This window comes from Bradyrhizobium genosp. SA-4 str. CB756, assembly GCF_000473125.1.
In the GTDB taxonomy this organism is placed as follows: domain Bacteria; phylum Pseudomonadota; class Alphaproteobacteria; order Rhizobiales; family Xanthobacteraceae; genus Bradyrhizobium; species Bradyrhizobium arachidis.
This window is the reverse complement of record NZ_KI421499.1, coordinates 7,868,658-7,923,402: the sequence shown is the minus strand read 5'-3', so window position 1 is coordinate 7,923,402 and position 54,745 is coordinate 7,868,658. Positions and strand designations below refer to the sequence as shown.

The 54,745-nt window shown below is 65.1% G+C and carries 54 protein-coding genes and 1 pseudogene (2 of these 55 only partly in view); 26 read left to right on the top strand and 29 right to left on the bottom strand.

Going from position 1 to position 54,745, the window contains the following annotated elements:
* Positions 1 to 328, top strand: the 3' portion of a protein-coding gene (locus BRAGE_RS0138315) for a DUF167 domain-containing protein (RefSeq protein WP_027561770.1). 32 nt of this gene lie to the left of the window's left edge; the window shows 328 of its 360 coding nt (coding positions 33-360); its start codon lies beyond the left edge, outside the window; it ends in the stop codon at positions 326 to 328.
* Between the two features lie 10 nt (positions 329 to 338).
* Positions 339 to 1,223, top strand: coding sequence for a bifunctional methylenetetrahydrofolate dehydrogenase/methenyltetrahydrofolate cyclohydrolase (locus BRAGE_RS0138310; RefSeq protein WP_027561771.1), 885 nt, complete (start codon positions 339 to 341; stop codon positions 1,221 to 1,223).
* A 69-nt stretch (positions 1,224 to 1,292) separates the two neighbouring features.
* Here the strand turns inward: BRAGE_RS0138310 and ppa are convergent, their stop codons facing one another.
* Both ppa and BRAGE_RS0138300 read right to left on the bottom strand, forming a co-directional pair.
* A complete protein-coding gene (gene ppa / locus BRAGE_RS0138305; RefSeq protein WP_027561772.1) occupies positions 1,293 to 1,829 on the bottom strand; it encodes an inorganic diphosphatase in 537 nt (178 codons plus the stop codon).
* Positions 1,830 to 2,023: 194 nt separating this feature from the next.
* Positions 2,024 to 2,533 carry a GNAT family N-acetyltransferase gene (locus BRAGE_RS0138300; protein WP_008136728.1) on the bottom strand — a complete coding sequence of 170 codons (510 nt, stop codon included), beginning with the start codon at positions 2,531 to 2,533 and terminating at the stop codon, positions 2,024 to 2,026.
* Between the two features lie 267 nt (positions 2,534 to 2,800).
* Between BRAGE_RS0138300 and BRAGE_RS0138295 the strand changes: the two genes are divergently transcribed.
* The 4 genes from BRAGE_RS0138295 to BRAGE_RS0138280 are packed head-to-tail and all read left to right on the top strand — an operon-like array spanning position 2,801 to position 5,899.
* Positions 2,801 to 3,700, top strand: a complete 900-nt coding sequence (locus tag BRAGE_RS0138295) for an alpha/beta hydrolase family protein (RefSeq protein ID WP_027561773.1) — start codon at positions 2,801 to 2,803, stop codon at positions 3,698 to 3,700.
* Positions 3,697 to 4,164, top strand: coding sequence for a DUF2269 family protein (locus tag BRAGE_RS0138290; protein WP_027561774.1), 468 nt, complete (start codon positions 3,697 to 3,699; stop codon positions 4,162 to 4,164). Before BRAGE_RS0138295 ends, BRAGE_RS0138290 begins: the two co-directional genes overlap by 4 nt.
* 8 nt (positions 4,165 to 4,172) lie before the next feature.
* Complete coding sequence (locus tag BRAGE_RS0138285; RefSeq protein WP_027561775.1) at positions 4,173 to 5,492, top strand: SDR family oxidoreductase; 1,320 nt, start codon at positions 4,173 to 4,175, stop codon at positions 5,490 to 5,492.
* On the top strand, positions 5,492 to 5,899 hold the full coding sequence (locus BRAGE_RS0138280; protein ID WP_027561776.1) for a thiol-disulfide oxidoreductase DCC family protein: 408 nt from the start codon (positions 5,492 to 5,494) through the stop codon (positions 5,897 to 5,899). Before BRAGE_RS0138285 ends, BRAGE_RS0138280 begins: the two co-directional genes overlap by 1 nt.
* 4 nt (positions 5,900 to 5,903) lie before the next feature.
* Here BRAGE_RS0138280 and BRAGE_RS0138275 read toward each other — a convergent pair whose 3' ends face one another.
* The 6 genes from BRAGE_RS0138275 to BRAGE_RS0138245 all read right to left on the bottom strand — a co-directional run bounded on the left by BRAGE_RS0138275 (position 5,904) and on the right by BRAGE_RS0138245 (position 12,950).
* Positions 5,904 to 7,148, bottom strand: coding sequence for a flavin monoamine oxidase family protein (locus BRAGE_RS0138275; protein ID WP_027561777.1), 1,245 nt, complete (start codon positions 7,146 to 7,148; stop codon positions 5,904 to 5,906).
* 100 nt (positions 7,149 to 7,248) lie between these two features.
* Positions 7,249 to 9,075, bottom strand: coding sequence for a translational GTPase TypA (gene typA, locus BRAGE_RS0138270; protein ID WP_027561778.1), 1,827 nt, complete (start codon positions 9,073 to 9,075; stop codon positions 7,249 to 7,251).
* Between the two features lie 239 nt (positions 9,076 to 9,314).
* On the bottom strand, positions 9,315 to 9,596 hold the full coding sequence (locus tag BRAGE_RS0138265) for a hypothetical protein (RefSeq protein ID WP_027561779.1): 282 nt from the start codon (positions 9,594 to 9,596) through the stop codon (positions 9,315 to 9,317).
* Positions 9,597 to 9,819: 223 nt separating this feature from the next.
* Positions 9,820 to 11,265, bottom strand: coding sequence for a radical SAM protein (locus BRAGE_RS0138255; RefSeq protein WP_027561780.1), 1,446 nt, complete (start codon positions 11,263 to 11,265; stop codon positions 9,820 to 9,822).
* On the bottom strand, positions 11,246 to 11,962 hold the full coding sequence (locus BRAGE_RS0138250) for a prolipoprotein diacylglyceryl transferase family protein (RefSeq protein ID WP_027561781.1): 717 nt from the start codon (positions 11,960 to 11,962) through the stop codon (positions 11,246 to 11,248). The genes BRAGE_RS0138255 and BRAGE_RS0138250 overlap by 20 nt, the downstream gene beginning before the upstream one ends.
* A 223-nt stretch (positions 11,963 to 12,185) precedes the next feature.
* A complete protein-coding gene (locus BRAGE_RS0138245) occupies positions 12,186 to 12,950 on the bottom strand; it encodes a Crp/Fnr family transcriptional regulator (RefSeq protein WP_027561782.1) in 765 nt (254 codons plus the stop codon).
* 164 nt (positions 12,951 to 13,114) lie between these two features.
* On the opposite strand from BRAGE_RS0138245, the gene BRAGE_RS0138240 reads away from it, so the two are divergent.
* Positions 13,115 to 13,522: a response regulator gene (locus tag BRAGE_RS0138240; RefSeq protein ID WP_051378273.1), complete on the top strand. Its 408-nt coding sequence runs from the start codon at positions 13,115 to 13,117 to the stop codon at positions 13,520 to 13,522.
* A gap of 24 nt (positions 13,523 to 13,546) precedes the next feature.
* Here BRAGE_RS0138240 and BRAGE_RS0138235 read toward each other — a convergent pair whose 3' ends face one another.
* Positions 13,547 to 15,094: an alkaline phosphatase D family protein gene (locus tag BRAGE_RS0138235; protein ID WP_027561784.1), complete on the bottom strand. Its 1,548-nt coding sequence runs from the start codon at positions 15,092 to 15,094 to the stop codon at positions 13,547 to 13,549.
* Between the two features lie 172 nt (positions 15,095 to 15,266).
* Entirely contained in the window at positions 15,267 to 16,712 is a 1,446-nt protein-coding gene (locus BRAGE_RS0138230; protein ID WP_027561785.1) for a TAXI family TRAP transporter solute-binding subunit, read from the bottom strand.
* Positions 16,713 to 16,863: 151 nt separating this feature from the next.
* Between BRAGE_RS0138230 and BRAGE_RS0138225 the strand changes: the two genes are divergently transcribed.
* Positions 16,864 to 17,154 (top strand): 4a-hydroxytetrahydrobiopterin dehydratase, encoded by a 291-nt coding sequence (locus tag BRAGE_RS0138225; protein ID WP_027561786.1) that lies wholly within the window; start codon positions 16,864 to 16,866, stop codon positions 17,152 to 17,154.
* 101 nt (positions 17,155 to 17,255) lie between these two features.
* Complete coding sequence (locus BRAGE_RS0138220) at positions 17,256 to 17,648, top strand: YkvA family protein (RefSeq protein ID WP_027561787.1); 393 nt, start codon at positions 17,256 to 17,258, stop codon at positions 17,646 to 17,648.
* Positions 17,649 to 17,790: 142 nt separating this feature from the next.
* On the opposite strand, the gene BRAGE_RS0138215 is transcribed toward BRAGE_RS0138220, so the two are convergent.
* The 3 genes from BRAGE_RS0138215 to BRAGE_RS0138205 form a co-directional block, all read right to left on the bottom strand.
* The gene (locus tag BRAGE_RS0138215) at positions 17,791 to 18,951 is read right to left on the bottom strand and encodes a TAXI family TRAP transporter solute-binding subunit (RefSeq protein WP_027561788.1); all 1,161 of its coding nucleotides are present in this window, start codon (positions 18,949 to 18,951) and stop codon (positions 17,791 to 17,793) included.
* An 18-nt stretch (positions 18,952 to 18,969) separates the two neighbouring features.
* Positions 18,970 to 19,815, bottom strand: coding sequence for a hypothetical protein (locus BRAGE_RS0138210; RefSeq protein WP_027561789.1), 846 nt, complete (start codon positions 19,813 to 19,815; stop codon positions 18,970 to 18,972).
* A 442-nt stretch (positions 19,816 to 20,257) separates the two neighbouring features.
* Positions 20,258 to 21,232 (bottom strand): NADPH:quinone oxidoreductase family protein, encoded by a 975-nt coding sequence (locus BRAGE_RS0138205; protein WP_027561790.1) that lies wholly within the window; start codon positions 21,230 to 21,232, stop codon positions 20,258 to 20,260.
* A gap of 222 nt (positions 21,233 to 21,454) precedes the next feature.
* Between BRAGE_RS0138205 and BRAGE_RS50935 the strand changes: the two are divergent.
* The 7 genes and pseudogenes from BRAGE_RS50935 (at position 21,455) to argG (ending at position 27,907) form a co-directional block, all read left to right on the top strand.
* Positions 21,455 to 22,300, top strand: a pseudogene (locus tag BRAGE_RS50935) (SDR family oxidoreductase).
* A 106-nt stretch (positions 22,301 to 22,406) separates the two neighbouring features.
* The gene (locus tag BRAGE_RS0138195; protein WP_027561791.1) at positions 22,407 to 23,051 is read left to right on the top strand and encodes an invasion associated locus B family protein; all 645 of its coding nucleotides are present in this window, start codon (positions 22,407 to 22,409) and stop codon (positions 23,049 to 23,051) included.
* A 182-nt stretch (positions 23,052 to 23,233) separates the two neighbouring features.
* Positions 23,234 to 24,436 (top strand): 23S rRNA (adenine(2503)-C(2))-methyltransferase RlmN, encoded by a 1,203-nt coding sequence (gene rlmN / locus BRAGE_RS0138185; RefSeq protein ID WP_027561792.1) that lies wholly within the window; start codon positions 23,234 to 23,236, stop codon positions 24,434 to 24,436.
* 2 nt (positions 24,437 to 24,438) lie between these two features.
* On the top strand, positions 24,439 to 24,918 hold the full coding sequence (locus BRAGE_RS50930) for a hypothetical protein (protein ID WP_027561793.1): 480 nt from the start codon (positions 24,439 to 24,441) through the stop codon (positions 24,916 to 24,918).
* Between the two features lie 21 nt (positions 24,919 to 24,939).
* Entirely contained in the window at positions 24,940 to 25,434 is a 495-nt protein-coding gene (locus BRAGE_RS0138175) for a hypothetical protein (RefSeq protein ID WP_027561794.1), read from the top strand.
* 264 nt (positions 25,435 to 25,698) lie between these two features.
* On the top strand, positions 25,699 to 26,475 hold the full coding sequence (locus BRAGE_RS0138170; RefSeq protein ID WP_027561795.1) for a phosphatase PAP2 family protein: 777 nt from the start codon (positions 25,699 to 25,701) through the stop codon (positions 26,473 to 26,475).
* A 94-nt stretch (positions 26,476 to 26,569) separates the two neighbouring features.
* Positions 26,570 to 27,907, top strand: coding sequence for an argininosuccinate synthase (gene argG, locus BRAGE_RS0138165; protein WP_027561796.1), 1,338 nt, complete (start codon positions 26,570 to 26,572; stop codon positions 27,905 to 27,907).
* 192 nt (positions 27,908 to 28,099) lie between these two features.
* Here the strand turns inward: argG and BRAGE_RS52270 are convergent, their stop codons facing one another.
* From BRAGE_RS52270 to BRAGE_RS0138100, 11 genes are all read right to left on the bottom strand, one after another.
* Complete coding sequence (locus BRAGE_RS52270) at positions 28,100 to 30,286, bottom strand: OmpA family protein (protein ID WP_063617200.1); 2,187 nt, start codon at positions 30,284 to 30,286, stop codon at positions 28,100 to 28,102.
* Positions 30,287 to 30,482: 196 nt separating this feature from the next.
* Entirely contained in the window at positions 30,483 to 30,713 is a 231-nt protein-coding gene (locus BRAGE_RS57370; protein WP_027561799.1) for a hypothetical protein, read from the bottom strand.
* An 83-nt stretch (positions 30,714 to 30,796) separates the two neighbouring features.
* A complete protein-coding gene (locus BRAGE_RS0138145; RefSeq protein WP_027561800.1) occupies positions 30,797 to 31,183 on the bottom strand; it encodes a VOC family protein in 387 nt (128 codons plus the stop codon).
* A 25-nt stretch (positions 31,184 to 31,208) separates the two neighbouring features.
* Entirely contained in the window at positions 31,209 to 32,033 is an 825-nt protein-coding gene (locus BRAGE_RS0138140) for an FkbM family methyltransferase (RefSeq protein ID WP_027561801.1), read from the bottom strand.
* Positions 32,034 to 32,261: 228 nt separating this feature from the next.
* Positions 32,262 to 34,217, bottom strand: a complete 1,956-nt coding sequence (locus BRAGE_RS0138135) for an ABC transporter ATP-binding protein/permease (RefSeq protein WP_027561802.1) — start codon at positions 34,215 to 34,217, stop codon at positions 32,262 to 32,264.
* A 53-nt stretch (positions 34,218 to 34,270) separates the two neighbouring features.
* Positions 34,271 to 36,409, bottom strand: coding sequence for a hybrid sensor histidine kinase/response regulator (locus BRAGE_RS0138130; RefSeq protein ID WP_027561803.1), 2,139 nt, complete (start codon positions 36,407 to 36,409; stop codon positions 34,271 to 34,273).
* A 190-nt stretch (positions 36,410 to 36,599) separates the two neighbouring features.
* Positions 36,600 to 37,382, bottom strand: coding sequence for a succinate dehydrogenase iron-sulfur subunit (locus BRAGE_RS0138125; protein WP_027561804.1), 783 nt, complete (start codon positions 37,380 to 37,382; stop codon positions 36,600 to 36,602).
* 102 nt (positions 37,383 to 37,484) lie between these two features.
* Positions 37,485 to 39,320, bottom strand: a complete 1,836-nt coding sequence (gene sdhA, locus BRAGE_RS0138120) for a succinate dehydrogenase flavoprotein subunit (RefSeq protein WP_027561805.1) — start codon at positions 39,318 to 39,320, stop codon at positions 37,485 to 37,487.
* 3 nt (positions 39,321 to 39,323) lie between these two features.
* Positions 39,324 to 39,728 (bottom strand): succinate dehydrogenase, hydrophobic membrane anchor protein, encoded by a 405-nt coding sequence (gene sdhD / locus BRAGE_RS0138115; protein ID WP_027561806.1) that lies wholly within the window; start codon positions 39,726 to 39,728, stop codon positions 39,324 to 39,326.
* A complete protein-coding gene (gene sdhC, locus BRAGE_RS0138110; protein WP_027561807.1) occupies positions 39,725 to 40,123 on the bottom strand; it encodes a succinate dehydrogenase, cytochrome b556 subunit in 399 nt (132 codons plus the stop codon). The genes sdhD and sdhC overlap by 4 nt, the downstream gene beginning before the upstream one ends.
* Positions 40,124 to 40,526: 403 nt before the next feature.
* The gene (locus BRAGE_RS0138100; protein ID WP_027561808.1) at positions 40,527 to 41,432 is read right to left on the bottom strand and encodes a LysR family transcriptional regulator; all 906 of its coding nucleotides are present in this window, start codon (positions 41,430 to 41,432) and stop codon (positions 40,527 to 40,529) included.
* Positions 41,433 to 41,538: 106 nt separating this feature from the next.
* On the opposite strand from BRAGE_RS0138100, the gene BRAGE_RS0138095 reads away from it, so the two are divergent.
* Together BRAGE_RS0138095 and BRAGE_RS0138090 are read left to right on the top strand one after the other, a co-directional pair.
* Positions 41,539 to 41,805, top strand: a complete 267-nt coding sequence (locus BRAGE_RS0138095; protein ID WP_027561809.1) for a hypothetical protein — start codon at positions 41,539 to 41,541, stop codon at positions 41,803 to 41,805.
* Complete coding sequence (locus tag BRAGE_RS0138090; RefSeq protein WP_027561810.1) at positions 41,802 to 42,659, top strand: sulfite exporter TauE/SafE family protein; 858 nt, start codon at positions 41,802 to 41,804, stop codon at positions 42,657 to 42,659. The genes BRAGE_RS0138095 and BRAGE_RS0138090 overlap by 4 nt, the downstream gene beginning before the upstream one ends.
* Before the next feature lie 174 nt (positions 42,660 to 42,833).
* On the opposite strand, the gene BRAGE_RS0138085 is transcribed toward BRAGE_RS0138090, so the two are convergent.
* Positions 42,834 to 44,363 (bottom strand): malonate--CoA ligase, encoded by a 1,530-nt coding sequence (locus BRAGE_RS0138085; protein ID WP_027561811.1) that lies wholly within the window; start codon positions 44,361 to 44,363, stop codon positions 42,834 to 42,836.
* 95 nt (positions 44,364 to 44,458) lie between these two features.
* Here BRAGE_RS0138085 and BRAGE_RS0138080 point away from each other — a divergent pair, with 95 nt between their 5' ends.
* The 4 genes from BRAGE_RS0138080 (at position 44,459) to BRAGE_RS0138065 (ending at position 47,718) form a co-directional block, all read left to right on the top strand.
* Positions 44,459 to 45,220 carry an SDR family oxidoreductase gene (locus BRAGE_RS0138080; RefSeq protein ID WP_027561812.1) on the top strand — a complete coding sequence of 254 codons (762 nt, stop codon included), beginning with the start codon at positions 44,459 to 44,461 and terminating at the stop codon, positions 45,218 to 45,220.
* Positions 45,221 to 45,552: 332 nt separating this feature from the next.
* Complete coding sequence (locus BRAGE_RS0138075) at positions 45,553 to 46,107, top strand: fasciclin domain-containing protein (RefSeq protein ID WP_027561813.1); 555 nt, start codon at positions 45,553 to 45,555, stop codon at positions 46,105 to 46,107.
* Between the two features lie 184 nt (positions 46,108 to 46,291).
* Positions 46,292 to 46,921, top strand: a complete 630-nt coding sequence (locus tag BRAGE_RS0138070) for a cytochrome b/b6 domain-containing protein (protein WP_027561814.1) — start codon at positions 46,292 to 46,294, stop codon at positions 46,919 to 46,921.
* 14 nt (positions 46,922 to 46,935) lie between these two features.
* A complete protein-coding gene (locus BRAGE_RS0138065) occupies positions 46,936 to 47,718 on the top strand; it encodes a molybdopterin-binding protein (protein ID WP_027561815.1) in 783 nt (260 codons plus the stop codon).
* A 66-nt stretch (positions 47,719 to 47,784) separates the two neighbouring features.
* Here BRAGE_RS0138065 and BRAGE_RS0138060 read toward each other — a convergent pair whose 3' ends face one another.
* A complete protein-coding gene (locus tag BRAGE_RS0138060) occupies positions 47,785 to 48,987 on the bottom strand; it encodes a YbfB/YjiJ family MFS transporter (RefSeq protein WP_027561816.1) in 1,203 nt (400 codons plus the stop codon).
* A gap of 239 nt (positions 48,988 to 49,226) precedes the next feature.
* Here BRAGE_RS0138060 and leuB point away from each other — a divergent pair, with 239 nt between their 5' ends.
* Together leuB and BRAGE_RS0138050 are read left to right on the top strand one after the other, a co-directional pair.
* Positions 49,227 to 50,339 carry a 3-isopropylmalate dehydrogenase gene (leuB, locus tag BRAGE_RS0138055; protein WP_027561817.1) on the top strand — a complete coding sequence of 371 codons (1,113 nt, stop codon included), beginning with the start codon at positions 49,227 to 49,229 and terminating at the stop codon, positions 50,337 to 50,339.
* A 130-nt stretch (positions 50,340 to 50,469) separates the two neighbouring features.
* The gene (locus BRAGE_RS0138050) at positions 50,470 to 51,105 is read left to right on the top strand and encodes a DapH/DapD/GlmU-related protein (RefSeq protein WP_027561818.1); all 636 of its coding nucleotides are present in this window, start codon (positions 50,470 to 50,472) and stop codon (positions 51,103 to 51,105) included.
* 187 nt (positions 51,106 to 51,292) lie between these two features.
* Here the strand turns inward: BRAGE_RS0138050 and BRAGE_RS0138045 are convergent, their stop codons facing one another.
* Together BRAGE_RS0138045 and BRAGE_RS0138040 are read right to left on the bottom strand one after the other, a co-directional pair.
* Complete coding sequence (locus BRAGE_RS0138045; protein WP_027561819.1) at positions 51,293 to 51,676, bottom strand: hypothetical protein; 384 nt, start codon at positions 51,674 to 51,676, stop codon at positions 51,293 to 51,295.
* A gap of 156 nt (positions 51,677 to 51,832) precedes the next feature.
* Positions 51,833 to 52,633 carry a hypothetical protein gene (locus BRAGE_RS0138040; RefSeq protein WP_027561820.1) on the bottom strand — a complete coding sequence of 267 codons (801 nt, stop codon included), beginning with the start codon at positions 52,631 to 52,633 and terminating at the stop codon, positions 51,833 to 51,835.
* 116 nt (positions 52,634 to 52,749) lie between these two features.
* Here BRAGE_RS0138040 and BRAGE_RS0138035 point away from each other — a divergent pair, with 116 nt between their 5' ends.
* Positions 52,750 to 53,784, top strand: coding sequence for an aspartate-semialdehyde dehydrogenase (locus tag BRAGE_RS0138035; protein WP_027561821.1), 1,035 nt, complete (start codon positions 52,750 to 52,752; stop codon positions 53,782 to 53,784).
* 47 nt (positions 53,785 to 53,831) lie between these two features.
* Here the strand turns inward: BRAGE_RS0138035 and BRAGE_RS0138030 are convergent, their stop codons facing one another.
* Entirely contained in the window at positions 53,832 to 54,473 is a 642-nt protein-coding gene (locus tag BRAGE_RS0138030) for a carbonic anhydrase (protein WP_027561822.1), read from the bottom strand.
* Positions 54,474 to 54,583: 110 nt separating this feature from the next.
* On the opposite strand from BRAGE_RS0138030, the gene BRAGE_RS0138025 reads away from it, so the two are divergent.
* Positions 54,584 to 54,745 carry the 5' end (the start) of an HpcH/HpaI aldolase/citrate lyase family protein gene (locus BRAGE_RS0138025; protein WP_027561823.1) on the top strand. Its footprint extends 720 nt past the window's final position, so the window shows 162 of its 882 coding nt (coding positions 1-162); it begins with the start codon at positions 54,584 to 54,586; its stop codon lies off the right edge, out of view.

Genomic DNA, 54,745 nt, shown 5'->3' with positions numbered 1-54,745 from the left:
GCGCTACTCCGCCGCAGGGATCAGCATCGCGCTGCGGGTGACGCCGCGCGGCGGCCGCGACGATATCGACGGGATCGAGCAATTGGCCGATGGCCGCAGCGTGCTCAAGGTGCGGGTGCGCGCGATCGCCGATGGCGGCGAGGCCAACAAGGCCGTTCTGGTGCTGCTGGCGAAATCGCTCGGCGTGCCCAAGGCCAACGTAAAACTGCTATCCGGTGCCACCGCGCGGCTGAAGCAGATCGCGGTTGATGGCGACCCGGGGCGGCTCGGCGAAGCTCTGCGCCGGCTGGCCCGAGCCAAATCAGCAGACGCCAAATCGACAGACTGAGGGAACTGACATGACGGCCAAGATCATCGACGGAAAAGTCATCGCCGCGGAGCTCCGCGCGCGCGTCGCCGATGAGGTCGCCCGGGTCAAGCGCGAGCACAATCTGGTGCCGGGCCTTGCGGTGGTGCTGGTCGGCAACGACCCCGCCAGCGAGGTCTATGTCCGTTCAAAACACACCCAGACTCAGGCCGCCGGCATGGCGTCATTTGAACACAAGCTGCCGGCTGACGTGTCGCAAGGAGATCTGCTGGCGCTCGTCGCAAAGCTCAACCGCGATCCCGCCGTGCACGGCATCCTGGTGCAGCTGCCGCTGCCGAAGGGGCTGAACACCGAGGCCGTCATCAATGCGATCGATCCCGCCAAGGACGTCGACGGCCTGCATCCGAACAATGCCGGCCGCCTAGCCGGCGGCTTCGAGGCGCTGTCGCCCTGCACGCCGCTCGGCTGCATCATCCTGACCAAGAGCGTGCACGCCTCGCTCGAAGGCCTGAACGCAATCGTCATCGGCCGCTCCAACCTGGTCGGCAGGCCGCTGGTGCAATTGCTGCTGAACGAGAATGCCTCGGTGACGATCGCGCATTCCCGCTCGCGCGATCTGCCAGGGCTCGTGAAGCGCGCCGACCTCGTCTATGCGGCGGTCGGAAAGCCGGAGATGGTGCGCGGCGACTGGCTGAAGCCGGGCGCAACCGTGATCGACATCGGCATCAACCGCATTCCGAAGGAGGACGGCAAGACCCGTCTTGTCGGCGATGTCGCCTATCAGGAAGCGCTCGCCGTGGCTGGTGCAGTGACGCCGGTGCCCGGCGGCGTCGGCCAGATGACGGTGGCGTGCCTGCTGGTGAATACGCTGCGCGCCGCCTGCGCGATCGCAGGGCTGCCGAAGCCGGCGGTGTAGCGTTTCTTCACCTCGCCCCGCTTGCGGGGAGAGGTCGGATTGCGAAGCAAGCCGGGTGAGGGGGAAAGCTCAGCCCTTCTTCTTCTTCTCGCGCTCGATGCCTTCGAGGATCAGCTTGTGGGCTTCGTCCGGGCCGCCCCAGCGCAGGATCTTCACCCACTTGCCCTTCTCGAGATCCTTGTAGTGCTCGAAGAAGTGCTGGATCTGCTGCAGCGTGATGTCGGGCAGGTCGGAATACGACTTCACCTTGTCGTAGCGCTGCGTCAGCTTCGACGACGGCACCGCAAGGATCTTCTCGTCGCCGCCGGCCTCGTCTTCCATGAACAGCACGCCGACCGGGCGCACGCTCATCACGGCGCCAGGGATGATGGCACGGGTGTTGATGATCAGCACGTCGCAGGGATCGCCATCGTCTGACAGCGTGTGCGGGATGAAGCCGTAGTTACCGGGGTAACGCATCGGCGTGTACAGGAAGCGGTCGACGACAAGCGTGCCGGCCTCCTTGTCCATCTCGTATTTGATCGGTTCGCCGCCCACGGGGACTTCGATAATGACGTTGACGTCGTGGGGGACGCTTTTCCCGATCGAGACCGCATCGATACGCATTCAAGACTCCGTTATTGCCGAGGTTAAATCGCGCCCGGCAGCGATTTTGGCGCTGTCATACGCGGGCTTGGCCCGTCGATCCATCGCGTTTTTGCGAAATAATGAATCCCGCGATCACCGGCGGAAAAGGCTGGCGGTATCGACGGAGGGAAAAGCTGCCGGCTAATCTTTCAGCAGCTTAATTGGTCCAAATCTTAGTTAGTCCAAGCGAAGGCAACCTTGTCGAGCGACTTCGGCCCGAAACGCTCGGACGAGCGCGCCACCATCCGGCCGCCCAGGGCACGGTAGAACTCGGTCGCGGGATCGTTGTCCGAGAGCGCCCACACAACCATGCTCTTCAGGCCGCTCTGCATCAGGTCGCGGCGGGCGGCGGCGAACAGGCGACGGCCGAAGCCGAGGCCCTGGAATTCGGGGCGCAGATAGAGCTCGTAGATCTCGCCGTCGAAGTGCAGGCTGCGGGCGCGGTTGCGACCATAGTTCGCATAGCCCGCGATCTTGTCGCCGAACACGAGCACGCTGACGCGGCTGCCCTTGCGGATCGCGCTGTCCCACCATTGCGGTCCGCGACGGTTGATCAGCTTTTCCAGTTCAGCGCCGGGAATGATGCCCTGATAGGCGGAACGCCAGGCTTCGTCATGGGTGGACGCCACCGCAGTTGCATCTGCAGCTTTGGCCGGCCGGACCTCGATCAGGGTTGTGCTCATGGGCGTGATCAAACCAAGTCGCCGCGCCGGCGGCAAGACCTATCGTTAATTATCGGTTAACGTGTGGACTTTGTGCATCAGTATTTGAACCATGTTGTACCGAAAAAAGACAGGACGCCAGTTCGAATGGCATCGCAGCGCCATGCGTCGGTGCAAAACTGCCTTGCGGCAACGAATGAATGGCAATGGCAGCGCAGAAAGTCCGCCCAGAATGATTCGTTCCTACTAGTCTCACTGTTGGTTGTCCGTGTTCGCCTTTGGCAATTCATGCGGCTCTTCAACGCTCTCGCTCTCCTGCCTGTGCTGGCCTTGCTGACTACGGCACCGCTGTGTGCAGAGGTCACATTCGGTGCGTCGGGTGAGGAGGGCGAACCGTTTCGCCGGCAACAATGGCGTGTGCCATCGCCCGACGACGACATTGCCGCGCATGCGCTGTTGTTTCGCCCTGCCGGCGCTGGTCCATTCCGGCTCGCGGTGATCGCGCATGCCTCGACGCAGAACGTCTTGCGTCGCGCGCAAATGCCGCAGCCGGAATACCGCGCGCTCACGGCCTTTCTCGTCGCACGTGGCTTTGCCGTGCTGGTGCCGGAGCGGCTCGGTCATGGTGCGAGTGGCGGCCGCTATGTCGAGGACCAGGGCGGCTGCGATGAAGCGGATTACACGCGCTCCGGTCGCGCAACGGCGGACGAAATCACGCGCGCGCTGGAATTCCTGCGAAAGCAGGATTTTATTCGTAAGGACGCAGTCATCGTGATCGGCCATTCCGCCGGCGGCTGGGGCGCGCTGGCGCTGGCCAATGCCGATCCGAACGCCGTCGCTGCGATCATCGCGTTCGCGCCGGGCCGCGGTGGCCACGCCAATGATGAGCCGAACCGGATCTGCGCGCCGCATACGCTTCTGGCGGCCGTGGCTGAGTTCGGCAAGGCGGCGCGGATTCCCGTCACATGGCTCGTTGCAGCCAACGACAGCTATTTTGCGCCGGCATTCTCGAAAGCATTGGCGGATGCGTTTCGCGCCAGCGGCGGCAAGGCCGATTTCCGCACACTGCCCGCTGTCGGCAGCGAGGGTCATTGGATGATCGAGACCGAAGCCGGGGTCAAAGCCGCAAGCAGCGAGCTCGCGCGCGCGCTGAACCCGTCCAGACCTGTGGCGACCAAGAAGCCATGACGCTGTATTTCCTGGTCAAATTTCTCCATGTGCTCGGCGCCGTCGTCATCCTCGGCACCGGAACCGGTATCGCCTTCTTCATGCTGATGGCCCATCGCACCAACGACGCAGCATTCATCGCGCGCACCGCGTCGGTGGTGGTGATCGCGGATGCGATCTTCACGCTCTCCGCCGTGCTGCTCCAGCCGCTCACGGGCGGCTTGCTGATGATGCTGTCGGCGACGCCGGTCACCGAGCGCTGGCTGCTGGCCTCGCTCGCGCTCTACGTCTTTGCCGGCCTGTTCTGGGTGCCCGTCGTCTTCATGCAGATCGAGATGCGCGATCTCGCGCGCAAGGCCGCCGAGCAACGCAGCGCGCTGCCGGAGCGCTACTTCGCCCTGTTCCGCCGCTGGTTTGCATTCGGCTTCCCCGGCTTCGGCGCGACGATGCTGATCCTGTGGTTGATGATCGCCAAACCATTTTGAGAGAAGTGATGAGTGAGCGGACCATCTTGGTGCTCGGCGCCTCCGGCCTGATCGGCCGCTTCGTCACCGACGACCTGCGCGCCCGCGGCTTTCGCGTCGTCGGCATGGCGCGCAGCCTGTCGCCGGCGCAGAAGACGAGCGCGCTGGATCTCGAGCTGCCGATCCTGTCGCTCGATGCGGCCGCGCTGACGCGCTTGTTTGGCGAGCACGCGGTGGATGTCGTCGTCAACTGTCTCGGCGTGCTCCAGGATGGACCCGGCAGTGATACCAATGCGGTGCACCGCGATTTCGTCGCGCGCCTGCTTCAGGCCGCTGCCGACAGCGGCCGCGCGATCCGGCTGGTTCACATCTCTATTCCCGGGACCGCAGAGGCCGATCGCACCGCCTTCGCAACGACCAAGCGCGAGGCCGAACGCCTGATCGCGGCCTCCGGCATCCCCCACGCCATCCTGCGGCCCGGCTTTGTCGTTGCGCCGTCGGCCTATGGCGGCAGCGCCATGCTGCGCGCGCTCGCCGCCTTTCCGCTCGACCTGCCTGCAAAGGAAATGGCGACGCCGTTCCAGCCTGTGGCGGTCGATGATATTTCGGCCACTATCGCCTGGCTCGCCGCGCGCGACATCGGCGATGCCGGCGTGAAAGCCGTGACCTGGGACCTGATGCAGGCCGCGCCGGTCACGATGGCCGGCGTCATCAAGCAATTCCGCCGCGCCTTCGGTACGGACGGCTGGCCTCGCCTCGCCATGCCCTCGCTCATGCTCGATCTCGGTGCGAGGATCGGCGATCTCGCCAATTATCTCGGCTGGACGCCGCCGATGCGCTCCACCGCCATCGCCGAACTGCGCCGCGGCGTCGTCGGCGATCCCTCGGCATGGATCGCCGCCACCGGCATCGCACCGAAGTCGCTCGCCGAGACGATCGGGCGCCATCCTGCCACCATCCAGGATAAATGGTTCGCGCGGCTGTTCCTGGTGAAAGCACTGATATTCGCCAGCCTGGTCGCGTTCTGGCTCGTCTCCGGCTTCATCGCGCTGTTCGTGTCCTATCGCGCCGCTGCCAGCATCCTGAGCGCGCACAACTTTCCGCCGGCGCTGGTCGATCCCATCACCATTGGCACCAGCCTGATGGACATGAGCATCGGCGTGCTGATCGCCTTCCGCCGCACCGCCGCGATCGGGCTGGTTGCGGGCATTGTTGCTTCGCTCGGCTATATGTTCGGCGCTGCGATCCTCACGCCCGACCTCTGGATCGAGCCGCTGGGCGCGCTGGTGAAGACGGGGCCGGCCATCGTGCTGATGCTGGTCGCGCTCTTGATGCTGGATAATCGCTAATGAGCAAATGGCCCGACGATGATGTCATTCTGTTCGATGGCGTTTGCATCTTCTGCTCGCGCTGGGTGCGGTTCGTCGCCAAGCGCGACACCGCGAAGCGGTTTCGCTTCACGCCGATCCAGTCGGATTATGGCGCGCGGCTGGCGCGCGCTTTCGGCATCAATCCTGATGATCCCGATACCAATGCCGTCGTCCATGGCGGAGAGGTGTTCATGAAGTCGGACGCCGCGCTGACCGTGCTCTCGCAGCTCCCCGGCTGGGCGTGGGTGCGGGCGCTGTTCGCCGTGCCGAAGCCGCTGCGCGATCCCGTCTACAGCCTCATCGCGCGCAACCGCTATCGCATTTTTGGGAAGTACGACGCGTGCTTCGTGCCGGATGCTGATCTGCGGGCCCGGGTGATCGAGTAATTCGTTACGGCTTGACCAGAGCCACCAGCACTTCCTTCGCCGCCCGCTCGCCGCTGTCCCGCGCGCCATGGGCCGTCGAGAAAAAGTGCGGCGACGTTGCTTCTCCGGCAAAGAACAGCCGGCCGTCGACCGGCGCGGCCAGCACGGCGCGATCGCCGGCGTGGCCGGGGAGCGCATGCGAATAGGCGCCGCGGGCAAGGGGGTCGTAGCCCCAGCGCGACTCTGCCAGCGGCTTCAGCTTGCGGCGGATGTCGTTGCCCAAATAGTCCGCGATCTCGTCGATGCTCTGTGCGGCGAAGGCGCCCTCGCCGGCGTCCTCCAATTCGCGCGCGAAGCGGCCGCCGAAAAATCCGTCGATGCAGGGCTGGCCGAACGGGCGGATGTGGTAGGTGCCCATTGCGGTGCGCATGGTGGCGCCGCGCAGATTGCCTTCCTTCGGAAAGGCTTCCGCATCCTCCAGCGCCAGCACCACCTTGTCGTCGGCGCCGAGCGGCAGGCCGCACGCGGCATCGACCTTGGCCGGCAGCGGCGGCGAGAACCGGATTGCTTCGTCGGCGATCAGATTGGTCGGCACCGTGACGATCACCTTGTCCGCGGTGAGCGTGCCTGACGACGTCTCGATCCGGATGCGCCGGCCGGAATGGTCGATCATGGAGACGTTGCAGTTCAGTGCCACCGGGCAGGCGGCACCATAGGCCGCGATCAGCGCACCATACCCGGCGCGGACGCGCCAATTGAAATAGGTGTCTTCGTAGGCGTCCATGTCGAGGATCGAGACCCGATCGAGCTCACAGCCGTTCACATAGGTCGAGACGGCGTTGATCATCGGGTTCCAGCGATTGCCCGGCTCGAGATAGCGCTCGGCCGGTGCATCCTCGCCCGCTTCCGCAGCTTCGCTGACGCGCTCGTAGAATTCGTCGATCGTGCGCGCGAACTCATCCCGCTCACGCTCCGGAAACACCTCGCCAAAGGCACGATCGCGCCAGGGCGGCAGATCGGTGTTGACCTCGAAATTCAGTCTCTTGGCAATTGCGACGAAGGAGTTCTTGTCGGCCGAGTGCAGCCACCCGCAGCCGACATCGAAGATGACATCGGGCGAGGCCTGTACGGTCCAGGCGCGGCCGCCGAGCCGGCCCCGCGCCTCCAGCACGATCACGGAGAGGCCCGAGCCCGCGAGCGCATGTGCGGCGCCGAGGCCGGCGGCACCGGCCCCGATGATCGCGACGTCGACGGAGGAGGGGAGGGGCATGGAGCAGCGAATGGTGAGTAGCGAGTGGCGAATAGAATATAGATAACGCCGGTTCTGGCAAACGCCCCTATTCCCTACTCGCCATTCCCCATTCGCCTGCTTACGCCACCGCTTCCTTGGCCTTTTCCGCGCGCTTGCGCTCGTTCGGGTCGAGGTGCTTTTTGCGCAGGCGGATCGACTTCGGGGTGACCTCGACGAGCTCGTCGTCCTCGATATAGGCGAGCGCCTTTTCCAAGGTCATGCGGATCGGCGGGGTCAGGCGCACGGCTTCGTCCTTCGACGTCGTGCGGATGTTGGTGAGCTGCTTGCCCTTGAGCACGTTGATCTCGAGATCGTTGTCGCGGGTGTGCTCGCCGACGATCATGCCCTTGTAGACCTTCCAGCCCGGCTCGATCATCATCGGGCCGCGGTCTTCCAGCTTGAACATGGCGTAGGCCACCGCCTCGCCCTGGTCGTTGGAGATCAGGACGCCGTTGCGGCGGCCCTGGATCTCGCCCTTGTACGGCGCATAGCCGTGGAACAGGCGGTTCATGATCGCGGTGCCGCGGGTGTCGGTAAGCAGCTCGCCCTGGTAGCCGATCAGGCCGCGGGTCGGCGCGTAGAACACCAGGCGCTGACGGTTGCCGCCGGACGGCTTCATCTCGATCAGCTCGGACTTGCGCTCGCTCATCTTCTGCACGACGACGCCGGAATGCTCCTCGTCGACGTCGATCACGACCTCCTCGATCGGCTCCATGGTGGCGCCGGTGGCTTCGTCCTTCTGGAACACGACGCGCGGACGCGACACCGAGAGCTCAAAGCCCTCGCGGCGCATGGTCTCGATCAGGATCGCGAGCTGCAATTCGCCGCGGCCCGACACTTCCATCGCATCCTTGTCGGCGGATTCGACGACGCGCAGCGCGACGTTGCCCTCGGCCTCGCGCAGCAGGCGGTCGCGGATCATGCGGCTCGTCACCTTGTCGCCTTCGGTGCCGGCGAGCGGGGAGTTGTTGACGATGAACGACATCGACACGGTCGGCGGATCGATCGGCTGCGCCGGCAGCGGCACCTCGACGGTGGGATCGCAGAAGGTGTCGGCGACGGTGCCCTTGGTGAGGCCCGCGATGGCGACGATGTCGCCGGCTTCGGCCTCATCGAGCGGGGTGCGCTCGAGACCGCGGAACGCCAGGATCTTGGTGATGCGCCCGGACTCGACCAGCTTGCCGTCGGCATGCAGCACCTTGACCTGCTGGTTCGGCTTGAGCACGCCGGACGAGATGCGGCCGGTGATGATGCGGCCGAGATAGGGGTTGGCCTCGAGGATGGTGCCGATCATGCGGAACGGGCCTTCCTCGACCTTCGGTGGCGCGACGTGGCGCAGCACCAGGTCGAACAGCGGCTCCATGCCCTTGTCCTGCGGACCCTCGGGGCTATCGGCCATCCAGCCCTGCTTGGCCGACCCGTAGAGGATCGGGAAGTCGAGCTGCTCCTCGCTGGCGTCGAGCGCCGCGAACAGGTCGAACACCTCGTTGATGACCTCGGTCGGGCGCGCGTCAGGGCGGTCGACCTTGTTGATGACGACAATCGGCTTGAGGCCGACCTTGAGCGCCTTGGAGACCACGAACTTGGTCTGCGGCAGCGGGCCTTCGGCGGCGTCGACCAGCACCAGGGCGCCGTCGACCATGTTCAGGATACGCTCGACCTCACCGCCGAAATCGGCGTGGCCGGGGGTATCGACGATGTTGATGCGGGTGTCCTTCCACTGCACCGAGGCCGCCTTGGCCAGAATGGTGATGCCGCGCTCGCGCTCCAGGTCGTTGGAGTCCATGGCGCGATCGGTCACCTTCTGGTTCTCGCGGAACGTGCCGGACTGCTGGAGGAGCTTGTCGACGAGGGTCGTCTTGCCGTGGTCGACGTGGGCGATGATGGCGACGTTGCGGAGGTTCATGAGTGAGCTTCTTTGCGGTCAAACAATGGGTTAAGCGCGATCTCGCCGGTCGGACCGGGACCTCTTCACGGACAACGCTGGAAACGTGGAAAACGGGGCCGGCTTCGCCCAAAAAGGAAGCCCGGTCAGCTCGACCGGGCACCCTACGCGTTTGCGGCGCAATATATGCAAAAACCGCCAAAAAACAATGCGTTCTTTGCTGGTTGGTTGACTGAATTTTGTCCGGGAATTCCCGGGGCTTAGGGCTGGGTTCCGGGATGGGTCGGGGCCTTCCGCCCCTTGATCGCCGCCCAGATCAGGGCGACGCCTCCGATGCCGACGACCAGGCCCAGGAAGACCAGCGGCGCGATGTCCGAATCGATCTTGCCCCCGTCGATCACCGAACCTCCGCCGAACACCAGGGCGCAGAGACCCGGCAGCAGCAGGACGACCCCTGAGATCACCATGAGCGCGGTCAGGCAGCCGTGCCGTCTTTCCGGCGAGGGTTGGCTCGGCGCGATTGGAGGAGGCGCGTCGTTCATTCCCGGACCCCCGTTAACGCGACGAGTGCGCCTGTTCCTACCCAGCGCCTGGTCAGGACATTGTCTCGGCTAAGGATCATGACGCAAATAAGAACGAGCAAGACGAGCAATCCGACGATCGCCACGATCCAGGACATGCAACCGCCTTCGCCCGGACCGCCTCGCGGCGGTTGAACGGGAGGCTCCGCTGGTGGCTGCGAGGCCGGCGCGCCCTCGATGTCGCTCATTCCTGCAAGGCCCCTTCCGCGCTGGTCTCTGCCGCGAGCGCAGCGCGGATGCCGTCGATCTTGCCGTTCCGATAGAACAGATTGTAGGTGTCGAACGGAATGATCGCGCCCTGCTCCGTCACGAAATGGATGCAAGAGCGCTTGACGTTGCCGACGCAGAAATTGAAGCGGTCGAGAAACTGCACGATGGTGACGCGGAAGACGTTTTCGTAAGTGAGTCCTTCCGGCACCTCGAAGCTCGGCAGGCAGCATAGCAATTCGCAGACGCGCTCGCTCGTGTTCAGAGGACCCGACGACAGCGAGAACAGGTCCAAGAACTTTTCCTGGAATTTCTCCCGCAGCATCGGATATTTTTCCGGGCTGATGGTGTTGGGCATCACCGCAACCAGCTGCTCCTGCGAGATCAGCGACGTCAGCGGCAGCACCTTCTCGCCGTTGCGCAGGCCGTAGCCGATCGAGATGCTCTCGGGGTTACAGGGCAGCGGGATCATGTCCTTGTCGCCGAACACACCGGTCTCGATGACGCGGTTGCGGATCTCCGACAGCATGATGCGGTCGGTGGTCTTGTCGAAATTCTCGTTGCGGCCCGCGTCCTGCACCGGCTGGAGCGTGACGCCGCGCACGCATGTCCAGGTGAGCGCATGGCGGACGATGTCGCCGATCTCGCCATCGTTGACGCCGCGCTTGATGGTCGCGACCAGCGTGGTCGACACGCCGTAATGCTCGAGATTCTCCAGCGCCTGCTGGCGGATTTTTCGCAAGTCCGCGCCGCGCAGATTGATCAGCGCATCGCGCTGGAGCGAATCGAACTGGAGATAGACCTCCAGCCCGCGCCTGTTCTCGGCGAGCCGCGCCACGAAATCCTTCTCGCGGGCGACGCGCAGGCCGTTGGTGTTGATCATGACGTGGCGGATCGGACGGGCGCGCACGGCGTCGAGAATCTCGAAGAAATCCGGATGCAGCGTCGGCTCGCCGCCGGAAATCTGCACCAGATCTGGCTCGCCCTCGCTGGCGACCAGCGCGTCGAGCATCTTCTCGACCGTCGCGAGCGGGGTGAATTTCGTTCGGGCCGGCGCGGAGTCTGCGAAGCAGACCGGGCAGGTGAGATTGCAGTGCTCGGTGATCTCGATCAGGGCGAGGCAGGAATGCTGCTCGTGGTCGGGACAGAGGCCGCAATCATAGGGGCAACCGAATTCGGTGCGTTGCTGGAATTGCAGCGGCCGGTCGCCCGGCTTGATGAAATCCTTGCACAGGCGCCAATAGGCCGCGTCGGTGGAGACGAGCGTCGATTGAACGCCATGCTCCCGGCAGCGCTTTTCGTACCAGACCTCGTTGTCGAGGATCTGGATCTTCGTCGGCACCAGCTTCAGGCAGATCTCGCAAAGGGACTGAGTCTGGCCCCAGAAGATGTAGGGGCGCGACTTACGCAGCGGCGCGTTCATGCACAGGCCTCGCTTGGGGCGCCGTCGCCAGCATGACGGCGGCGTAGAGCAGGATGGAGAGCGACAGCAGGTGAAACAGCGTGAAGGGCCCGATCAGCGTCCCATAAGGCTTGAGGAATTCCCACAGGAAGCGCTGCGCTCCATAAAAAGCGAGAACCAGGTAGAAACCATTGGTGATCACAAACGCATTCCGGTTCACGACCGCCAGCACATAGAGCTGCGCGAACAGGGCCATCGCCGCGCTCTCATAGAGCTGCACGGGGTGGCGAAGAATGCCGTCGCCGAAATCGTGGCCCCAGGGCAATGCCGTCGGCGTGCCGTAGGTGAAATCGTCAAGGCCCGCGAAATAGCAGCCGAGCCGCCCGATCGCGACGCCGAGGGCCAGCGGCAGGGCGAACCGCGCGCCGGTGCGCACGGCGATGCCTGCGGTCCATTTGTAGAGCTCGATCGCGACGATGCCGCCGGCGAGCGCGCCCTCGACCGAACGCGCAATGCCGCTCTGCCCCGACAGCCACAGATTGACCGAGCCGAACAGATAGGCGCCAAGGCCGGCGCCGAACACCAGCGCGGCGATGTAGGGCAGCTCGAACGATTGCGCCGGAAACCGCAAACCCTGTCGCGACAGCCAGTAAACGGCAGCCGCTGCCGCCAGCCACGCCGCGATATCGAAGACCGTGTGAAGAAAAGCCCCGCTCATGCGGGTACAACCATAGCACGATCACGTTCAAAAGCGCGGGGCGCATTTGTGTGCCCTCTCCCCTTGCGGGAGAGGGCAGCTCCGCATTAGCCACAACCTCATTTGGGTGAGGGGTTGTCTCCGCGAATTCAGCCGCTGCGGTGTGCGAGGATAGAGACCCCTCATCCGGCTTCGCTTCGCGAAGCCACCTTCTCCCACAAGGGGAGAAGGAAGAAGCGAGACCCTAGCCGGCCTCGCGCTCTTCGGTCGGATACACCCCTCGCAGCACCTCCTCGAAGTGCATCTTCACCGCGTCGTTGCACAGGCAGGCGCGCAGGCGCAGGCCGTCGCGGTTGCGGACCAGGATCGAACCGCGTCTCGTATCGAGCACACCTTCTGCCTTGAACGATTGGAGCACGCGGCTGGCGTAGCTGCGGCCCACACCGAGCAGCGTCGCGAGCTGCTCGTGAGTCAGCGGCACGCTGCTGTCGTCGCCGGTGCGCTCCATCGCCGCCAGAATCCATTTGGCCGTGCGCTGCTCGATCGAGTGGATGGCATTGCAGGCGGTGGACTGGAAGATCTGCGCCAGCATGCAGTCGGCGTAGCGGGCAAAGATGTTGCGCAGCGAGGCCGAGCGCTGCTTGGCCGCTTCGAGCTTGCCGACATGGATGCGCGCAAACGGTCCGCCGAACTTGACGCAGATGCGGGTATAGGCCGGCAGAAATCCCTCGCTGACGATGCCGCCCACCGCGCCCTCGCGGCCGACCAGAATGGTCTCGACATCACGGCCGTCTTCATTGGGGACGAGAAAAGTCGCAAGCGACGGGCCGCAGGGAAAGTGAACCACCTGGACATCGTCGCCGGGACTGTAGAGCAGTTCGCTCGCCGCAGCCTTGTCGACGGAGACGTGCGGCGCGAGCAGCGCGTAATCCGCCGCGCTCAACCGCCGCAACAGATTATTTGCGGGCCTAGTATCGACCTCGGTTGTCTTGCTGATGCGCGCGTCCATCGTCGATCCCCTGCTCTCCTTTCGACACTAGCGAGTTCCGCGTCCTGGCTGTGTGCACAAGTGGACAGACGTCAAAACTGTTCTGTGGTGAGTTTCGTTCCTGGAACCCTCCGATGCGCTGGGCGCAGGCATCGGGCTGAGGCTGTCCTTAAGGCAAAAAAAACATGCAGCCCTCGATAGCCAACACCATGATACCAGCCTCCCCGGACGCCTCGGCCGACGTGCCCAGCGATATTCTGATCGTCGAGGACGATCCGATCATCGCCATCGATTTCGAGGACCGCCTGCTTGGATTTGGCGCGAAGAGCGTGCGCACCGTCGGATCGGTCGCGCAGGCGCTGGACGCGATCGCGGTGCATGCGCCGGATTTCGCGCTGCTCGATGTTGAGCTCGGCCGCGAGAAAAGCTTCGCCGTCGCCGAGCGGCTGGCGGCGGCGCAAATCCCGTTCGTCTTCGTGACCGGCTATGGCGCCGAAACCCGGATCCCGGCCGAATTCAAGGCGCGGCCCCGGTTGCAAAAGCCCTGCTCGAGCGACGCGCTGGAGGCCGCGCTGCGCTCGCGCGGCGCCTGATCGCTCACTCGCGTCCGCGCGGCTTCAGCCAAGCTTCGGATCGAGCGTGGTCGACCACAGCGCGACGTCGGCACGGTCGCGCAAGGTCACCGTCATCTGGCCGGAAACGCCGTCGATCTTGACGTGACCGAAGAACTGCATGCCGGCCGAGGGCGGCAGGTTCTGCTTGTCGGGGCCGGGCGCTTTGACGAAGCGCACCTCGGGTCCAAAGGTGTTGTCCATCTCGCCAGGCCCGAACGTCCCGGCGTGCAGGGGGCCCGAGACGAATTCCCAGAACGGATCGAATTCCTGGAATTGTGCCTTGTCCGGGTTGTAGTAGTTCGCAGCCGCGTAGTGCACGTCGGCCGTCAGCCATACCGTGTTCTTGATCGGTGCCATCTTGATGAAGCGCAGCAGGTCGGCGATCTCGAACTCGCGGCCGCGCGCCGGGCCATCGCCTTGCGCAAACGCTTCCGAACCTTTTTTGTTTGCGGCATCGTCATAGACGAGGATGCTGAGCGGCATGTCGGACGCGATCACCTTCCAGGTCGCGCGCGAGTTGAGCAGGCCGCGCTTGAGCCAGGCGATCTGGTCGGGGCCGAGGAAGTAGGCGGCCGGGCCGTAAGCGGTTTCGAGATTCGCGCCGTTCGGACCGCGATAGCTGCGCTCGTCGAGCACGAACACGTCGAGATGCGGGCCGTAGGAGATCTGGCGATAGACGCGGCCGGGCTCGACGATGCTCTCGCGCATCGGATACATCTCGTGGAAGGCGCGGCTCGCCCGCGCCGCGAGCAGCGTAATGTCGCGCACCTTGTAAGACGCCGGCAGCTCCTTCGACAGCGACCAATTGTTGGTCACCTCGTGGTCGTCCCACTGCACGAAGATCGGCACCTCGGCATTGAAGGCGCGGACATTGTCGTCGGTGAAATTGTATTTGTGCGCGGCGCGATACTCGTCCAGCGTCTCCGCGACCTTGGCCTTCTCCGGAATCGTGACGTTCTTCCAGATCTTGCCGTCCGCGAGCTTCACCTCGGACTGGATCGGGCCGTCCGCATAGATGGTGTCGCCGGAATGCAGGAAGAAATCCGGACGATGCTTGCGCATCGCGGAGAAGGTGAACATGCCGCCGTCGTCGGGATTGATGCCCCAGCCCTGACCTGCGACGTCGCCGCCCCAGACGAAGCTGATGTCGCGGCGGTCGGCCGGCGCGGTGCGGAAACGGCCCACCACCGGCTCGCCCTCGATCGCAGTGTGCGAGAGATCGCGGAAGCGGACGCGGTAGAAGATGTCCTGGCCGCCCGGCAGATTCTCCAGCAGCATCTTGGCGGTGAAGTCGCTCTCGGGCAGGGCCGCGATCGGCGGCAGCGCGCGGGCGTCCTTGAACGATTCCGTCGTCGCCACCTCGACCAGCATCTGCGCGGGCCGATCGGTGCGCGCCCACACCACGCCGCCGTCGACGGTGACGTCGCCCGATTGCACGCCGTGTGTCACCGCCGGCCGGTCGGCCGCGCGCGACAGATGGGGCATCGCGATCGCACCAAGCGCGCCGGCGCTGGTGGTGAGGAAACGGCGGCGGGAGAATTTGATCTTCATGGCTGGCTCGCGGGCTGGCTGTCTCGTGCGCATCTCGCCGTCATTCCGGGATGGTGCGCGAGCACCAGACCCGGAATCTCGAGATTCCGGGTTCGATGCTGGCGCATCGCCCCGGAATGACGGCGCAAGCTATATTGAGACAATGTGACGCAGCAATTACGCGCGCAAGCGTTTACGCGTTGCCGGCGGCCCGGAATTGCGCGCCCGTACGTTGCAGGTTCTGCGACAGGCTGAACAGCACGGCCTTGCGGTCGGCGACCGCGGCGTGGAATTGGTCGAGCGCGATGTTGAAGGCGGTGAGCGCGGCTTCCTCGATCGCGCCGTGATCATAGCAGCGCAGCGTATCGCGCAGGATGTCGTCGGCCTCGGTCTGCATCTGGTCGAGCTCTTCGGTCGTCTCGCACTTGCGCGCGGCCGTGATCATGTCGAGCAGGCGCTCGCGCAGATGGCTGTTGTTGTCGCGCTCGTCCTTCTTCAGGTAGCCCGCAAACCAGGCGCCGAGCGAGCCCATGGCCGAAAGCGCCATCAGGCCCCACCAGATGAAATCGCTGTACTTGTCGAGGAAGGTCTTTTCCTCGCCGTCGACGAAGGCCGCGGCGCCCGGATGCACGGGGATCACGGCGTCCTTGTCGGTGTCGGGCGTCTCGATCTTCGCCGCGAGCGGGAATTCCGTCACCAATTGCTGGCGCACGGCGAACAGCTGGCGGGTGAATGCCGCGATGGTGGTTTCGGAGATGCCTTTGCGCGCCACGATATGGTGCGAGAAGCTGATGGTCTTGACCTCGTCCTCGGGCCTGTCAGGCGAGCCGCCATAGGTGCCGGCAGGAATCTCCGAGGCTTCATAGACCGGATGGTTCTGTGCGATCGCGTCGGCGGAATCGATCGCGATGAAGGTCGGTGTGCCACCGTCCTTGGCCGAGGCCGCGATCGCATCCGCCGTGATCTTGCTGTTGACGGGACCGGCCGCGAGATAGGCATCGGCCTTCTGGGCCTTGATCGCTTCGGCGGCTTCATTGGCCGGGAACTGGATGATCTCGACCTTGGCGGGATCGACGCCGTATTGCTGCAGGATCACCTTGAGCAGATTGACGTTGGCCTGGGTGCGGCCGACCACGCCGACGCGATGACCGGCGAGCTGCGCGATCTTGGTGATCTTCGCGCCCTTCTTCTTGCCCTTGCCGGGCACGGACCACAGCACCACGACGTTCTTGCGCAGGGTCGCGACCGCTTGCGCGTTCTTGGGAACGTCGACGTCCCCGCGCACGATGGCGAGATCGACCTTGCTCTCCGCAAGCGCCTCGGCGCTGGCGGTGGCGCCGTCGGTCTGGATCGGCCGCAGCCGCACATAGCTCTTGTTCTGCGAGAAGGCCTGCGTCAGCGTCTGCACGACCTTGACGTCGTCGCTGTTGGCGGGGCCGACCGCGATCTTCAGCGTCACCGGCCGCATCGCGAAATAATAGCCGCCCGTGATTGCGCCGATGATCGCGAGCACCAATGCGAGAGAGACAAGCGCGGTACGCCGCGCCGCTGATCGCGGCGACGTCGAGTTGGGTGTTTCGGCCAGGTCCAGACCCCCGGTCATCGATCTCCCGAACAGGCGCTTGAGGCTCAGTTTCATCTCGGCCGGCGATTTACGCCCGTAATTGTAGCAAATTTCTTGTCCGGAGGGGTTACATCTCCGTCATGGTTAGCGGATGGGCCAAATCCCGGTGAACCCGGGCCATATGCACGGTGTTAGGGTAAAGTTCCCCTGAAGGACGGAGGCGATCATGGCAGAGCGGCTGACGGCGGAAGCACGCAAGCAGGCGCTGGGCGCCATACCGGGCTGGACCGAGGTCCAGGGCCGCGAGGCCATCGGGAAAACCTTTGTCTTCAAGGATTTCAACGAGGCGTTCGGCTTCATGAGCCGCGCGGCGCTGGTCGCCGAGAAAATGGACCATCATCCCGAATGGCGGAACGTCTACAAGACGGTGGAGGTGGTGCTCTCGACCCATGACGCCGGCGGCGTCACCAGGCTCGATATCGAGCTCGCCCAGAAGATGAACGCCATCGCCGGCTGACACCGGGCTTACATCTTGTCGGGGCGGGCAGCGTCCCCATCTTGTGATCAGCAATGGATGCGGCGATCTGCCGCCCTGGCTGAACGGGGAGTTTGCAGGACATGGCTGCCGAACACAGCGTCGGTTTCGAGCCGGCCGATCGGCTCGCGGAGGATCGCGAGAGCGTTCGCCGTCGCTTCTGGCGCAAGCTGAAGCGCGTTGCCGCGCAATTGCCGTTCGCGGAAGATCTGCTCGCGGCTTATTACTGCGCGTTCGACCGGCAGACGCCGCGCCATGTCCAGGCCTCGCTCCTGGGCGCGATCGCCTATTTCATCCTGCCCTTCGACTTCGTTCCCGACGTGATGCCGATCCTCGGCTTCACCGACGACGCCGCCGTGCTCGCCACCGCCATCCGCATGGTCGCGAGCCACATCACCAACGAGCATCGCGAAGCCGCGCGTGCTGTGTTGAAGCGTGGTGTGGACGAGGGGGATGTGGATGCCGAAGCGGCGTAGCAGGCGCGGCCTCAGCCACACTCCCTAGTCATTCCCCGCGCAGGCGGGGAATCCAGTACGCCGCGGCTCTCGATTCAATCACTGACGTCGCGGAATACTGGATCGCCCGGTCAAGCCGGGCGATGACAGCTGAGTGTATGGGCTACTTCTTCCCCGCCTCCGTCCGCGCCTTCTCTGCGTCCCAGGCCTGGAATTGCTTGAACAGCGTTTCCCTCTCCGCGTCGGACACTTTCGCGGCCGCGGGATTCTGCTTCAAAAACGCCTCGAAGCGCTGGCGTGTCACCGGCTCCACGCCGTGCTTGTCGAGCCATTGCTGCGCCACCGGCAATCTGTTCCAGCCGGCGAGCGGCGCGGGAAGCGAGACTTCCTTCCACTTGGGATGGAACGGCGGGTTCTGGAGCGCTGGGAATTTCGTGAAGAACGCGTCCACGAACAGCGCGAGCTTGCGATAGCGCTCGGTGTTCGGCGCCCAATTATAGGCCGCGAGCACCGCGGGCACGGCAATCGTGTCGACGCTCTCACCCTCCTTGATCAGGTTCGGATAGTCCTTGGCCGTGAGCGTCGCCGGCAGATAGTCGCTCTGCAGCGGCTTGGCGTAGTCCACCTTGGCGAGATGGAAGCGGCCGTCATTGCCGAACGTCGAGACCGATTTGTACGGCTTGCCGCCGACCACGATGACGGCGTCGATCTCGCCGGCCTTCAGCTTCTCCATCGCGATGCGCTGCTCGACATAGACGAAGTTCGCCTTGATCCCGAGCCGCTCGAACACCGTCAGTGCGGTGACGAAGGTGCCGCCGTTCGGCAGATCGACGCTGACCTTCTTGCCCTCGAGGTCCTTCAGCGTCGCGATCGACTTCGGCGCGATGACCTGCATCTCTTCATTGTAGAGCTTGGTCACATAGGTGAACTGCTTTTTGATGTCCTTGGCAAAGCCCTTGCGCTCGAGATAGTCGAGCGTGTCGGCGCGCACGATGCCGAGATCGACGCCTTGCAGGAACAGGATGTCGGCGACGCTCTGCACCGAGCCGCGGCCGACGATCGGCAGCACGCGGATCTTGTTGCCGTCGTCGAGCACGGAGGCGAGGTCGGCGCCGAATTGCACATAGGTGCCACCGATCGTACCTGTGATCAGCGTGACGGTATTGGCGTTCAGCGCCTGCTTGGTCGAGGTCGAGCCGAACTGGAAGATGGCCTTCAGGCTGTCCGAGACTTTGGCCGGATCGTATTCGGTCTGCTCGGCGCGGGCGGTGAAGGCACAGACGGTCATGATGGCAGCGAGCGCCATTCGATAGACGTTACGCATGGTGTCCTCTGAAGAGTTCTAGTTCGAGAGTTGGCCGAGGCGCTGCCGCGCCTCCGCCGATCCGAGGCTTGCGGCGCGCTGGTACCAGTCGCGTGCGGTGGACGCGTCGCCAATGACGGTCCGCGCGTCGCTGGTGCCGAGCACCGCAGGATCGTAGGTCTGCGCCAGCAGCAGCGCGGCGGTTGCATCCCTCGCATTGGCCGCGCGTTCGAGCAGCAGGCGCGCCGCGGCGATGTCGCCGACGCCGATCAGGCTCCGCGCGCGCGTCATCAATCCTGCCAGCGTGTCGGCGTCGAGCGTCCTGACGGGCTCGGGCGGTGGTGGTGCTGGCTGCGCTGCGACAGGCGCGGGCGCTTGCACGGGCGTCTGGGCTTGGAGCGCAGTCTGGTAAGCGCTCGCGATCGCTTCGCGGCTCGGCACCGGCGGCGCCGGTAGGCTCTGAGCGTCGGCGCTCGCCAGCACCGCATTGGTGACGCGGGCCGCGTCCTTGGCCGGGGTCTGCCGTGCAGCCGGCGGCGGAGAGGCGACGGTCTGCAGCGTCGAGGCGCCGGCATAGGCGGCGACGAGATCGCGCAGGTCGGATTGAAACACCCCGGCCAGGATCGTGGCCGCGGATACGGCCAGAACCGTCCCGAGAATGGCCGGGATGAACCTGGTTCTCGAGCGCAGCGCCCGCGGCGCATATTCCCGCGGGTCCGGCGCCCCGAGGGGGTCGGACAGGAACAGCGGCATTGGCTCGTCCTGTGGAAGATCAGCCCGTGCGGCACGCGCACGGATGTAGTCCGCGGTGGACGATTGTGACACAGAATTATCGGAGTCGAACGTCCGCGACTCCCTGGACTGACGGTACGCCGTCGTCTCCATGGTGATGCTCCCCATTACTGACGCAACGCTGGGGGCAGTCCGGCTTCAGTCTTCTTATTATTGTCCAGAAGCGCCCCGCAAACTGGAACCGGTAAATCGCCGTCTGAATCAGCCCAAAAAACGACGGCGGTTTGCGCGAATCGGGAAATATTTGGGTTTGATTGCGGCAAGGCCGGGGAATGCACCGCCATTTTGGCGTAATCCGTTGAGGGATTTTTAACCAAGCCGGACCGTGCGCAACGTCGCACGCGCAGCGGAAGGCATTGCGTTGCCCGCGCAAATTTCGTTGTCATGCCCCGCGAAGGCGGGGAATCCAGTACGCCGCGGCTTCTCGGCTAAGTCTCTGCTGTCTCTGGAATCCAGGGTCGTCCGGTCAAGCCGGACGACGACAGTTTTATGTATTGCGAGAGTGCGCGCAGTATCGCGCCGCCATCCCATCACCTCACGGATGCAGGATCACCTTGCCCATGGCCTGACGTCCCGCCAGCACCTTCAGGGCGTCGGCGGTTTGAGCCAGCGGGAAGGTGCGATCGACATGCGATGAAATCTTTCCTTCCGCGGTCCACTTCACAAGCTTCTCGAGATTGGCGCGGTTCTTCTCCGGGTTGAGTCGGGTCCAGGCGCCCCAGAACACGCCGCGGATGTCGCAGCCTTTCAGCAGCGCGAGGTTGAGCGGCATCTTCGGAATGTCACCGGCGGCAAAGCCGATGACGAGGAAGCGGCCTTCCCAGGCGATCGAGCGCAGCGCCTGCTCGGCATACGCACCACCCACGGGATCGAAGACGATGTCGACGCCCTTGCCGCCGGTGAGCTTTTTCAAGCCTTCCTTCAGATCTTCCTTGGCGTAGTTCAGCGTCAGTTCGGCGCCGTGCGCTTTGGCGAATTCCAGCTTCTCGTCCGACGAGGCGCAGGCGATCACCTTCAGGCCCATCAGCTTGCCGAGCTCGCAGGCCGCAAGGCCCGTGCCGCCGGCAGCTCCAAGCACCGCGAGCGTCTCGCCCGGCTTCGGGCTCGCGCGATCTTCCAGCGCATGCAGCGCGGTGCCGTAGATGATGATGATGCCGGCCGCGCGGTCGTAGTCGAGATTGTCGGGAATCTTCACGATCGACGCCGCCGGCAGCGCGATCTTCTCGCGCGCACCGTTGTGGCCGCAGGAGGCGACCACGCGATCGCCGACCTTCAGATCGGTCACGCCAGGACCAATGCTCTCGATCACGCCGGCGACTTCCGCGGCCGGCGAGAACGGGAACGGCGGCTTGATCTGGTACTTGCCCTGGATCATCAGGATGTCGAAGAAATTCAGCGCCGCCGCCTTGATCGCGATCACGGCTTCGCCGGGACCCGCCACCGGATCCGGCACTTCGGCGAGCACGAGATCGTCGGGCTGGCAATATTGCGAGCAGAGGATGGCTTTCATGGCAGCACCTTCTTGAGAGCACTTGGCGTTTCAGGGCGGAATTATCGTTGGCCCGGTTTTGCCGGATTTGGGCCGACCCTACAATCAGGATTCTTTGTTTGAGGAGCGCACGGGCCTATCCTCGTCATTGCCAGCGAAGCGAAGCATCCAGACTATTTCCGCGAGACGGACTCAGGATTGCTTCGCTTCGCTGGCAATGACGGAAAAGGGAGCATTCAAACGATGTTTGAAACAGGTCTGCTCAGGGACAAGCGCATCCTCGTCACCGGCGGCGGCTCGGGTCTTGGCGCCGCGATGGGGCGCCGCTTCCTCGCGCTCGGCGCCGAGCTCGTGATCTGCATCTGCGGCCGCAAGCTCGACCGGCTCGAAGCAGCGGCGCGCGAGATGCGCGAACAGACCGGCAGCAAGGTCACGACGATCGCGTGCGACATTCGCGATGGCGCGGCGGTCGACGGCATGATGGATCAGATCTGGCGCGAGGCGCCGCTCGACATCCTCGTCAACAATGCGGCGGCGACCTTCATCGCGCAGAGCGAGCATCTGTCGTTCCGCGCGGCGGACGCGATCCTGGCGCCGACGCTGCATGGCGCGATGTATTGTACGCTCGCCGCCGGCAAGCGCTGGATCGATAGCAAGCACAAGGGCGTCGTGCTCTCGATCCTCTCGACCTCGACCATCACCGGCCGCGCCTTCACCGTTCCTTCGGCGATGGCGAAGTCGGCGGTGCTGGCGATGACCAGAAGCCTCGCCGTGGAATGGGGCCCGAAGGGCATCCGCACCGTCGCGATCGCGCCCGGCCCGTTCCCGACCGCCGGCGCATCCGGGTAGCTCCGCCCCGAGGGCCGCGACGAGGGCTGGACCGCGCGCAACCCGCTTGGCCGTACTGGCGAGCACGGCGAGCTTGCCGACCTCGCCAGCTTCCTGGTGTCGGACCGTGCTGGTTACATCAATGGCGAGATGGTGGTGATCGACGGCGGCGCGCATCTGCGCAGTTCTGGTGCCGAGGATTTGCTCGGCTGGAGCGATGCACAATGGGCCGCGCAGCGCGCCGCGCGATCGAAGGAATGACCGGCTAACTGCCTTCCCAAACAGGGCTTTCCCGGCTATCCCTGCGCCGGGGACAACGCGCGGCCGGGCCATCTTCCAGTCACAATATTGAGGGAACCACTCCAGCATGTGGCGGGTGCTGATTTTAGCTTTGATGACTGGCGTAGCGGCGTGGGGACTCACAGGGTCCGCACGGGCGCAGACGGCGCAACCGGCGTCCAAGCCGGCATCGGCTGCACCGAAAGCGGCTGCGCCGGCCGCAAAGACGGCGGCAAAGCCCGAGAGCAAACCCGTGGCCCCGCCCGCTGCGGTTGCCGGCGGCGCGGAGCCGACGCTGATCGGCCAGTTCGGCACTTGGGGCGCCTATTCGGCGACGCCCAACGGCAAGAAGGTCTGCTTCGCGTTGGCAAAGCCCTCGTCGTCGAAGACCAATCCGCCGAACAGGCCGCGCGATCCCGCCTATGCCTTCGTCTCGACCCGGCCGGCGGAGAAGGTGAACAACGAAGTCTCGGTCATGATCGGCTACGCGCTGAAGCCGGGCTCGGAATCGACCGTCGAGGTCGGTGGCGCCGCGTTTGCGATGTACACGCAGGGCGACGGCCTCTGGATCAAGAACGCGGCCGAGGAGGAGCGGATGGTGGAAGCCATGCGCAAATCCGCCGATCTCGTGGTCAAGGGTGTCTCGGCCAAGGGGACGGAGACGACCGACACCTTCTCGCTGAAGGGCCTCGCCCAGGCGCTCGACAAGATCGCCCAGGATTGTAGGCGGTAACGCCTAGGCGTTAAGGCTGAGGCGATAAGGTCGCAATCGGGTGTTCCGGTTGCTATATAGGGACGGTTCCAGATTTTTCTTCCGTCATTCCGCGGCGATGCGAAGCATCGAACCCGGAATCTCGAGGTTCCGGGTCTGGTCCTTCGGACCATCCCGGAACGACCAAACCATCAGGTCCATAGATGCAACCGACTGCCGAGCCGCACAACGCAACATTGGTGGAGAAGACTCCACTCGAAACCTATGTGCCGCCGGCAAAACCGTCGCTGATCGGTCTGTCGCGCAGCGAGCTTGCCGATCGCCTCGGCGAGATCGGCGTCGCACCTGCCCAGCGCAAGATGCGCGTGCAGCAGCTCTGGCACTGGCTCTACTTCCGCGGCGCCCAGAGCTTCGACGACATGACCTCGATCTCGAAGGGCATCCGCGCCGAGCTCGCCCAGCATTTCACTGTCGACCGGCCCGAAGTCGTGGCCGAGCAGATCTCCAATGACGGCACCCGCAAATGGCTGCTGCGCCTGCCGAGCGGCGACAATGTCGAGAAGGCGCATGAAGTCGAGTGCGTCTACATCCCCGAGACCGATCGCGGCACGCTCTGCGTCTCCTCTCAGGTCGGCTGCACGCTGAACTGCGCGTTCTGCCACACCGGCACGCAGCGCCTCGTGCGCAACCTCACTGCGGGCGAGATCGTCGGCCAGGTCATGGTCGCTCGCGATCGCCTGAACGACTGGGCCGATCGCGAGGACGGCACGCGCCGCGTCACCAACATCGTGATGATGGGCATGGGCGAGCCGCTCTACAATTTCGACGCCGTGCGCGATGCGCTGCTCATCGTCGGCGACAATGAAGGCATCGGCATCTCCCGCCGCCGCATCACGCTGTCGACCTCGGGCGTGGTGCCGAACATCGTGCGCGCCGGCGAGGAGATCGGCGTCATGCTCGCGATCTCGCTGCATGCGGTGCGCGACGAATTGCGCAACGAGCTCGTGCCGCTCAATCGCAAATATCCGATCAAGGAGCTGCTGCAGGCCTGCCGCGACTATCCCGGCGCCTCGAACGCGCGCCGCATCACCTTCGAATATGTGATGCTCAAGGGCGTCAACGATTCGCTCGACGATGCGAAATTGCTGGTGAAGATGCTCAAGGGCATCCCGGCCAAGATCAACCTGATCCCGTTCAATCCCTGGCCGGGTACGGCCTATGAATGCTCGGACTGGGACCAGATCGAGAAATTCTCCGAATACATCTTCAATGCCGGCTATTCATCGCCGGTGCGCACCCCGCGCGGCCGCGACATCCTCGCCGCGTGCGGTCAGCTCAAGTCGGAGACCGAAAAGCTCTCGGCCCGCGAGCGCCAGGCGCTGCGCGCCATGGCAATGACGGATTAGCGATGGCGCTGATCCGACGCTTGCCGGTCATCGTGCTCGCGTTTCTGGTTGCTTGTCTGATCGCGGAGGCGTTCTACGTCATCGTGGTGGTGGAATATGAAGCTCTTCTGGCGGTTCGAAGGCTCGCACATCTGCACTTTCTCATCGGTGTGACCGTACTGTTTGGCCTCGGTTTCAAGGTGCTATGTGGCGCGACCGTGTTGCCGGCAAGCGTCGCAATAGCGATCACGGAACTGACGGATCGCCGCGCCTTATGGGTCTATCTCGTTGCGGGCGCGGCGACAGCTCTTGTCTGCTATCTGGTGGTCGCTCCGTTTGAGGAGACACTCATCCCGGCTGGGCACAACACGCCAAGACTTGTTAGGCCCTACCCCATTTCGATCGTCGCCGCCGGGATCGTCGCGGGCGCAGCCTATTGGTTGATTGCAGGTCGCACCGCCGGCGTCTGGCGCAAGATGAGACCGGCGGAACTGGCGAGCTGAGGCCGCAAGGACAGATTCTTCATGGCACTGATCGGCCGCCTCATCGTCATCTTCATCGGCTTTCTTGCCGCCTGCTTCGTCGGCGGGATGATCGTCGTCATTGCGCTGCTGTTTCCGGAGTTCGCCGATCTCGGCGCCGGCCCCGTCGATCAGGGCGCGATCGACATCCTGCTCGGCTTCGGCTTCATCTTCGTCTCGGGCTTTGCGCTGGTGCCGGCGGCGGTGATCGTCGCGGTCACTGAGGCACTCTATATCCGCAGCGCCCTCGCTTATGCCGTTGGCGGCGGTCTCGTCGGGCTCGCCTGCTATCTCGGTCTCGTTCCCTTCCACCCCGACACCTTGCAGTTCGAGGGCATCGTGCGGCGGCATCTGGAGATCATGACCGGCGCGGGCATCGTTGCCGGCGTGGTCTATTGGCTGATTGCCGGCCGCAATGCCGGCGCCTGGCGTATCCCGGCGCCCCCGCACAAGCCGCCCCCGCCGCTGCCGTCGAATTCGAGGCCGGATGTGCGGTGAAGGCACGTGCGTCGTTCGACCGGATGCGAAGCAATTTGCCACACACTCGGTGTCGTCCCCGCAAACGCGGGGACCCATAACCCCAGGGAGGAGTTTGGCGCAAACTGGTAACTGCGAGTCTTCGCCAAACACCTCCCTGTGGTTATGGGTCCCGGATCTGCGCTTCGCTTGTCCGGGACGACGTCGTGGAAGCAGCTCATTGCTGGTTGCAACGGCTGGAATCCAGGGTTTCCATCCCCGTCCCACTCCGCTAAACCGCGCGCCATGAACCGGACTGGACTTTTCATCGCCCTGGTGCTGTGGCTCGTGATCGGCGTGGTTTTCGGCCTCTATCCCGAGCTCGATCTCAAGCTCGCGTCGCTGTTCTTCGACCCCGAGACGAAGACGTTTCCGCTCAAGCTGAATGAGTGGGCCGGCGTCGCGCGCGATGCCGCGATGTGGATCGCCTGGGCGTTCGCGCTGCCGTCACTGGTCGCGCTCGTGGTCAAGATGATCAGGCCCGACCGGCCGCTGATGGTGTCGGGGCGCGCGATCATCTTCCTGCTCGTGACGTTGACGCTGTCGGCCGGCGTGCTCACCAATCTCACTTTCAAGACCTATTGGGGCCGGCCGCGCCCGGTGGTCGTAACCGAGTTTGCCGGCGATCAGCAATTCGTGCCGTGGTGGGATCCGCGCGGCGATTGCACGCGCAATTGCTCGTTCTTCTCCGGCGAAGGCGCGACCGCGTTCTGGACGCTGGCGCCCGCCGCGCTGGCGCCGCCGGCCTGGCGGCCGCTCGCCTATACCGGCGCGGTCATCTTCGGCCTTGTCACCAGCGGCCTGCGGATGGCCTTCGGCGGTCACTTCTTCACCGACGTCTCGATCGCCGGCCTCGTCACCTTCGTCGTGATCTGGCTTTTCTACGGACTGATCTACCGCTGGCCGCGGACGCGGTTCTCGGACGCGGCGGTCGATGCCGCCCTGACCCGGCTGAACATGCCTGCCTACCGGCTCCGCCAGCGCCTGTTCGGCCGCAGGACAGGCCCCGAGCCCTCGGTCTAAGCCATTAAATGCGTGCCCAGCCCTGCGAAATTTGATATTCGCGCGGTCAAACCACGCCCTGACACCAGCCCTTTGAGACCCGATTGGAAGCCCCATGACCACGATCCTGAAAAGCCTGCCCAAGGGTGAGAAAGTCGGCATCGCGTTTTCCGGCGGTCTCGACACCAGCGCGGCGCTGCTCTGGATGAAGCAGAAGGGCGCGCGCTGCTACGCCTATACCGCCAATCTCGGCCAGCCCGATGAGGCCGACTACAACGAGATCCCGCGCAAGGCCGAAGCGTTCGGCGCCGAGAAGGCCGTGCTGGTCGATTGCCGCACGCAGCTGGTGCACGAAGGCATCGCCGCGATCCAGTCCGGCGCCTTCCACATCTCGACCGGCGGCATCACCTATTTCAACACCACGCCGCTGGGGCGTGCCGTCACCGGCACCATGCTGGTCGCGGCGATGAAGGAAGACGGCGTCAACATCTGGGGCGACGGCTCGACCTTCAAGGGCAACGACATCGAGCGCTTCTATCGCTACGGCCTGCTGACCAATCCGAGCCTGAAGATCTACAAGCCCTGGCTCGACCAGCAGTTCATCGACGAGCTCGGCGGCCGCGCCGAGATGTCGGCGTTCATGACCGCGCAGGGCTTTGCCTACAAGATGAGTGCCGAGAAGGCGTATTCGACCGACAGCAATCTGCTCGGCGCCACGCACGAGGCCAAGGATCTCGAAAGCCTCGACAGTGGCATCAAGATCGTCAACCCGATCATGGGCGTGCCGTTCTGGCGCGATGACTGCGCCGTCAAAGCCGAGAAGGTCGTGGTGCGTTTCGAGGAAGGCCAGCCGGTCGCGCTGAACGGCCAGACCTTCACCGATCCCGTCGCGCTGTTCCTCGAAGCCAACGCGATCGGCGGCCGCCACGGCCTCGGCATGAGCGACCAGATCGAGAACCGCATCATCGAGGCCAAGAGCCGCGGTATCTATGAAGCGCCCGGCATGGCGCTGCTGCACATCGCCTATGAGCGTCTCGTCACCGGCATCCATAACGAGGACACTATCGAGCAGTACCGCATCAGCGGCATGCGCTTGGGCCGGCTGCTGTATCAGGGCCGCTGGTTCGACTCGCAAGCCCTGATGTTGCGCGAGACCGCGCAGCGCTGGGTCGCGCGCGCCGTCACCGGCGAGGTGACGCTCGAGCTGCGCCGCGGCAACGATTATTCCATTCTCAACACTGAAAGTCCGAACCTCACCTATGCGCCGGAACGGCTCAGCATGGAGAAGGTCGAGGACGCCGCCTTCACGCCGGCCGACCGCATCGGCCAGCTCACCATGCGCAATCTCGACATCGCCGACACGCGCACCAAGCTCGGTCTCTATTCGAAGACCGGCCTGCTCTCGGGCAGCGAAGGCTCGCAGATATTCAAGCTCGAGAGCGACAAGGGTTAAAGTCGCCGCTCTCGTAGGGTGGGCAAAGCGTAGCGTGCCCACCACCTTTCCACGAAGGCAGTGATGGTGGGCACGGCGCGTGCGCGCCTTTGCCCACCCTGCGAGTTCGCACCCGTGTCACCAGGCCGCGCGTAATCGCCCAAGACAAAAATGGCCGGGATCGCTCCCGGCCATTTGCGTTTGTTTGTGCCGTTACCGCGGCGGCGCGGTGCCGGGCGGGGGCGGCGGCAGCGAGGCCTGGCCGCCGTTGAGCAGCGGCGTGATGTTGCGGATGGTGACCCGCCGGTTAATCACGCTCGGCCCTTGCGTCTGCTCCTTCAGATATTGCTCGCCATAACCCTGCGACGTCAGGTTCTCGGCGGGCACGCCGAACTGCTGCGTCAGCAATTCGGCCGCGGCCTGCGCGCGGCGGTCCGACAATGACAGATTGTCTACCTCGTTGCCGACCGCGTCGGTGTGTCCCTCGATCAGGAACACCTCGCGCGGGTTGCGCTGGATCGCCTGGTTGAGGCCGTCGGCGATCACCTGAAGCCGGGCCGCCTGGTCCGGCGGGATGGTCCACGATCCCGTCTCGAAGTTGATCGAGTTGACGTCGATGCTCGGCATCTGCATGCGGACATTGGGGCTGTAGCGGATTTCGTCGAGCGAGTAGCGCCGATCGATCCGCTGCACAGGCGGTGCAACCATGGTCTGGTAGATCACGTCCGGCGACGCTTCCTGGGCGTCGACGATGTAGCGATCATAGGGAATGTTCACGACCGGCGGCGGCACGTCGACATAGAAGCCGCCGACTGCCCGCGGATCGCGGTAGGTGTTGTCGATGATGATGATCTCGCGCCCGCCGGGGTCCCTGCGGATTCGCCGCCGCAGCGAGCCGTCCGCACCGACCACGGTGATCACCTCGCTGCCGTCGGGACGGACCACGACGGTGCGGGTTTCGCCGCCTTCGTTGAAGGTGCGGATGTCGCGGGCGCCATAGCGGAAGCGATAGAGATCGTTGCCGCGGACATAGGCCTGCCCGCCTGGATCGCGGATGATGATGCGGTCCGGCTCGGTGTAGACGGTGCGGCCGCCCTCGACGACCTCCTGTCGCTGGTTATGCATGTCGGCGATGGTGGCGCCGATGACCGCACCGGCCACCACGCCTGCACCGATCGCGAGCGGCGTCAGGTCACGCTGCTGCGGACGCGGCGGCGGCGGCAGCGGTGCTGCAACCGTCGGCGCGGCCTGGAAGGCCGGAGCGACCGTCGGCGGGCGGTATTGGGCCCGGTTGGGCGGAGGCGTTGCAGCCGCGGAGCCGGGGACGACCGTCGGAGCTGCAGCGCCTGCGGGCGCCGCGGGCCGGGGCGGGAGACCGCCGGCCTGGGGCGGCGCAGCCGGAGCTCCGGCCGCGGGCGCGCCAGCGGGAGGCGTTCCACCCTGTTGGCCGGGCGTCGGCGTCGCCGTCGGGGCTGGAGCAGCGCCAGGCGCTGGCGTCGTCGCACCGGGAGCCGGCGCCGCCGCACCCGGACGTCCGGGCGGCGGGGTCGGAGTGCCAGCGGGAGCCGGCGTGGCCGTGGCTCCCGGAGCCGGCGATCCCGCGGCCGGCGGCGCGCCCGGGCGTCCACCGCCGGGCGGCGGTCCGCCGGGACGGCCCGCTGGCGGCGCGCCAGGCGTGCTGCCCGGAGCGGGCGTTGCGGTCGGCGCAGGCGTTGTCGCCGGAGCGGGCGTCGCTGTCGGAGCGGGAGTCGTTGCCGGCGCGGGCGCGCCAGGACGGGCCGCAGGCGCAGCCGCCGCAGGCGGGGTCGCGGGTGTCGGCGTTGCCGCCGGTGCAGGGGCGGGACGCGCTCCAGCCGGAGGCGGCGGAGGCGTCGGGGTCGGACGTGCTGCGGGCGGCGTGGCAGTCGGAGCATGCTGCTGCGGAGCCGCGGCAGGCGGCGGCGCTGGCGGCGTCGGCGCCGGACGAGCAGCAGGCGGTGCCGGAGGCGGCGGTGTCGGGGCGTGCTGCTGTGGAGCCGCGGCCGGAGGCGGCGCTGAAGGCTGCTTCGGAGCGGCAGGCGGCGGGGGCGGCGGCGGAGCAGCCGGACGGGCCGCAGGCGGAGGCGGTGGCGGCGGAGGCGCTGCAGGGCGTGGCGGTGCGGCAGCCGGCGGCGGCGCGGCGGGTGGGTGAGGCGGTGCAGCAGCGGGCGGCGGTGCAGCCGGGCGCGCGGGCGCTGCAGGCGGCGCAGCCCCTGGCGGTGCCTTCGGCGGCTGCTTCGGTTTTCCGTCAGGGCCCGTTTCTTGAGTCTGGGCCTGCGCGACCACGAGCGGCGAAGCGCTTTGCGCATGCGATGCGGAGCTTGCCAATTGCATCGCGGTCAGAGCCGTGGTCGCAAGCAGCACGAAACGAAGGTTGGTCATATGGTGAACTTCCCCGGAAGGTTCTTTGACGAAGTGTTGGGATGAACAGCTACGCGTTAGGCCGGATTGTGGCGAGCGAAGCAGTCGCGGGCCGATTTATTTCTGCATGTAAATCACGTCACTATAGCGACGTTCATTGCGCATTCAGACGCTGGTTGCAATCGCCTCACATGTGATGGTTCGTCTCATGTGATGGTCACGGCGAAGTTGCGTCCGTCGCAGGATTCGGTGTGAGCGGTCCGTTCGGTCCGCGTGGTGGAATCTCTTCAGGGACGCGGCCCGGCAGTTCGTCGGGCCGCGGTGATTCGCCGGGCTCGCGCACCGGCGGCGTGATTTCGGGCTGCGGATTGCCCGGCGGAATTCCTGGCGGCGGCTCACTCGGAGTGCCCGGTGTCGACGGCGGAATCTCGGGCGGCTCGATCGGCATCAGCATCATCGACATCAGTTGTCAGGAGAACGACAACGATGATGGCGCGCCGATGTTCCTTGTCGCGGCGTCTCGGAACCCGCCTATTCCGGCGCGTGACAGACCGCTTCGATGTTGTGGCCGTCAGGATCGAGCACGAACGCGCCATAGTAATTCGCATGGTAATGCGGACGGATGCCGGGCGGACCGTTGTCGCGGCCGCCGGCGGCCATCGCGGCCTTGTAGAAGGCGTCGACCGTCGCACGGTCTTTCGCCGCGATGGCGACATGCACCGGCTTGTTCATCGCGCCTTCGGCACCGAACCAGAAGTCCGGCTTGCCGTTCGCGCCGAAGCCGGCTGCTGCGGCGTGTCCGGTCTGCTCTGCCGTGACCTCCATGATCAGGCTGTAGCCCAGCGGCGCCAGCGCCCTGGCGTAGAACGCCTTCGCGCGCTCATAGTCGGAGACGGAGAAACCCAGATGGTCGATCATCGTAACCTCCGTTTGTTGGTCCTCGTCAACGCGACAGGAACGTATTGCTCCGCGTCTTGCGCGCGATCGCAAAGCCGCGCGCCACCATGTCGGCAATACAATCCTGCTGCCATTCGTTTTGTGACAGATGCTCGATCACTACCGCGCGCGGCCACAGTGATTGCGGCGCGTCGCGGAAGAAGCCGATCAGCACGCGGTCCTCAAAGCCTTCGACGTCGATCTTGAGCGAATCGACCTGCGCGACGCCGGCCTCTTCGAGAATGCGCGTGAGCCGCAGCGACGGCACCTTGATCGCCTCGGTGCTGGCGGTGCCGGTGACCACATGCGTGGCGCCGAGATTGCCGCCGCCGCTCTCGATCATCAGCTCGCCGTCGCTATCGCCGGCCGCCGCCTGCACCAGGCGCACCTGCGTTGCTCTCGATGCGGCATGGTTGAACGAGAGCCGTCCAAATGTCAGCGGATGCGGCTCGATCGCGACAACCTTGCCATTGGGCCCCACCTGTCGCGCCATCACCAAAGCGAAGGTGCCGACATTGGCGCCGACATCGACGAAGGTGCCGCCCGCTGGGGTGTGCTGGCGCAGGAAGTCGAGCTCGTCGAGATTGTAGTCGGGATTGAACAGCGCGCCACGCTCGGTGGCGCTGCCCTGGTGGTAGAGCCGGAACGAGGCGCCCTGGTACTGCACGTCGACCGGGCCGCCGCGCAGCAGGTTGACCAGCCGCGACATCCACGGCCGGAACGCCCCGCGCTTCAGCCCCGACTGCTGCGTCAGGCGAATGATCGCGGCCTGCGCCGCATTCGGCGCAAACGCGCCGAACGGCGCGGTTGATGGGGCGTTGTCGGGCGTCAAGCAGGCGGTCCTCGTTGCAGGCGGCGCATGCATAGCTGGTTTTGGTTGGGGCCACAATTTCAGTGTCGTCCCGGGGGGCGAAGCGAACCCGGGACCCATCCCCACAGGGAGGAGTTGTGGTGCAAGGTGCCCACTCCGAGTCTTCGTCAAACCTCTCCCTGTGGCTATGGATCCCGGATCGGCGCTCCGCTTCGCTGCGCTTGTCCGGGACGACAGAGACAGCGAGCCTCACGCCGCTTTCTTCGGTGCCTTCCGCTGCCTCAGGAATCGCCCGAGCAGCTTGCGCTTGCCTTTGCGCGGGATCAGGTCGACGTCGCTGACGAGCTTGGCGCCGCCTTTGCGACGCTCCAGCACGATCTTGCGGCTGTGGAAGGCTTCCAGCTCGACGCGATGCGCGACGCTGACGATGGTCGCCTTCGGCAACTCGTCGGTGACCATCTTCATCATCTTGTCCTGGCTCTTCTCGTCGAGCGCGGAGGTCGCTTCATCGAGCACGACGATGTCGGGGTTGTGCAGCAAGAGCCGCGCGAAGGCGAGGCGCTGCTTCTCGCCGCCCGACAGCGTCTGGTCCCACGGCCCCTCTTCCTCGATCTTCTCCTTGAGATGATCGAGGCCGACCTTGTGCAGGGCCTCGCCGATCTCCGCCTCGCTCCAGTTCTCGGCCGCGCCGGGATAGGCGACGGCACGGCGCAAGCTGCCCGACGGCACGTAAGGCCGCTGCGGCAGCATGAACAGCCGCCGGTCGGCATGGAAATTGACGCTGCCGCCGCCCCAGGGCCAGAGCCCTGCGATGGCGCGCACCAGCGTGCTCTTGCCGGTGCCGGATTCTCCGGCGACCAGGAGGCGCTCGCCGGGCTCGATCACCACCTCGGTCTCGCCGACCACGGCGGTGCCGTCATCGAGCGTGACGGAGAGATCCTTCAGCTCCAGCATGGCGTCGTTATTGGTTTCGCCGCGCTTGATGCGGCCGAAGCCGTCGCCCTGCTCGGCGCGTTCGAGACCGTCGAGCGACATCATGAGCGAAGCGATGCGGCGCGCGCAGGCATTCCAGTCGGCGAGCCGCGGATAATTGTCGACCAGCCAGCCGAACGCGCTCTGCACGATGGTGAAGGCGGAGGCCGCCTGCATCACCTGCCCGAGCGTCATGCTGCCGTCGAGGAATTTTGGCGCGCAGAGCAACAGCGGCACGACGGGAGCAACGAGGCTCGAACCCTGCGACACCAGCGTGGTGCGCATGTGTTGTCCCGCAAGCCGCGCCCATTGCCCGAGCACGCTGGTAAAATTGCGGTCGATGCCGTCGCGCTCTTCCTCTTCGCCGCCGAGCAGCGCGATGCTCTCGCCGTTCTCGCGCACGCGCGTGAGCGTGTAGCGGAAATCCGCTTCCGCCTGGTTCTTGTCCTCGGAGACCTGCACGAAGCGCCGGCCGATCACCATGATCGAGCTGGAGGCGATCGCGGCGTAGAGGATCGCGGCGATCACGAGGAAGCCGGGAATGGTGAGGGTGGCGCCGCCGAGCGTCACGGTGAGCGCGCCGCCGATGGTCCAGAGCACGACGATGAAGGTTGCGGCCGAGAGCAGCGCCGAGGTCACGCCGGCGAGGAAGTCGACCGGCGAATCGGTCGCGATGCGCAGATCCTCGGCGATGCGGTATTCCGGATTCTCGTGATCGCCGCCGACGAGATTGAGCTGGTAGTAGCGGCCGTTCTTGAGCCAGCGCGTCAGCACGCTTGCAGTCAGCCAGGCGCGCCAGCGCCGCTGGATGCTCATGCGCGCAAACACTTGCGCGACGCCGAGCACGATGCTGCCGATCGCGAGTGGGAAGAACAGCGCGGTGAGATGAAACACACTCGCCGCATCGCGCTTCTCGATGGCGTCGAAGATGGCGCGATTCCAGACATTGATGCCGTATTGGAAGCCGACGGTGAGGACGATCAGCACGACGAGGCCGAGCGAGAACGGCCAGGCCAGCCGGTCGCCGTTGCGGCCCCAGAAGCCGCGCGCGCTGATCCAGAACCGCGTCAGCAGATAATCCTTGCGGGCCTGCTCGGCCTCCTCCGGCGACAGCTCGGGATCGGGCTCGAGCAATTCCGGCGGTGGCGGGGCGACGTCATCGCCATTCTCGCCGGTGATCTCGACGATGGGCGGCTTCTCGCCCTGTTCGCGCTTTGCGGCCGGCTTCTGCATGCGCGGACAACGCAAAGGAAATCAATCGGTTCCCTTCGGTTCCACGGTACCGGTTACTCCGCGGCGCCGTCGCGCACCCGGCGCAGCCGCGCAGCCCTGTAGAGCACTTGCGACAGCTCCTCGATCGAATAGGGCTTTTGCACGAGCTCGAAGCCGAGTCTGCCCTCCTGCGCGAGTGCCTCGCTGTAGCCGGTCGTCAGCACCACCGGCACGCCGATGCCGCGGTCGCCGATGGCATGCGCGAGGTCGAGCCCGGTCATCCCCGGCATCACCACGTCCGAGAACACGACGTCGAAACGGTCCGCGTCGACGACGAGCTCGGCAAGCGCGTCGGTCGCGTTGTCGACGAGCGTGATGCTGTAGCCAAGCTCGGTGAGGCCGTCGGCGGCGAAATTGGCCAGCTCGATATTGTCCTCGACCACCAGCACCGACATGCCGCTGCCGGCCAATGCCGGCGCGGTGTTCGGCGCCTGACGCTGCGGCAGCAGGTCCGGCGGCACGCGCGGCAGATAGAGCGTGAAGGTGCTGCCCTGGCCGACCTCGCTCATCACGGTCACCTCGCCGCCGGACTGCCGGGCAAAGCCGAACACCTGCGACAGGCCAAGACCAGTGCCGTGGCCGACCTGCTTGGTGGTGAAGAACGGCTCGAAGATGCGGCCGAGCCGTGCAGCGGGAATGCCGATCCCGGTATCGCTGACCGCGACGCTGACAAAGCCGTGGCTGCCGACGAGATGCGTCAGCGTGTCCGGAACGGTCGTCGCCACCTGCACAGCGAAGGTGATCCTGCCCTTGCCCTGCATGGCATCGCGCGCATTGGTCGCCATGTTGATCAGCGCGGTCTCGAACTGGCCGGCATCGGCATTGACGAGGCATGGCTCGGCCGGCAGCCGGATCGCGATCTCGATCGCCGAGCCGAGCAGCGTGGCGAGCATGTCGTGCAGCGATCGTATCCGCTCGCCGACGTCGAACACTTCCGGCTTCAAGGTCTGCCGCCGCGCAAAGGCGAGCAGCTGCGAGGTCAGCTTGGCCGCGCGCGCGACGGCGTCCGCGATGGCGGTGACATAGCGTTGCCGTCGCTCCTCGGTCAGCTGCGGCCGGTTCAACAGGTCGACCGAGGCGCGGATCACCGTCAGCAGATTGTTGAAGTCGTGGGCGACGCCGCCGGTGAGCTGACCGAGCGCCTCCAGGCGCTGGCTGTGCTTGAGCGCCTCCTCGGCCTCGCGCCGCGCGGCGGCTTCGGCCTGGAGATGCTGGGTGCGGCGGAACGCGAACGCCAGCAGCAGGAACAGCAGCGCGGTGGCGGGCACGCCGAACACCAGATGCTGGCCGATGGTGGCGTACCAGCGCGCGCGAATCGCCGAGGTCTCGAGGCCCGCGCTGACATAGATCGGATATTCGGCGACGCGCCGGTAGCCGATGCGGCGCTCGATCCCGTCCGACGCCCAGTCGATGGTCATGAGGCCATGGTCCGGGTGAGCTGCGATCTTCTGGCCGACCGGCCCGGTTGGATCGAGCCGGAGATCGCGGTCGAGCCGCGGAAAATGCGCCAGCACCGTGCCGTCGGTGCGCCCGATCGCGAAGAAGCTGCCGGGGTCGGAGCCGATCCGGGCGTAAAAGCTCTCGAAATATTCCGGCAGGACGGACGCCTGGATCACGCCGATGAAGCGGCCGTCGTCGGAGTCGCGGCGGCGGCTGACGCCGAAGAAGCGCGCGCCCTGATAGGGCGGACGCGGCGTCAGCGGCGTGCCGATGAAGGTGCCGATGCTGTGGTCGACATGGGCGAGGAAATAATCGCGGTCGGCAAAGCCCTGCTCCGGCGGCGGTGAGACGAGGCTGTTGACCAGCGACCGCCCGTCCGCATCGAAGATCCAGGCCGATTTCAGCTGCGGCAGCGAATCGGTCAGGCGCTTCAGGCGCTGGTGCAGCGCCGGCTCGCGTGCGCGGATCGCATCGTCGGGAAGGCCGCGCACGACCTCGTTGATCTCGGCGAGGCTGCGGTCGATGGTCTCGAACACCTTGAGCGCGTGTTCATGCGCGACGTCGAGCGTGCGCTCGATCTCGCGGTCGGCGATATCGTTGGTTGAGGTGTAGGAGATCGTAGAGGCGAAGACGAACAGCGCAATCGGGAGCGCCAGGGATGCAGCCATCATCCACTGCAGCAGTCTCAGCGAGTTGCGTTGCGCGCCCTGCACGGTCGCTCCCGGTCCCTGGCCGGAGAGCTTACTTGAATTTCCCGCCGGGAAGGAAGCGGCTTATGAATGGAACCTTTGGTTGTGTTCCAATGATTCGCCCGCGACACGGGTCGTGGCAAATTCTACTCAAACTGACGCCGATCGTAGAATGCCCCGGCCGCCGCGGCCGGGGTCGTAGCATAATCGAGGCCTAGATCTGGCGCTCGACCATCTTGAGCTTGAGCTCGGCGATGGCTTCCGCCGGGTTCAGGCCCTTCGGGCAGGCCTTGGCGCAGTTCATGATGGTGTGGCAGCGGTAGAGGCGGAACGGGTCCTCGAGATTGTCGAGCCGCTCGCCGGTCGCCTCGTCGCGGGAGTCCGAGACCCAGCGGTTGGCCTGGAGCAGCGCGGCGGGGCCGAGATAACGGTCGCTGTTCCACCAATAGCTCGGGCAGGAGGTCGAGCAGCAGGCGCACAGGATGCACTCGTAGAGGCCGTCGAGCTTCTCGCGGTCCTCGTGGCTCTGGCGCCATTCCTTCTGCGGCGTCGGCGAGGTCGTCTTCAGCCAGGGCTCGACCGAGGCGTACTGCGCGTAGAAATTGGTCAGATCGGGAACGAGGTCCTTCACCACGGGCTGGTGCGGCAGCGGGTTGATCTTGACCGCGCCGTCCTTGACGTCGTGCATCGAGCGGGTGCAGGCCAGCGTGTTCTGGCCGTCGATATTCATGGCGCAGGAGCCGCAGACGCCTTCGCGGCAGGAGCGACGGAAGGTCAGCGTCGGGTCGATATGGTTCTTGATCCAGATCAGCCCGTCCAGCACCATCGGACCGCAATCATGGGTGTCGACGTAATAGGTGTCGACGCTCGGATTCTTGCCGTCGTCGGGATTCCAGCGATAGACGCGGAACTCGCGCGTCTCGGTCGCCCCCGCGGGCTTCGGCCAGGTCTTGCCGCCAGTGATCTTGGAGTTCTTCGGAAGTGCGAATTCAACCATTAGTCCTGCCTCTGGTTTCTTTCGTCATGCGCGGGCTTGACCCGTGCCTCCATCGTTGAAGGATGGATTGCCGGGTCGAGCCCGGCAATGACAAGCAGCAAATCAATACACGCGCGCCTTCGGCGGGATGTACTGCACGTCGTTGGTCATGGTGTAGTCGTGAACGGGGCGGTACTCGATCTTGACCTTGCCGGAATCGTCGAGCCAGGCCAGCGTGTGCTTCATCCAGTTCTTGTCGTCGCGCGCGGAGAAGTCCTCGCGGGCATGCGCGCCGCGGCTCTCGGTGCGGTTGGCGGCGGAGTCCATCGTCACCACCGCCTGCGAGATCAGATTGTCGAACTCGAGCGTCTCGACGAGGTCCGAATTCCACACCAGCGAGCGGTCGGACACGGCGATGTCGGTGATGCCGCTGTGGACCTTCTCGATCAGGTTCTGGCCTTCGCTCAGCACGTCGCCGGTGCGGAACACCGCGCAATTGTTCTGCATCACGTGCTGCATGCCTTCGCGCAGCTTTGCAGTCGGCGTGCCGCCGGAGGCGTAGCGGTAGTGGTCGAGGCGGCCGAGCGCGAGCTCGGCGGAGTTCGCCGGCAGCTCCGGCTGCTTGGCATTGGGCGTGAGCTTCTCGGCGAGCCGCAGCGCGGCGGCGCGGCCGAACACCACGAGGTCGATCAGCGAGTTGGAGCCGAGGCGGTTGGCGCCGTGCACGGAGACGCAGGCCGCTTCGCCGATCGCCATCAGGCCGGGGATGATGGCGTTGTCGTCGCCGTCCTTCTTGGTCAGGACTTCGCCGTGATAATTGGTGGGGATGCCGCCCATGTTGTAGTGCACGGTCGGCACGATCGGGATCGGCTCGCGCGTCACGTCGACATTGGCGAAGATCTTTGCGGATTCGGAGATGCCCGGCAGGCGCTCGGCGAGCACCGCGGGATCGAGATGGTCGAGATGAAGGAAAATGTGGTCCTTCTTCTTGCCGACGCCGCGGCCTTCGCGGATCTCGATGGTCATCGCGCGCGAGACGACGTCGCGCGAGGCGAGGTCCTTCGCGGACGGCGCGTAGCGCTCCATGAAGCGCTCGCCTTCGGAGTTGACGAGATAGCCGCCTTCGCCGCGCGCGCCCTCGGTGACGAGACAGCCCGAGCCGTAGATGCCGGTCGGGTGGAACTGCACGAACTCCATGTCCTGCATCGGCAGGCCGGCGCGCAGCACCATGCCGCCGCCGTCACCGGTGCAGGTGTGCGCCGAGGTGCAGGAGGCGTAGGCGCGGCCGTAGCCGCCGGTCGCGAGGATCACGGTCTGGGCGCGGAAGCGGTGCAGCGTGCCGTCGTCGAGCTTGAGCGCGATGACGCCGCGGCAGGTGCCCTGATCGTCCATGATCAGGTCGATGGCGAAGAACTCGATGAAGAACTCGGCCGCGTGGCGCAGCGACTGGCCATACATCGTGTGCAGCATGGCGTGGCCGGTGCGGTCGGCGGCGGCGCAGGTGCGCTGCGCCTGGCTCTTGCCGAACTCGGTGGTCATGCCGCCGAACGGGCGCTGGTAGATCTTGCCGTCCTCGGTGCGCGAAAACGGCACGCCCCAATGCTCGAGCTCGTAGACCGCGTCGGGCGCGTTGCGCACCATGTATTCGATCGCGTCCTGGTCGCCGAGCCAGTCCGACCCCTTCACGGTGTCGTACATGTGCCAGCGCCAGTCGTCCTTGTGCATGTTGCCGAGCGAGGCGGAGATGCCGCCCTGCGCCGCGACAGTGTGCGAGCGGGTCGGGAAAACCTTGGTGATGCAGGCGGTGCGCAGACCGGCTTCGCTGCAGCCGACCACGGCGCGCAGGCCCGCGCCGCCGGCGCCGACCACGACGACGTCGTAGGTGTGATCTTCGATCGGATAGGCTTTGCCGTTGGTGGCGGGAGCGCCGTTGCCCTTGCCATTCGTCTCGTTGGCCATGGGTTACACTCCGGATGACAGTTGGAGAATCGCGTAGATCGAGGCGAGCGCGACCGCGATCGAGAAGAAATTGTTGAGCATGATCGCGGTGAGCTTCAGCTTCTCGTTATGGACGTAGTCCTCGATCACGACCTGCATGCCGATCTTCATGTGCCAGGCGCTGGCGATGATGAAGAGCACCATGATGATGGCGACCGGCAGCGAGCCGAGGATCTGCTTGGCGCCGGCCTGGTTGCGGCCGAGCAGCATCATGATGATCACCAGCACCGGGATCATCAGCAGCGTCATCGCCACCGCCGTGAGGCGCTGGCGCCAGAAGTCGGATGTGCCCGAATGCGCCGCGCCGAGATTGCGGACGCGGCCGAGCGGGGTACGCATGCTGCGCTTCGGCGTATCGGTCGCGCTCATCGTCCACCTCCGATCGCATAGGCGATGATCCAGATCAGCACCGTCAGGGCGATGCCGCCGATCGCTGCGCCCCAGGTCAGGGCCTCGCGCTCATTGGCCTTGAAGCCATAGCCGAGGTCCCAGACGAAGTGCCGGATACCGCTGAGCATATGGTGCATCAGCGCCCAAGTGTAACCGAACACGATCAGCCGGCCGATGATGCTGCCGGTAAAGGCCTGGACATGGGCATAGGCAGCGGGGCCGGAGGCCGCTGCGATCAGCCACCAGGCCAGCAGCAGGGTTCCGACATAGAGGGCAATACCGGTGGCGCGGTGGACGATGGACAGGGCCATCGTCAGCGTCCAGCGGTAGACTTGCATGTGTGGTGAAAGCGGTCGTTCGATCCGTGCGGTCATGGGCTTTGATGTTTTATGGCGGCCCAACAGGGCGCGCGCGGGGATCGCGAAGGGTCGGCTCTATTTACGGAGTCGATTTCGCCTGCGCAATCACCAAATCGCCATAAATCGAACGCCGGTTCAGCCCTAGAGCCTTGATGAAACAAGGCCAATCAGCGGCTTGGTATACCAGAGCCTCGGTCCGCCAGCGAAGAAAAGAATCTTGATTCATCAATTTCGAAAGCGCCGAGGCGCGTTGAAATTGCTATTGGAACACCTCTAAACGGACCATGCCGTCCAAACCGGACTGAGATCGGCCAAAGGCGTCGCCAGCCTCATTCACCCGGGCGCCGACCGCCGTCCTCACCATCCGATTTGATCCGGTCCGGATATGCGCAGCCTGCATTCCACCCCGCCGCGGAGATCACCGGCTGAGGGGATCGCTTCCGCGCCACCGCTCGACCAGGAAATCGATGAAGGCGCGAATCTTCGTCGAGCCTAGTCGCGACGGTTGATATAGCGCGTTCAGCGGCGCCGGCGCAGGCTCGTGCTCGCGCAGCAGACGTCGCAGGCGTCCTTCCACCAGCTGTTTCTCCACCTGCCATGACGGCACGCGGACGATGCCTGCTCCGTTCTCTGCGGCGACGGCGAGCGCATCGAGACTATTGACCCAGAGCCGTCCCGAGATGCGGATCCGCGCTCCGCTGTTCGCCTCGCGGCCGAACCGCCAGGTTGCAGCGCCCGGCGCATCCGAAAACACCAGACAATCATGCTGCGCCAGGTCGGCAGGCGTATGCGGTTCGCCGCGGCGTGCGAGGTAATCGGGCGAAGCGCAGTGAATCATCTGCACCTCCGCGAGCTTTCGCATCACCAGCTGCGAATCGGGCATGCGCCCGACGCGAAGCGCCAGGTGAACGTCCTCCTCGATCAGATCGACATTGCGATCGACCAGCAGCAAGTCCACTGAGAGCGATGGATAGGCGCGCAGGAAATCGCCGAGAAGCGGTGCGATCAGCAGGCGCCCCATCAATGCCGGCGCGCTCACGCGCAGTCGTCCCGACGGCTCGCGGCGATTGCCGGCCAGCCTCTCTTCGATCTCCTTGAGCTCGCCGAGGATCGATTTGGCGCGCTCGTAGAGCATGCGTCCATCTTCCGTGAGCGCGAGTTGTCGCGTCGTCCGCACCAGCAGGCGCGTGCCGAAATGCCGCTCGAGCGCAGAAATCTGGCGGCTCACCGAAGTCAGCGAGCTCGGCACCGATCGCGCCGCCGCTGACAGACTGCCGTGGTCCACGGCCCGCACGAAGGTCGCCAACGCCGCCAGTTGGTCCATGGTCATCCTTCCGTAATTCGCAAGGGAGCATGCCGGCTGGCAGAGATAGCGCTGAAAAACGGAAGGGTCTACGTTGCACTACCTCCAAGCAAGTCCAGGACCTACCATGCCCACCCATGTCAGCCTGACGTCCATCCCCCACCCGCGCACCGCGCGCGGCCTCAATGACGTCCTGCCGGGTGAACTGCTTCCGCTGCTTGCCTTCTCGCTGGCCGGCGTCGCCATCGACGGCCTTGCCGCGTTTGAGGCCTATAGTCGGCAAGGCCCGGGTTTCGCAGGTTTGCTTCTGGTCCTCTCCGCGCCCGTCCTCGCCGCAGCCGCAGCCTTCTGCGTCGCGCATCCGCGAGAGCTGCCGACGGATCGCCGCCGATGAGCGGCCTGGAGGTTTCTGACGTCGTCGAGCTCGCGCTACTGCTGATCGCAACCGGCGCGCTCTCGGGATTTCTGGCCGGTGTGTTCGGCATCGGCGGCGGCGCGATTCTCGTGCCGGTGTTCTACGAATGCTTCCGCATCGCCGGCGTGCCGCTGGAGGTGCGCATGCCGCTCTGCATCGGCACCTCGCTCGCGGTGATCATTCCAACCTCGATCCGCTCGTTCCAGGCGCATTACAAGCGCGGCGCAGTCGACATGTCGATCCTGCGCGTCTGGTGGCTTCCGATCGTGATCGGCGTTGTCTCCGGCAGCGTGATCGCGCGCTACGCGCCGGAAAAACTGTTCAAGATCGTGTTCGTTTGCGTCGCCTGGTCCGCGGCCGCGCGTCTCATCTTCGCGCGCGAAGGCTGGAAGTTCGGCGACGATCTGCCGAAGGGGCCGCTGATGCGCGTCTACGGCTTCTGCGTCGGCATCCTCTCGACGCTGATGGGCATCGGCGGCGGCCTGTTCTCGAACCTGCTGATGACCTTCTATAGCCGTCCGATCCACCAGGCCGTCGCGACCTCCTCGGCGCTCGCGGTGCTGATCTCGATCCCCGGCGCGCTCGGCTACATCTACGCCGGCTGGCCTGCGGCGGCGACCTATCCGGCCGTCGCAGCACTGCAAATCCCCTTCGCGCTCGGCTACGTCTCGCTGATCGGCGCCGTGCTGGTGATGCCGATGAGCCTCGTCACCGCGCCGCTCGGCGTGAGAGCCGCGCATGCGATGTCGAAGCGGACGCTGGAGGCCGCGTTCGGGTGTTACCTGTTTGTCGTCGGAAGCAGGTTTGTGATGAGCCTGGTGGGCGGGCAGTAGCCGCCACGCACTCCGTCATTGCGAGCGCAGCAATCCAGACGGCCAATTCCTCATTCTGAGGAACGCCGAACGCGCGTCTCGAAGGATGAAGGCCCGGGCGGTGGCCTCGCCCTTCGAGACGCGCGCAAGATGCGCGCTCCTCAGGGTGAGGGTCTAGAAGGGTGTCAAGGCCCCTCACTTCTTCGCGTAGATATCCTTGTACGTATCCCGCAGCACGTTCTTCTGCACCTTGCCCATCGTATTGCGCGGCAGCTCGTCGACGACGAAGACGCGCTTGGGCATCTTGAACTTTGCAAGGCGCCCGTCGAGTGCCTTCAGCACGGCGGCTTCGGTGACATCGGCGCCCTTGTTGCAGACCAGCACGGCGGTGACCCCTTCGCCGAAATCCGCATGCGGCACGCCGATCACGGCGGACTCGATCACGCCCGGCATGGCGTCGATCTCGCTCTCGATCTCCTTGGGGTAGACGTTGAAGCCGCCGGAGATGACGAGATCCTTGCCGCGGCCGAGGATGTGGATGTAGCCCTTGCCGTCGATCTTGCCGAGGTCGCCGGTGATGAAGAAGCCGTCGGGCCGGAACTCCGACTTGGTCTTCTCCGGCATGCGCCAATATCCCTTGAACACGTTCGGGCCCTTGACCTCGATCATGCCGATCTCCTCGCGCGGCAGCTCCTTGCCGGTCTCGGGCTCGGTCACGCGCACGGAGACGCCGGGCAGCGGAAAACCGACCGCGCCGGGCACGCGCTCGCCGTCATACGGGTTCGACGTGTTCATGTTGGTCTCGGTCATGCCGTAGCGCTCGAGCACGGCATGACCGGTGCGCGCCGACCATTCGCGATGGGTCTCGGCCAGCAGCGGCGCCGAGCCCGAGATGAACAGGCGCATGTGCTTGGTGGTCTCGCGCGACAGCGCGGGGTTCTGAAGCAGCCGCGTATAGAAGGTCGGCACGCCCATCAGCACCGTGGCCCGCGCCATCAGCTTGATGATGAGGTCCGGATCGAGCTTCGGCAGGAAGATCATCGACGCCCGGGCGAACAGCGTCACGTTGGTCGCCACGAACAGGCCGTGCGTATGATAGATCGGCAGCGCGTGGATCAGCACGTCCCTGTCGGTGAAGCGCCAGTAGCCGACGAGCGAGAGCGAGTTCGACGCGAGATTGTCGTGCGTCAGCATCGCGCCCTTGGAGCGGCCGGTAGTGCCCGAGGTGTAGAGGATCGCGGCGAGATCGTCGCCGGCCCGCGTCACCGTCGCAAATTCGCTGCTGGCCTTGTCGGCGGCGTCCGTCAGCGAGCCCTTGCCGTCGGGCCCCAGCGTCTCGACCCTGGCCTTCACCTTGGCGGCGATCGGGGCAAGGCCCTCGGCCTTGGAGGGATCGCAGACCACCAGCGACGGCTCGGCATCGCCGATGAAGTAATCGAGCTCGTTCAGCGTATAGGCGGTGTTGAGCGGCAGATAGACCGCACCGGCCCGGACAGTGCCGAGATACAGCACGATATTGGCGACGGACTTTTCCACCTGCACCGCGACGCGGTCGCCGGGCTTTACGCCGCGCGCGGCCAGCACGTTCGCCATCTGCCCGGCCCGCGCGATCAGATCGCCATAGCTGATATGGCCACCGTCCTGCGTCTCGATCGCGAGGCGTTTGGGGTCGTCGAGGCCGTCGAACAGGCGGGAAAACAGATTGGCGTTGGCTGCTTGGTTCATGCAAGATTTCCTCGACCGCAAGACTGACAAGGCCGGTCAAAACCGAGGGCTGGATTAGCAAAAACCGCCCCAATGAAGCAACGGAGACAGTTTGCATGACCAAAAACGGGAAACGCGTGGCCTGGGTCACGGGCGGCGGCAGTGGGATCGGGGAGGCCGGCGCCGAGGCGTTGGCTGCCGACGGCTGGATCGTCGTGGTTTCGGGCCGCCGCAGGGATGCCCTGGATACCGTGGTTGCCAAGATCACCAAGGCCGGCGGCGCGGCCGAGGCCATCGCGCTGGACGTGGCCAACGCGGAGCAGGCCCAGAAGGCGGCCGATCAGATCGTGGCAAAGCACGGCCGGATCGACCTGCTCGTCAACAATGCCGGCATCAATGTTCCCAAGCGCAGCTGGAAGGACATGGAACTGGAGGGCTGGGACAAGCTGGTCCAGGTCAATCTCAACGGCGTGCTCTATTGCATGCGGGCTGTGCTGCCGACGATGCGCAAGCAGCAGGACGGCTCGATCATCAACGTCTCGTCCTGGGCCGGCCGTCATGTCTCGAAGATGCCGGGCCCGGCCTACACCACGACGAAACATGCGGTGCTGGCACTGACCCACTCCTTCAACATGGACGAGTGCGTCAACGGCCTGCGCGCCTGCTGCCTGATGCCGGGCGAAGTGGCGACACCGATCCTGAAGCTGCGCCCGGTGGTGCCGAGCGAGGAGGAGCAGGCCAAGATGCTGCAGTCCGAGGATCTCGGCCGCACCATCGCGTTCATCGCCTCGATGCCGCCGCGCGTCTGCATCAACGAGCTGCTGATCAGCCCGACGCACAATCGCGGATTCATCCAGACGCCGCAGAGCAGGGATTGAGGCGGGCGTACTGCCGCAACGGGCACACTGCCGTAGGGTGGGCAAAGGCGCGAAGCGCCGTGCCCACCATCTCCCTCCATTTGCGTTTGGTGGGCACGCTGCGCTTTGCCCACCCTACGGCACCGTCCGGTTGGCGCGGCGCTCGCACACGAACACGCGCCCACATAGTTTCACGTATCACAAAGAATTTTTTCCCGAAACCGCTGCGCAAACCCTCCCGTAGTTCGGCCAACGACGGTGCTGCTGCTTCACGCAAAAAAGGTCGCAGCCACCGTTGTTGCCCCAACTCAACGCCGGCCATCGCCGGTCACCATTCAATCGGGAGACTTTCCATGTCGAAGCGTATTGCCTATCTCGCTGCCGCCGCCTTCAGCGCTCTCGCGATCACCGCGACCGTCGTTGCGCCTGTTCGTGCCGAGGAAAAGACCGTCATGGTCGGCGGTGCCGCGATGTTCCCGTCCAAGAACATCGTCCAGAACGCGGTCAATTCGAAGGACCACACCACGCTGGTCGCGGCCGTGAAGGCGGCCGGTCTGGTGCAGACGCTGGAAAGCAAGGGCCCGTTCACGGTGTTCGCGCCGACCAACGCCGCCTTCGGCAAGCTGCCGGCTGGCACCGTCGACAGTCTGGTCAAGCCCGAGAACAAGGCGACGCTGACCAAGATCCTCACCTACCACGTCGTGCCCGGCAAGCTCGAAGCCTCCGACCTCGTCGACGGCAAGAAGCTGAAGACCGCCGAAGGCGAGGAGCTGACGGTGAAGAAGATGGACGGCAAGACCTGGATCGTCGATGCCAAGGGCGGCACCTCGATGGTGACGATCTCCAACGTCAACCAGTCCAACGGCGTCATCCATGTGGTCGACACCGTGCTGATGCCGGCGACGTAACCCCGCGCAGCCCGGTTTCATCCCCCAAACCGGATGCGACGAAAACGGCGAGCCGGGGGCACCCGGCTCGCTTTATTGTGACCGGCATAGCCTGACGGTATCGATTCGATGCCGGACAGGGCGTAACGAAAGCCGACGCAGCGGCGTATATTCAGTGTCAGACGACGTTCAGGACGGAACCATCATGTCGAGCCTCACAGTCTCAGGCGAGCAGGTCAGCGCCACCCCGGCCAAGGTGATCCAGCCGGCCTGGGTTCGCGTCATGCACTGGATCAATGCGCTGGCCATGATCCTGATGATCCTGTCGGGCTGGCAGATCTACAACGCCTCGCCGCTGTTCGGCTTCAGCTTCCCGCGCGAATACACGCTCGGTGGTTGGCTCGGCGGCGGCCTGCTCTGGCATTTTGCCGCGATGTGGCTCTTGATGATCAACGGCCTTGCCTATCTCATCACCGGCTTGGCCACCGGGCGTTTCCGCAAGAAGCTGCTGCCGATCACGCCGTCGGGTGTGCTCCACGACGTCAGGGCCGCGCTGACCTTCAAGCTCGGTCATGACGACCTCACCGTCTACAATTACGTCCAGCGCCTCCTCTATGCCGGCATCATCGTGGTCGGCGTGCTGATCGTGCTGTCCGGCCTCGGCATGTGGAAGCCGGTGCAGCTCTATTACCTGGTGATGCTGTTCGGCGATTATCCGACCGCGCGCTATGTCCACTTCATCTGCATGGCCGCGATCTGCGCCTTCCTCGTCATTCACGTCCTGCTCGCGCTGCTGGTGCCGAAGAGCCTGCGCGCGATGATCATTGGCCGCTGATTAGGAGAATTATCATGGCCAAGCGTTCATTCCTGATCCCCGGCGTCGACAAGCGGCTGCTGATCAAGGACTCCATCAAGGCGATGCCGGATTTTACCCGTCGCCGCTTCATCGCTGGCGGCGCCAGCCTGGGGGCGCTGACGCTGCTCACCGGCTGTGACGTGGTGGACTCGTCTTCGGCCGAGACCATGCTGGCGAAGGTTTCGAAGTTCAACGACGCCGTGCAGTCCTTCATCTTCAATCCCGACGCGCTGGCGCCGACTTTCCCCGAGAGCGCGATCACGAAGCCGTTCCCGTTCAACGCCTATTACGATCTCGATGACGCGCCCGATATCGATGGCAAAGACTGGAAGCTCGAGGTGCGCGGCCTCGTCGACAACAAGAAGTCCTGGACGCTGGATGAGCTCTACAAGCTGCCGCAGGTCAACCAGATCACCCGCCACATCTGCGTCGAGGGCTGGAGCGCGATCGGCAGCTGGACCGGCACGCCCTTGCGCGACTTCCTCAAGCTGATCGGCGCAGACACGCGCGCGAAATATGTCTGGTTCCAGTGCGCCGACAAGGACGGCTACAACTCGCCGCTGGACATGCGCAGCGCGCTGCATCCGCAGACCCAGATGACGTTCAAATACGCGAACGAGATTTTGCCGCGCGCCTATGGTTTTCCGATGAAGATCCGCGTGCCGACGAAGCTCGGCTTCAAGAATCCGAAATACGTGGTCTCGATGGAAGTCACCAACGACTACAAGGGCGGCTATTGGGAAGACCAGGGGTATAATTCGTTTAGTGGGAGCTGAGGCAGCGAGTAGCGAATGGGGAGTGGCGAGTCGTAAACGCGCTCGCGGCTCACAATTCGCCACTCGCTACTCGCCATTCGCCGCTTTCGGCCCCACCTTGCGCTGGCACAGCGCCGCCACCGCTCCCAAGGCCAGCAGCGCCGCCGACACATTGAGCGCGTAGCTCAAGCTTCCCAGTGCATCCGTGATGGCGCCGACCACGATCGGGCCCAGCGTCTGGCCGACGCCGAACGAGATCGTCATCGCCGCGATCGCGGTCGGCCACGTCTGCGGCGGATAGTTGAAGCGGACGAAGGCGGTGGTCGAGCCGACCACGGCGAAGAAGGCGACGCCGAACACCACCGCCGAAATCGCAAGCCATGTCGGGGAATGCCCGAGCATCGGCAAGCCGGCGCCGATCGCGTTGGTGCCGAGGATGATCGCGGTGGCAAGCCCGCCGCGATCGAGCGCGAGCACGCCGCGCCAGGCCCATGGCGTGACGAAGGCGCTAAGACCGATCAGGCCCCAGAACGCGGCTTGTGCCGCCGCCCCGCCGCCGCCGTCGCGCACATAGGCGATCATGAAGGTCATGTAGGCGATGTAGCCGGCGCCGAACAGGAAATATGCAGCGAGATAGATCAGCACGGGCAGAATCGCGAAGGCGGCGTGGCTGCCTGCGGAGAAGCGCGCGCCGGTTTCGATGCGGGTCAGGAACAGCGGCACGGTCATCGCCGCCGAGAGCAGCGTCAGCGCCCACCATACGATCCACCACGAGCCCGGCCCGAAATATTGCAGCGTGAACGGGGCGATCAGCCCCGAGGAGAGGATGCCGATGCCGGGCCCGGCATAGAACAGGCTGAGCAGGAAATTGGCCCGCTCCGGGTGCGACTGCGCGATGGTCGCGGCGAGCGCGCCGCCAGCGACGAAGCCGGCCGCGGCGCCGAGGCCCAGCACGAGGCGGGCGAGGCTCAGCGCGACGAAATTGCCCGTCAGCGCGCAGGTCGCGAGTGCGGCGACGCAGGCCAGGGTCCCGCCGCGGATCGCTGCCGCCCAGCCGACCCGCTGGATCAGCCGCGACGCGGCCAGCGCGCCCACGAGGTAGCCGACGGCGTTGATGGTGTTCATGAAACCGGCCGCCGAGTAGGACCAGCCAAGGTCCTCGCGCATGTCGGGCAGCACCAGCGCATAGGCAAAGCGGCCGATGCCGAGCCCGACCGTCGCCGCCAGCGACAGGGTCAGGATCAGTCGCGCGGGGTGCGTGTCGGGTCGGGGGCGGTCAGGCGCGTGCAAGGGGTTCTCCGGCCCGTGTAGTGTGGCAGGCCCGGTGCGCCTTGCACAGCCGCGGTGCGGCAATGGTGTCTTGCCAAGCGCGCAACGCCGCTCTAGCACTCCGGCCGACCTGTCATTCCGGGGCGCGCCATTTGGCGCGAGCCCGGAATCCATAACCACGATCGGGAGGATGGATTCCGGGCCCGCGCCTAAGAGGGCGCGTCCCGGAATGACAAGAGAGGATCGAGAAGGAAACGACCATGGCGACCCACAAATTGCTGCTGCTCCCCGGCGACGGTATCGGCCCCGAGGTGATGGGCGAGGTGAAGCGGCTGATCGATTGGCTCAATTCGGCCGGGATCGCCAAGTTCGAGACCGACACCGGCCTCGTCGGCGGCTCGGCCTATGACGCCCACAAGGTGTCGATCTCCGAGGGCGACATGGCCAAGGCGCTGGCCGCCGACGCCATCATCTTCGGCGCGGTCGGCGGCCCCAAGTGGGACGCGGTTCCCTACGAGGTGCGTCCCGAAGCCGGCCTGCTCCGCCTTCGCAAGGACCTCGCTTTGTTCGCCAACCTGCGCCCGGCGGTGTGCTATCCGGCGCTGGCCGATGCCTCCAGCCTGAAGCGCGAGGCGGTCGAAGGGCTCGACATCGTCATCGTGCGCGAGCTCACCGGCGGCGTCTATTTCGGCGAGCCCAAGACCATCACCGATCTCGGCAACGGCCAGAAGCGCGCCGTCGATACCCAGGTCTACGACACCTATGAGATCGAGCGCATTGGCCGCGTCGCCTTCGAGCTTGCCAGGAAGCGCAAGAACAAGGTGACGTCGATGGAGAAGCGCAACGTCATGAAGTCGGGCGTGCTCTGGAACGAGGTCATGACCCAGGTCCACAAGCGCGAATATCCCGACGTCACGCTCGAGCATCAGCTCGCCGATTCCGGCGGCATGATGCTGGTAAAGGCGCCGAAGCAGTTCGACGTCATCGTGACAGACAATCTGTTCGGCGACATGCTGTCCGACATCGCGGCGATGCTGACCGGCTCGCTCGGCATGCTGCCCTCGGCCTCGCTCGGCGAGGTCGACGTCAAGAGCAAGAAGCGCAAGGCGCTGTACGAGCCGGTGCACGGTTCGGCCCCCGACATCGCCGGCAAGGGCCTCGCGAATCCCATCGCGATGATCTCGTCCTTTGGCATGGCGCTGCGCTATTCCTTCGACATGGGCGAGCTCGCCGACAAGGTCGACGCCGCGATCGCCGCGGTGCTCGCCAGTGGCCTCCGCACCGCCGACATCAAGTCGGAAGGCACCACGGCCGCCTCGACCACGCAGATGGGCGAAGCGATTTTGAAGGAATTGCAGAAGCTGCACGCGTAAGGCGGGCACCGCACTCGTAGGGTGGGCAAAGCGAAGCGTGCCCACCAATCGATTGCGATTAGAGAGAGATGGTGGGCACGGCGCTTTGCGCCTTTGCCCGCCCTACGGCACCTGCTCCCGGAGTTACCTCATGGATGCACCCCGCCCCAAGATCGCGGAAACAATCATCCATGAAACCGTGCGCCAGCGCGAGGCGCAGATCGGGCGGCGCTGCGAGATCCTCGCCAATACGCGCATCGAATATGCCTCGCTCGGCGACTACTCCTATCTCGGCGAGAATTGCGAGGTTGCCGACGCCGCGATCGGAAAATTCACCGCCATCGCCAATTCGGTGCGGATCGGTGCGCCCAATCATCCGATGGGCCGGCCGTCCCAGCATCGCTTCACCTATGTCCCCGAATATTACGAGGCGGGCGCGACGCGTGACCGCGACTTCTTCGCGGACCGCCGCGGCGACCGGGTGATCGTCGGCAATGATGTCTGGATCGGTCACGCCGCCATCCTGCTGCCAGGTGTCACGGTCGGCGACGGCGCGGTGATCGCCGCAGGCGCGGTCGTCAGCCGCGATGTCGCGCCCTACACGATCGTCGGCGGCGTTCCCGCGCGCCCCATCCGCAAGCGTTTTTCCGATTCCGTCGCGGAGAGCCTGCGCCGCATCGCATGGTGGGATTGGCCGGATGAGCTGATCTTCCAGCGTCTCGGCGATTTCCGCTCCGAGGCGATCGAGGAATTTTGTAGGCGGTACGATCCGGCAGCGAACGCGTGAGGCGCACGCATCTCACCCAAGCAACAGGAATCGTAGGGTGGGCAAAGCGAAGCGTGCCCACGCATTTTTGCGACCGGAGAGAGGTCGTGGGCACGGCGCAAGAGCGCCTTTGCCCACCCTACGGCACCTCGCAAAAGCAAAAAGGCCGGGCGTGAGCCCGGCCTTTTGATTCGGTCCTGACGTCCGCTCAGTACAGCGGGAAATTCCGCGGATAGCCGCCGACATCGGCCGGCGTCGAGAGCGGCTGGCGATCGATCGGACGGTTGTTGTTCTCGCGTGCGAAGGTCGGATAGCCGATCTCCGGCGGGAAGGCGTAGTCGCTGAACTTGCGGTCGCCCGGATTGACCTCGGTGCCGCCGTCGAGCCAGGAGCGCTTGCTCACATAGATGCGGGTGCGGCCCTGCTGATAGACCGCGTTCGGGCCGCTCGGGCCGTAAACCGGGCGGCCGCGCTCGTCATAGCGCTTGGTCTTGGTGTCGGCCGCAGCCGGCGTCGCGAAGGCCGCGGCAATGACGGCGCCTGCCGCTAGCCAGGTCGCCAATTTGGTTGCCGCAGAGAATTTCGAGCTCATCACGTCCCCTTCAGGCGGCAGGCCGCCAGTCGATTTCGCCCCATACTAGCCCGGCCGGGGTGGCTGCAACTAGGTCTATTGGGTCACACCAGCGGTGAATAATCGTGCGGGCCGGCAAAAGTTGCATCAATACCAGCCACTTGGACTTGATGCCGATCAGAGCGCCCCGCGCAATTGCGCGTTGGCCGCGCCCAGCAGCCAGTCGGAGGCAGCAGCGCCATCGCAGGCGCGGCGCTTCAGCTCGGCATGGGCGAAGAATTCCGCCAGCTTCGGCTCGTTGCCCGAAGCCAGCAGCGTCAGCCGGTTCAGCAGGCAGGCGACCGCCGCGCGCCGGGCGGGCAGCGTGTCGCCCTGGCAGGAGAAGCCGGAGATCTGCAGCGCCGGCTCCTCGTTGCGCTTGAGGTAGCCGAGGCAGGACGGCGCCGCCTTGTCCGTGCCGACCGGCCGGAACAGAGCCACGGGGCCGAATTTGGTGTCGATCAGGCCGGCCTGCTCGAGCGGGGTCGTCGAGCCCAGGCCCAGCTGGGCGGCCAGATTGGCCGCTAGGTCCGCCGTCGCCGGACGGGTCACGTCGAATTCGCCGCCTTCCCGGTAGATCTCGAGCTCGGCCACAGGCTTGTCCGCCTCGCCGGCCCAGCGCATCACGTCCCTGCGGCCGCCCTCGGGATGCCTGAAGATGGTGTAAGAGGCTGTTTTTTCTGATGAATCCAGCCGGCTGACGGCGAAGGCCGGATGCGAGCGGTCGGCCACGCTCCAGCCGGACCTTGCGGCCGGCTCATCGTCCCGCATGTCAGGCAGCTGGTTGAGGGCCGCCAGCGCCAGGATGGCAAACAGGGCGAGCGCCCCCACATAGGCAAACAGGCGCGCGAGCGTGCCGACCACCTCGTCGGCGAAGGCTGCAAGCGCCAGATAGAGCTGGGTAGGAGTTTCGGCCGTCCTGGCCTCAGGCGATTGCATCCACGGCCTTCAGGCATGGTCCAACGTTGTCTTGGGGCCGGTTCTCGCATAGAAGCGCTGCTCTTCCTGGTTAAGCGTCAGCTTCGGGAACGGGCTTTTTCATCGGAGAGTGAACGATGGGTTACAAAGTCGCAGTCGTCGGCGCGACCGGCAATGTCGGACGGGAAATGCTCAACATCCTCGATGAGCGAAAATTCCCCGCGGACGAGGTCGTGGCCCTGGCGTCGCGCCGCAGCGTCGGCGTCGAGGTCTCCTATGGCGATCGTACCCTGAAGGTCAAAGCGCTCGAGCATTACGACTTCTCCGACGTCGACATCTGCCTGATGTCGGCGGGCGGCTCGGTGTCGAAGGAATGGTCGCCGCAGATCGGCGCCGCCGGCGCGGTCGTGATCGACAATTCCTCGGCCTGGCGCATGGATCCGGACGTGCCGCTGATCGTGCCCGAAGTGAACGCGGCTGCGACCGAAGGCTTCAAGAAGAAGAACATCATCGCCAACCCGAACTGCTCGACCGCGCAGCTCGTGGTCGCGCTCAAGCCGCTGCACGACAAGGCAACCATCAAGCGCGTCGTGGTCTCGACCTATCAATCGGTGTCGGGCGCCGGCAAGGACGCGATGGACGAATTGTTCTCGCAGACCAAGGCCGTCTACACCAATGACGAGCTGGTCGCGAAGAAATTCCCCAAGCGCATCGCCTTCAACGTCATCCCCCACATCGACGTTTTCATGGAGGACGGCTACACCAAGGAAGAGTGGAAGATGATGGCGGAGACCAAGAAGATTCTTGATCCCAAGATCAAGCTCTCCGCGACCTGCGTGCGCGTGCCCGTGTTCGTCGGCCACTCCGAGGCCGTCAACATCGAGTTCGAGAATCCGATCACCGCGGATGAAGCGCGCGAGATCCTGCGCAAGGCGCCCGGCTGCCTCGTCATCGACAAGCAGGAGCCCGGCGGCTACGCCACGCCGTATGAGGCGGCCGGCGAGGACGCGACCTATATCAGCCGCATCCGCGAGGACGCGACGGTGGAGAACGGTCTCGTGCTGTGGTGCGTCTCGGACAACCTTCGCAAGGGCGCAGCCCTCAACGCGATCCAGATCGCGGAAGTCCTGATCAACCGCAAGCTGATCAGCGCGAAGAAGAAGGCGGCGTAGCTGGCGAATGGTGAGTGGCGAATAGCGAATAGGCTATTCGCCATCCCCTATTCGCCATTAGCCCTCTTGAATTCCTTGCTCGCCTTGTCCAGCACGAACAGGGTCCCCTCCGCGACGCCGAAATAGGCACCGTGGGTCTGCATCTGGCCGCCCTCGACGGCCTTCTGCACGAACGGGAACGTCATCAGGTTCTCCAGGCTGCGGAACACCGCGGCCTTCTCGATGCGCTCGACGAACTGCGCCATGCTCTCGTGGTCGCGCTGCTCCACCACTTCGCCCGGCTTGATGAACATCTGCATCCATTTGCCGATGAAGTCGCCGGGCGTGAGCGGCTCGATCTTGTCGACGAAAGCGCGGATGCCGCCGCATTGCGCGTGGCCGAGCACCACGATGTGCTTCACCTTGAGCACCGTCACCGCATATTCCAGCGCCGCCGAGACGCCATGCGCGTTGCCGTCGGGCTGGTACACCGGCACCAGGTTGGCGATGTTGCGGACCACGAACAATTCGCCGGGGCCGACGTCGAAGATCACCTCGGGCGAGACGCGGCTGTCGCAGCAGCCGATCACCATCACTTCCGGGAACTGCCCCTTCACCGACAGCTCGCGGTAGCGGCTCTGCTCGGTCGGCAGCCGCTGGGTGGCGAAGGCCTTGTAGCCTTCCAGCAAATGCTTCGGGAATGTGATCATGACCTATGCCTAACCATAGAGCCGGGGAACGAACAAGCCTTTCGAATAGGCAGGCCAAGTGCTATCGGCTTCGACCAGAATAGACACGAGGAAACCGGAAGGAACGTAGCATGACCCGCCCGCGCCGCAGCCATCTGTTCATGCCCGGCTCCAACCCCCGTGCGCTGGAGAAGGCGCGTAATCTCGCCGCCGACGGCCTGATCCTCGATCTCGAAGATTCCGTCGCGCCCGACGCCAAGGCGGTGGCGCGCGACGGCATTGCCGCCGCGATC

Excerpts from the sequence above, each read along its gene's own strand:
- BRAGE_RS0138310 (WP_027561771.1), top strand. The coding sequence starts at position 339 with ATGACGGCCAAGATCATCGACGGAAAAGTCATCGCCGCGGAGCTCCGC.
- BRAGE_RS0138285 (WP_027561775.1), top strand. The coding sequence starts at position 4,173 with ATGAGTGAGCGGACCATCTTGGTGCTCGGCGCCTCCGGCCTGATCGGC.
- BRAGE_RS0138045 (WP_027561819.1), bottom strand. The coding sequence starts at position 51,676 with ATGAGCTCGAAATTCTCTGCGGCAACCAAATTGGCGACCTGGCTAGCG.
- BRAGE_RS0138170 (WP_027561795.1), top strand. The coding sequence starts at position 25,699 with ATGAACCGGACTGGACTTTTCATCGCCCTGGTGCTGTGGCTCGTGATC.
- BRAGE_RS0138295 (WP_027561773.1), top strand. The coding sequence starts at position 2,801 with ATGCGGCTCTTCAACGCTCTCGCTCTCCTGCCTGTGCTGGCCTTGCTG.
- BRAGE_RS0138225 (WP_027561786.1), top strand. The coding sequence starts at position 16,864 with ATGGCAGAGCGGCTGACGGCGGAAGCACGCAAGCAGGCGCTGGGCGCC.
- sdhC (WP_027561807.1), bottom strand. The coding sequence starts at position 40,123 with ATGACCGCACGGATCGAACGACCGCTTTCACCACACATGCAAGTCTAC.
- sdhA (WP_027561805.1), bottom strand. The coding sequence starts at position 39,320 with ATGGCCAACGAGACGAATGGCAAGGGCAACGGCGCTCCCGCCACCAAC.
- BRAGE_RS0138280 (WP_027561776.1), top strand. The coding sequence starts at position 5,492 with ATGAGCAAATGGCCCGACGATGATGTCATTCTGTTCGATGGCGTTTGC.
- argG (WP_027561796.1), top strand. The coding sequence starts at position 26,570 with ATGACCACGATCCTGAAAAGCCTGCCCAAGGGTGAGAAAGTCGGCATC.
- BRAGE_RS0138125 (WP_027561804.1), bottom strand. The coding sequence starts at position 37,382 with ATGGTTGAATTCGCACTTCCGAAGAACTCCAAGATCACTGGCGGCAAG.
- BRAGE_RS0138245 (WP_027561782.1), bottom strand. The coding sequence starts at position 12,950 with ATGGACGCGCGCATCAGCAAGACAACCGAGGTCGATACTAGGCCCGCA.
- BRAGE_RS0138235 (WP_027561784.1), bottom strand. The coding sequence starts at position 15,094 with ATGAAGATCAAATTCTCCCGCCGCCGTTTCCTCACCACCAGCGCCGGC.
- rlmN (WP_027561792.1), top strand. The coding sequence starts at position 23,234 with ATGCAACCGACTGCCGAGCCGCACAACGCAACATTGGTGGAGAAGACT.
- BRAGE_RS0138265 (WP_027561779.1), bottom strand. The coding sequence starts at position 9,596 with ATGAACGACGCGCCTCCTCCAATCGCGCCGAGCCAACCCTCGCCGGAA.
- leuB (WP_027561817.1), top strand. The coding sequence starts at position 49,227 with ATGGCGACCCACAAATTGCTGCTGCTCCCCGGCGACGGTATCGGCCCC.
- typA (WP_027561778.1), bottom strand. The coding sequence starts at position 9,075 with ATGAACCTCCGCAACGTCGCCATCATCGCCCACGTCGACCACGGCAAG.
- BRAGE_RS0138240 (WP_051378273.1), top strand. The coding sequence starts at position 13,115 with ATGCAGCCCTCGATAGCCAACACCATGATACCAGCCTCCCCGGACGCC.
- BRAGE_RS0138275 (WP_027561777.1), bottom strand. The coding sequence starts at position 7,148 with ATGCCCCTCCCCTCCTCCGTCGACGTCGCGATCATCGGGGCCGGTGCC.
- BRAGE_RS0138215 (WP_027561788.1), bottom strand. The coding sequence starts at position 18,951 with ATGCGTAACGTCTATCGAATGGCGCTCGCTGCCATCATGACCGTCTGT.
- BRAGE_RS0138090 (WP_027561810.1), top strand. The coding sequence starts at position 41,802 with ATGAGCGGCCTGGAGGTTTCTGACGTCGTCGAGCTCGCGCTACTGCTG.
- BRAGE_RS0138100 (WP_027561808.1), bottom strand. The coding sequence starts at position 41,432 with ATGGACCAACTGGCGGCGTTGGCGACCTTCGTGCGGGCCGTGGACCAC.
- BRAGE_RS0138065 (WP_027561815.1), top strand. The coding sequence starts at position 46,936 with ATGGCCAAGCGTTCATTCCTGATCCCCGGCGTCGACAAGCGGCTGCTG.
- BRAGE_RS0138220 (WP_027561787.1), top strand. The coding sequence starts at position 17,256 with ATGGCTGCCGAACACAGCGTCGGTTTCGAGCCGGCCGATCGGCTCGCG.
- BRAGE_RS0138290 (WP_027561774.1), top strand. The coding sequence starts at position 3,697 with ATGACGCTGTATTTCCTGGTCAAATTTCTCCATGTGCTCGGCGCCGTC.
- BRAGE_RS0138255 (WP_027561780.1), bottom strand. The coding sequence starts at position 11,265 with ATGAACGCGCCGCTGCGTAAGTCGCGCCCCTACATCTTCTGGGGCCAG.
- BRAGE_RS0138145 (WP_027561800.1), bottom strand. The coding sequence starts at position 31,183 with ATGATCGACCATCTGGGTTTCTCCGTCTCCGACTATGAGCGCGCGAAG.
- BRAGE_RS0138030 (WP_027561822.1), bottom strand. The coding sequence starts at position 54,473 with ATGATCACATTCCCGAAGCATTTGCTGGAAGGCTACAAGGCCTTCGCC.
- BRAGE_RS52270 (WP_063617200.1), bottom strand. The coding sequence starts at position 30,286 with ATGACCAACCTTCGTTTCGTGCTGCTTGCGACCACGGCTCTGACCGCG.
- BRAGE_RS0138250 (WP_027561781.1), bottom strand. The coding sequence starts at position 11,962 with ATGAGCGGGGCTTTTCTTCACACGGTCTTCGATATCGCGGCGTGGCTG.
- BRAGE_RS0138230 (WP_027561785.1), bottom strand. The coding sequence starts at position 16,712 with ATGAAACTGAGCCTCAAGCGCCTGTTCGGGAGATCGATGACCGGGGGT.
- ppa (WP_027561772.1), bottom strand. The coding sequence starts at position 1,829 with ATGCGTATCGATGCGGTCTCGATCGGGAAAAGCGTCCCCCACGACGTC.
- BRAGE_RS0138135 (WP_027561802.1), bottom strand. The coding sequence starts at position 34,217 with ATGCAGAAGCCGGCCGCAAAGCGCGAACAGGGCGAGAAGCCGCCCATC.
- BRAGE_RS0138300 (WP_008136728.1), bottom strand. The coding sequence starts at position 2,533 with ATGAGCACAACCCTGATCGAGGTCCGGCCGGCCAAAGCTGCAGATGCA.
- BRAGE_RS50930 (WP_027561793.1), top strand. The coding sequence starts at position 24,439 with ATGGCGCTGATCCGACGCTTGCCGGTCATCGTGCTCGCGTTTCTGGTT.
- BRAGE_RS0138040 (WP_027561820.1), bottom strand. The coding sequence starts at position 52,633 with ATGCAATCGCCTGAGGCCAGGACGGCCGAAACTCCTACCCAGCTCTAT.
- BRAGE_RS0138175 (WP_027561794.1), top strand. The coding sequence starts at position 24,940 with ATGGCACTGATCGGCCGCCTCATCGTCATCTTCATCGGCTTTCTTGCC.
- BRAGE_RS0138050 (WP_027561818.1), top strand. The coding sequence starts at position 50,470 with ATGGATGCACCCCGCCCCAAGATCGCGGAAACAATCATCCATGAAACC.
- BRAGE_RS0138095 (WP_027561809.1), top strand. The coding sequence starts at position 41,539 with ATGCCCACCCATGTCAGCCTGACGTCCATCCCCCACCCGCGCACCGCG.
- BRAGE_RS0138035 (WP_027561821.1), top strand. The coding sequence starts at position 52,750 with ATGGGTTACAAAGTCGCAGTCGTCGGCGCGACCGGCAATGTCGGACGG.
- BRAGE_RS0138195 (WP_027561791.1), top strand. The coding sequence starts at position 22,407 with ATGTGGCGGGTGCTGATTTTAGCTTTGATGACTGGCGTAGCGGCGTGG.
- BRAGE_RS57370 (WP_027561799.1), bottom strand. The coding sequence starts at position 30,713 with ATGCCGATCGAGCCGCCCGAGATTCCGCCGTCGACACCGGGCACTCCG.
- BRAGE_RS0138075 (WP_027561813.1), top strand. The coding sequence starts at position 45,553 with ATGTCGAAGCGTATTGCCTATCTCGCTGCCGCCGCCTTCAGCGCTCTC.
- BRAGE_RS0138080 (WP_027561812.1), top strand. The coding sequence starts at position 44,459 with ATGACCAAAAACGGGAAACGCGTGGCCTGGGTCACGGGCGGCGGCAGT.
- BRAGE_RS0138070 (WP_027561814.1), top strand. The coding sequence starts at position 46,292 with ATGTCGAGCCTCACAGTCTCAGGCGAGCAGGTCAGCGCCACCCCGGCC.
- BRAGE_RS0138210 (WP_027561789.1), bottom strand. The coding sequence starts at position 19,815 with ATGGAGACGACGGCGTACCGTCAGTCCAGGGAGTCGCGGACGTTCGAC.
- BRAGE_RS0138085 (WP_027561811.1), bottom strand. The coding sequence starts at position 44,363 with ATGAACCAAGCAGCCAACGCCAATCTGTTTTCCCGCCTGTTCGACGGC.
- sdhD (WP_027561806.1), bottom strand. The coding sequence starts at position 39,728 with ATGAGCGCGACCGATACGCCGAAGCGCAGCATGCGTACCCCGCTCGGC.
- BRAGE_RS0138205 (WP_027561790.1), bottom strand. The coding sequence starts at position 21,232 with ATGAAAGCCATCCTCTGCTCGCAATATTGCCAGCCCGACGATCTCGTG.